The 57,671-nt window shown below is 34.9% G+C and carries 52 protein-coding genes (1 of these 52 running past the window's edge); 29 read left to right on the top strand and 23 right to left on the bottom strand.

All coding sequences use genetic code 11. From position 1 onward, the window contains the following. From ACE01P_RS15605 to ACE01P_RS15590, 4 genes are all read left to right on the top strand, one after another. On the top strand, positions 1 to 59 hold the 3' portion of the coding sequence (locus ACE01P_RS15605; RefSeq protein ID WP_379699538.1) for a hypothetical protein. It extends 1,387 nt beyond the left edge of the window; the window shows 59 of its 1,446 coding nt (coding positions 1,388–1,446); its start codon lies off the left edge, out of view; it ends in the stop codon at positions 57 to 59. A gap of 73 nt (positions 60 to 132) precedes the next feature. Further along, the gene (locus tag ACE01P_RS15600; RefSeq protein WP_111284914.1) at positions 133 to 651 is read left to right on the top strand and encodes a ferritin; all 519 of its coding nucleotides are present in this window, start codon (positions 133 to 135) and stop codon (positions 649 to 651) included. Positions 652 to 732: 81 nt separating this feature from the next. Next, positions 733 to 918, top strand: a complete 186-nt coding sequence (locus ACE01P_RS15595; protein WP_379699535.1) for a hypothetical protein — start codon at positions 733 to 735, stop codon at positions 916 to 918. A gap of 83 nt (positions 919 to 1,001) precedes the next feature. Next, a complete protein-coding gene (locus ACE01P_RS15590) occupies positions 1,002 to 1,694 on the top strand; it encodes a DUF2461 domain-containing protein (protein WP_379699532.1) in 693 nt (230 codons plus the stop codon). A 65-nt stretch (positions 1,695 to 1,759) separates the two neighbouring features. On the opposite strand, the gene ACE01P_RS15585 is transcribed toward ACE01P_RS15590, so the two are convergent. Then, positions 1,760 to 2,083 carry a single-stranded DNA-binding protein gene (locus ACE01P_RS15585; protein ID WP_379699530.1) on the bottom strand — a complete coding sequence of 108 codons (324 nt, stop codon included), beginning with the start codon at positions 2,081 to 2,083 and terminating at the stop codon, positions 1,760 to 1,762. A gap of 173 nt (positions 2,084 to 2,256) precedes the next feature. Here ACE01P_RS15585 and ACE01P_RS15580 point away from each other — a divergent pair, with 173 nt between their 5' ends. Genes ACE01P_RS15580 through ACE01P_RS15570 form a run of 3 tightly spaced genes read left to right on the top strand, consistent with a single transcriptional unit; the run spans position 2,257 to position 6,540 of the window. Next, entirely contained in the window at positions 2,257 to 3,786 is a 1,530-nt protein-coding gene (locus ACE01P_RS15580; protein WP_379699527.1) for a GNAT family N-acetyltransferase, read from the top strand. Beyond that, the gene (locus tag ACE01P_RS15575; RefSeq protein WP_379699525.1) at positions 3,783 to 4,130 is read left to right on the top strand and encodes a hypothetical protein; all 348 of its coding nucleotides are present in this window, start codon (positions 3,783 to 3,785) and stop codon (positions 4,128 to 4,130) included. Before ACE01P_RS15580 ends, ACE01P_RS15575 begins: the two co-directional genes overlap by 4 nt. Before the next feature lie 16 nt (positions 4,131 to 4,146). Continuing rightward, entirely contained in the window at positions 4,147 to 6,540 is a 2,394-nt protein-coding gene (locus ACE01P_RS15570; RefSeq protein ID WP_379699523.1) for a M28 family peptidase, read from the top strand. Positions 6,541 to 6,584: 44 nt separating this feature from the next. Here ACE01P_RS15570 and ACE01P_RS15565 read toward each other — a convergent pair whose 3' ends face one another. Next, a complete protein-coding gene (locus ACE01P_RS15565; protein ID WP_026727436.1) occupies positions 6,585 to 6,980 on the bottom strand; it encodes a rhodanese-like domain-containing protein in 396 nt (131 codons plus the stop codon). Positions 6,981 to 7,128: 148 nt separating this feature from the next. On the opposite strand from ACE01P_RS15565, the gene ACE01P_RS15560 reads away from it, so the two are divergent. From ACE01P_RS15560 to ACE01P_RS15520, 9 genes are all read left to right on the top strand, one after another. Continuing rightward, a complete protein-coding gene (locus ACE01P_RS15560) occupies positions 7,129 to 8,031 on the top strand; it encodes a LysR family transcriptional regulator (RefSeq protein WP_379699520.1) in 903 nt (300 codons plus the stop codon). Positions 8,032 to 8,273: 242 nt separating this feature from the next. After that, positions 8,274 to 9,089 (top strand): NAD-dependent epimerase/dehydratase family protein, encoded by an 816-nt coding sequence (locus ACE01P_RS15555; protein ID WP_379699518.1) that lies wholly within the window; start codon positions 8,274 to 8,276, stop codon positions 9,087 to 9,089. A 69-nt stretch (positions 9,090 to 9,158) separates the two neighbouring features. After that, positions 9,159 to 11,036 carry a DUF2207 domain-containing protein gene (locus ACE01P_RS15550; RefSeq protein WP_379699515.1) on the top strand — a complete coding sequence of 626 codons (1,878 nt, stop codon included), beginning with the start codon at positions 9,159 to 9,161 and terminating at the stop codon, positions 11,034 to 11,036. A gap of 99 nt (positions 11,037 to 11,135) precedes the next feature. Continuing rightward, positions 11,136 to 11,612, top strand: a complete 477-nt coding sequence (locus ACE01P_RS15545; protein ID WP_379699512.1) for a methylated-DNA--[protein]-cysteine S-methyltransferase — start codon at positions 11,136 to 11,138, stop codon at positions 11,610 to 11,612. Positions 11,613 to 11,770: 158 nt separating this feature from the next. Beyond that, the gene (locus tag ACE01P_RS15540) at positions 11,771 to 12,484 is read left to right on the top strand and encodes a 3'-5' exonuclease (protein WP_379699510.1); all 714 of its coding nucleotides are present in this window, start codon (positions 11,771 to 11,773) and stop codon (positions 12,482 to 12,484) included. Positions 12,485 to 12,560: 76 nt separating this feature from the next. Further along, positions 12,561 to 13,634 carry a winged helix DNA-binding domain-containing protein gene (locus tag ACE01P_RS15535; protein ID WP_379699508.1) on the top strand — a complete coding sequence of 358 codons (1,074 nt, stop codon included), beginning with the start codon at positions 12,561 to 12,563 and terminating at the stop codon, positions 13,632 to 13,634. 110 nt (positions 13,635 to 13,744) lie between these two features. Further along, positions 13,745 to 15,184, top strand: a complete 1,440-nt coding sequence (locus tag ACE01P_RS15530; RefSeq protein ID WP_379699506.1) for a nucleoside recognition domain-containing protein — start codon at positions 13,745 to 13,747, stop codon at positions 15,182 to 15,184. A 209-nt stretch (positions 15,185 to 15,393) separates the two neighbouring features. Continuing rightward, entirely contained in the window at positions 15,394 to 16,143 is a 750-nt protein-coding gene (locus ACE01P_RS15525; RefSeq protein WP_379699504.1) for a hypothetical protein, read from the top strand. 77 nt (positions 16,144 to 16,220) lie between these two features. Further along, positions 16,221 to 17,825, top strand: a complete 1,605-nt coding sequence (locus ACE01P_RS15520) for a fumarate hydratase (protein ID WP_379699501.1) — start codon at positions 16,221 to 16,223, stop codon at positions 17,823 to 17,825. Between the two features lie 130 nt (positions 17,826 to 17,955). On the opposite strand, the gene ACE01P_RS15515 is transcribed toward ACE01P_RS15520, so the two are convergent. Beyond that, positions 17,956 to 18,456: a PAS domain-containing protein gene (locus tag ACE01P_RS15515; protein ID WP_379699499.1), complete on the bottom strand. Its 501-nt coding sequence runs from the start codon at positions 18,454 to 18,456 to the stop codon at positions 17,956 to 17,958. 103 nt (positions 18,457 to 18,559) lie between these two features. Next, positions 18,560 to 19,642, bottom strand: coding sequence for a DNA polymerase IV (dinB, locus tag ACE01P_RS15510; RefSeq protein WP_379699495.1), 1,083 nt, complete (start codon positions 19,640 to 19,642; stop codon positions 18,560 to 18,562). Positions 19,643 to 19,782: 140 nt separating this feature from the next. Between dinB and ACE01P_RS15505 the strand changes: the two genes are divergently transcribed. Beyond that, positions 19,783 to 20,517, top strand: a complete 735-nt coding sequence (locus ACE01P_RS15505; protein WP_379699492.1) for a metallophosphoesterase family protein — start codon at positions 19,783 to 19,785, stop codon at positions 20,515 to 20,517. A 49-nt stretch (positions 20,518 to 20,566) separates the two neighbouring features. Then, positions 20,567 to 21,094 carry a DUF6646 family protein gene (locus ACE01P_RS15500; protein WP_379699489.1) on the top strand — a complete coding sequence of 176 codons (528 nt, stop codon included), beginning with the start codon at positions 20,567 to 20,569 and terminating at the stop codon, positions 21,092 to 21,094. Between the two features lie 101 nt (positions 21,095 to 21,195). On the opposite strand, the gene ACE01P_RS15495 is transcribed toward ACE01P_RS15500, so the two are convergent. From ACE01P_RS15495 to ACE01P_RS15465, 7 genes are all read right to left on the bottom strand, one after another. Next, a complete protein-coding gene (locus tag ACE01P_RS15495) occupies positions 21,196 to 23,976 on the bottom strand; it encodes a M4 family metallopeptidase (protein ID WP_379699487.1) in 2,781 nt (926 codons plus the stop codon). Positions 23,977 to 24,345: 369 nt separating this feature from the next. After that, complete coding sequence (locus tag ACE01P_RS15490) at positions 24,346 to 25,005, bottom strand: 3-oxoacid CoA-transferase subunit B (protein WP_379699484.1); 660 nt, start codon at positions 25,003 to 25,005, stop codon at positions 24,346 to 24,348. A gap of 103 nt (positions 25,006 to 25,108) precedes the next feature. Then, complete coding sequence (gene bla / locus ACE01P_RS15485; protein ID WP_379699482.1) at positions 25,109 to 25,990, bottom strand: class A beta-lactamase, subclass A2; 882 nt, start codon at positions 25,988 to 25,990, stop codon at positions 25,109 to 25,111. Between the two features lie 93 nt (positions 25,991 to 26,083). Further along, entirely contained in the window at positions 26,084 to 26,785 is a 702-nt protein-coding gene (locus tag ACE01P_RS15480; RefSeq protein WP_379699479.1) for a CoA transferase subunit A, read from the bottom strand. A 165-nt stretch (positions 26,786 to 26,950) separates the two neighbouring features. After that, complete coding sequence (locus ACE01P_RS15475) at positions 26,951 to 29,257, bottom strand: penicillin-binding protein 1A (protein ID WP_379699475.1); 2,307 nt, start codon at positions 29,255 to 29,257, stop codon at positions 26,951 to 26,953. 10 nt (positions 29,258 to 29,267) lie between these two features. Beyond that, positions 29,268 to 29,747 carry a gliding motility lipoprotein GldH gene (locus tag ACE01P_RS15470; protein WP_379699472.1) on the bottom strand — a complete coding sequence of 160 codons (480 nt, stop codon included), beginning with the start codon at positions 29,745 to 29,747 and terminating at the stop codon, positions 29,268 to 29,270. Then, positions 29,731 to 31,134 (bottom strand): stage 0 sporulation family protein, encoded by a 1,404-nt coding sequence (locus tag ACE01P_RS15465; protein WP_379699470.1) that lies wholly within the window; start codon positions 31,132 to 31,134, stop codon positions 29,731 to 29,733. The genes ACE01P_RS15470 and ACE01P_RS15465 overlap by 17 nt, the downstream gene beginning before the upstream one ends. A gap of 222 nt (positions 31,135 to 31,356) precedes the next feature. Between ACE01P_RS15465 and ACE01P_RS15460 the strand changes: the two genes are divergently transcribed. The 6 genes from ACE01P_RS15460 to ACE01P_RS15435 all read left to right on the top strand — a co-directional run bounded on the left by ACE01P_RS15460 (position 31,357) and on the right by ACE01P_RS15435 (position 37,097). Continuing rightward, the gene (locus ACE01P_RS15460; RefSeq protein WP_379699467.1) at positions 31,357 to 32,148 is read left to right on the top strand and encodes a hypothetical protein; all 792 of its coding nucleotides are present in this window, start codon (positions 31,357 to 31,359) and stop codon (positions 32,146 to 32,148) included. Positions 32,149 to 32,365: 217 nt separating this feature from the next. Further along, on the top strand, positions 32,366 to 33,544 hold the full coding sequence (locus tag ACE01P_RS15455) for an ankyrin repeat domain-containing protein (RefSeq protein ID WP_379699465.1): 1,179 nt from the start codon (positions 32,366 to 32,368) through the stop codon (positions 33,542 to 33,544). Positions 33,545 to 33,568: 24 nt separating this feature from the next. After that, complete coding sequence (locus tag ACE01P_RS15450) at positions 33,569 to 34,912, top strand: ankyrin repeat domain-containing protein (protein WP_379699462.1); 1,344 nt, start codon at positions 33,569 to 33,571, stop codon at positions 34,910 to 34,912. A gap of 19 nt (positions 34,913 to 34,931) precedes the next feature. Then, positions 34,932 to 35,213 (top strand): hypothetical protein, encoded by a 282-nt coding sequence (locus tag ACE01P_RS15445; protein WP_379699459.1) that lies wholly within the window; start codon positions 34,932 to 34,934, stop codon positions 35,211 to 35,213. 58 nt (positions 35,214 to 35,271) lie between these two features. Continuing rightward, positions 35,272 to 35,814, top strand: coding sequence for a hypothetical protein (locus ACE01P_RS15440; RefSeq protein WP_379699456.1), 543 nt, complete (start codon positions 35,272 to 35,274; stop codon positions 35,812 to 35,814). A 170-nt stretch (positions 35,815 to 35,984) separates the two neighbouring features. Next, positions 35,985 to 37,097 (top strand): hypothetical protein, encoded by a 1,113-nt coding sequence (locus ACE01P_RS15435; RefSeq protein WP_379699453.1) that lies wholly within the window; start codon positions 35,985 to 35,987, stop codon positions 37,095 to 37,097. A gap of 63 nt (positions 37,098 to 37,160) precedes the next feature. Here the strand turns inward: ACE01P_RS15435 and ACE01P_RS15430 are convergent, their stop codons facing one another. The 6 genes from ACE01P_RS15430 to ACE01P_RS15405 all read right to left on the bottom strand — a co-directional run bounded on the left by ACE01P_RS15430 (position 37,161) and on the right by ACE01P_RS15405 (position 43,598). After that, the gene (locus ACE01P_RS15430) at positions 37,161 to 37,391 is read right to left on the bottom strand and encodes a ferredoxin (RefSeq protein ID WP_379699451.1); all 231 of its coding nucleotides are present in this window, start codon (positions 37,389 to 37,391) and stop codon (positions 37,161 to 37,163) included. Continuing rightward, positions 37,391 to 38,632 (bottom strand): peptidase U32 family protein, encoded by a 1,242-nt coding sequence (locus ACE01P_RS15425; protein ID WP_379699448.1) that lies wholly within the window; start codon positions 38,630 to 38,632, stop codon positions 37,391 to 37,393. The genes ACE01P_RS15430 and ACE01P_RS15425 overlap by 1 nt, the downstream gene beginning before the upstream one ends. Before the next feature lie 313 nt (positions 38,633 to 38,945). Then, positions 38,946 to 39,341, bottom strand: a complete 396-nt coding sequence (tnpA, locus tag ACE01P_RS15420) for an IS200/IS605 family transposase (RefSeq protein WP_379699446.1) — start codon at positions 39,339 to 39,341, stop codon at positions 38,946 to 38,948. A 24-nt stretch (positions 39,342 to 39,365) separates the two neighbouring features. Next, on the bottom strand, positions 39,366 to 40,724 hold the full coding sequence (locus ACE01P_RS15415) for a rhodanese-related sulfurtransferase (RefSeq protein ID WP_379699443.1): 1,359 nt from the start codon (positions 40,722 to 40,724) through the stop codon (positions 39,366 to 39,368). A 179-nt stretch (positions 40,725 to 40,903) separates the two neighbouring features. Next, positions 40,904 to 42,571 (bottom strand): SulP family inorganic anion transporter, encoded by a 1,668-nt coding sequence (locus ACE01P_RS15410; RefSeq protein WP_379699440.1) that lies wholly within the window; start codon positions 42,569 to 42,571, stop codon positions 40,904 to 40,906. A gap of 64 nt (positions 42,572 to 42,635) precedes the next feature. Continuing rightward, positions 42,636 to 43,598, bottom strand: a complete 963-nt coding sequence (locus ACE01P_RS15405; RefSeq protein WP_379699438.1) for a polyphosphate kinase 2 family protein — start codon at positions 43,596 to 43,598, stop codon at positions 42,636 to 42,638. A gap of 259 nt (positions 43,599 to 43,857) precedes the next feature. Between ACE01P_RS15405 and ACE01P_RS15400 the strand changes: the two genes are divergently transcribed. The 3 genes from ACE01P_RS15400 to ACE01P_RS15390 are packed head-to-tail and all read left to right on the top strand — an operon-like array spanning position 43,858 to position 49,555. Next, positions 43,858 to 45,003, top strand: coding sequence for an efflux RND transporter periplasmic adaptor subunit (locus ACE01P_RS15400; RefSeq protein WP_379699435.1), 1,146 nt, complete (start codon positions 43,858 to 43,860; stop codon positions 45,001 to 45,003). Between the two features lie 18 nt (positions 45,004 to 45,021). Beyond that, positions 45,022 to 48,195: an efflux RND transporter permease subunit gene (locus ACE01P_RS15395; protein ID WP_379699432.1), complete on the top strand. Its 3,174-nt coding sequence runs from the start codon at positions 45,022 to 45,024 to the stop codon at positions 48,193 to 48,195. Continuing rightward, positions 48,188 to 49,555: an efflux transporter outer membrane subunit gene (locus ACE01P_RS15390; protein WP_379699430.1), complete on the top strand. Its 1,368-nt coding sequence runs from the start codon at positions 48,188 to 48,190 to the stop codon at positions 49,553 to 49,555. Before ACE01P_RS15395 ends, ACE01P_RS15390 begins: the two co-directional genes overlap by 8 nt. 130 nt (positions 49,556 to 49,685) lie before the next feature. Here ACE01P_RS15390 and ACE01P_RS15385 read toward each other — a convergent pair whose 3' ends face one another. The 6 genes from ACE01P_RS15385 to ACE01P_RS15360 all read right to left on the bottom strand — a co-directional run bounded on the left by ACE01P_RS15385 (position 49,686) and on the right by ACE01P_RS15360 (position 55,871). Beyond that, positions 49,686 to 50,096 (bottom strand): BrxA/BrxB family bacilliredoxin, encoded by a 411-nt coding sequence (locus tag ACE01P_RS15385; RefSeq protein WP_379699427.1) that lies wholly within the window; start codon positions 50,094 to 50,096, stop codon positions 49,686 to 49,688. Positions 50,097 to 50,202: 106 nt separating this feature from the next. Beyond that, the gene (locus ACE01P_RS15380) at positions 50,203 to 51,363 is read right to left on the bottom strand and encodes a lycopene cyclase family protein (RefSeq protein ID WP_379699424.1); all 1,161 of its coding nucleotides are present in this window, start codon (positions 51,361 to 51,363) and stop codon (positions 50,203 to 50,205) included. An 18-nt stretch (positions 51,364 to 51,381) separates the two neighbouring features. After that, a complete protein-coding gene (locus ACE01P_RS15375) occupies positions 51,382 to 51,846 on the bottom strand; it encodes a thioredoxin family protein (protein ID WP_379699422.1) in 465 nt (154 codons plus the stop codon). Between the two features lie 91 nt (positions 51,847 to 51,937). Next, a complete protein-coding gene (locus ACE01P_RS15370) occupies positions 51,938 to 54,190 on the bottom strand; it encodes a TonB-dependent receptor domain-containing protein (RefSeq protein WP_379699420.1) in 2,253 nt (750 codons plus the stop codon). 217 nt (positions 54,191 to 54,407) lie between these two features. Beyond that, positions 54,408 to 55,316, bottom strand: a complete 909-nt coding sequence (locus ACE01P_RS15365) for an NAD(P)/FAD-dependent oxidoreductase (protein WP_379699417.1) — start codon at positions 55,314 to 55,316, stop codon at positions 54,408 to 54,410. A gap of 201 nt (positions 55,317 to 55,517) precedes the next feature. Next, the gene (locus ACE01P_RS15360) at positions 55,518 to 55,871 is read right to left on the bottom strand and encodes a MerC domain-containing protein (protein ID WP_379699414.1); all 354 of its coding nucleotides are present in this window, start codon (positions 55,869 to 55,871) and stop codon (positions 55,518 to 55,520) included. Between the two features lie 93 nt (positions 55,872 to 55,964). Here ACE01P_RS15360 and ACE01P_RS15355 point away from each other — a divergent pair, with 93 nt between their 5' ends. Both ACE01P_RS15355 and ACE01P_RS15350 read left to right on the top strand, forming a co-directional pair. Beyond that, a complete protein-coding gene (locus ACE01P_RS15355) occupies positions 55,965 to 56,357 on the top strand; it encodes a Fur family transcriptional regulator (RefSeq protein WP_379699412.1) in 393 nt (130 codons plus the stop codon). Positions 56,358 to 56,431: 74 nt separating this feature from the next. Further along, positions 56,432 to 57,671 (top strand): Nramp family divalent metal transporter (locus tag ACE01P_RS15350; protein WP_379699410.1); only part of this gene is annotated, 1,240 nt, incomplete at its 3' end.

Below are 57,671 nucleotides of genomic sequence, written 5' to 3'. Positions count from 1 at the left end.
ACCCAATCATAGATAAATCTACGTTTTCAAACCCTGCTTCGTTTAAGACAATTAATTAAATGTCTAATGTTTCGGGGTTTCGAAAAAATCAAATGAATAATTTTTCTTAATTTTACAAAAAAGACACATATTATGCTATCAAAAAATATTGAATCGGCTTTAAACAAGCAAATCCGCATAGAAGCAGAATCTTCGCAAACTTATCTTTCTATGGCTTGTTGGGCTGAAGTACAAGGATTAGAGGGAATCGCTCAATTTATGTACACACAGTCAGATGAAGAGCGTGCACATATGCTTAAATTGGTTAAGTATGTAAACGAACGCGGAGGACATGCTCAGGTAACAGATTTGAAAGCTCCAAAAACAACTTATTCTACATTTAAAGAAATGTTTGAGGAACTTTATAATCATGAACTTTTTGTTTCGAAATCTATCAATGAGTTGGTACACATTACTTTTGAAGAAAGAGATTATGCAACACATAATTTCTTACAATGGTATGTTTCTGAACAAATCGAAGAAGAAGCTACGGCTAAGTCAATTTTAGATAAAATCAACTTAATTGGTGATGATAAAGGCGGACTTTACTTGTTTGACCGTGATATTCAGCAATTAACAGTTACTAGCTCAATCGCTATCAACCCTAAATAAAAAAGTTAAAGTTTATTTAGAATATTTAAAAATAACTTTTTTAGTTTATATTTGTCTCTGTTTTTATAATACAGAGGAAAATTGAGCAAGAAAGAAAAAGACAAGGACAAGAAAAAGGATAAAAAAGACAAAAAAAATAAAGTTATCCTTGAGAAAATTAAGAAGATCGAAAATTGTAAATCTTCTTGCTGTGAGAAATATAAAAAAAGTGAAAAGAAACGCTGCTCACGCTGTCCTATGTTTGATTTATTCAAAAAAACTGCTTAACGCGATATAGAAAAACCCATCAGATTTCTCTGGTGGGTTTTTTAGTTTTAAATTGCAGTCCACTTTCGATTCTAATTTTATTTATGAAAAACGATATTACAATTCCTAAATCTAGTCTTGACTTTTTGGTTGAGTTAAAAGAAAACAATAATAAACCGTGGTTTGAAGCCAATAAACCACAATATTTAATCGAATTAAATCATATTGAAAACTTTGCAGGCGCTTTATTGAAAGAACTTTCCAAAACAGATGTTTTAGAAAATGCTTCGGGTAAAAAAAGCGTTTACAGAATCTATCGCGATATTCGTTTTTCTAAAGACAAAACTCCTTTTAAACATTATTGGGGCGGAAGTTACACTCGCGCAACCGCAGCAAGACGCGGTGGTTATTATTTTCATTTAGAAAAAGGAAATACCTTTTTCGCGGGCGGTTTTTGGGGACCAAATGCTGTAGATTTGAAAAGAATAAGAACTGAATTTGCGCATGATCCTGAAACCTTTCAGAAAATACTAAATTCAGAATCTTTCAAAAGCAATTTTGGAACATTACAGGGCGAACAGCTTAAAACCAAACCAAAAGGTTTTGATGTCGATCATCCCGCAATCGATTTGCTTCGTTACAAACAGTTTTTAGTAATAAAGCGTTTTACAGACAAAGAAGTATTGAGTCCGCAATTTTTAGAATTGGCGTTGGATGCTTTCAAAAACATGAGACCATTTTTTGATTATATGAGCGAAGTGCTTACGACTGATGCTAATGGTGTTTCAATTATATAAAAAATAAAACCCGACAGATTCATCCCGAGGCTTCGGGATGAATCTGTCGGGTTTCTGCTTCTAAATTACTTACTCAACAGTAAAATTTCATTTACGACGACTTCGGTTATATAACGCTTTTCACCGTTTTTATCATCATAACTTCTGTGTGTCAGTTTACCTTCAACGGCAATTTCTTTTCCTTTCACGACAAACTTTTCGATAATTTCTGCCGTTTTCCCCCAGGCAGTTATTCGGTGCCATTCGGTTTGTTCAACTCTTTCGCCTTTGTCGTTTTTGTAATAATCCTTCGTGGCAATTGAAACGTGCGCTAGCTTTTTGCCGTTTTCTAATGTTTTGATTTCTGGATCGTTTCCTACATTCCCAATTAACTGTACTCTGTTTTTCATGGCGTATATTATTTAAGTATTATGAGTTGAACTGTTCTTCAAATTCAACGTTGCAAAGATGCGAATGACCAACACTGACAGTCGGTTGTTAACTATTTACTATCGACTATAACTATTTGTAAGCGTTTGTAATTGGAAATTGTTTTTTGTATATTTGAGATAAATCTTACGATATGCAGACAAAAATTAAAAAAGTTGAGTTAAGAAACCTTGAAATTGAAGACTATAAACAATTAAAAAAATCAATGATAGAATCGTATCCAGAAATGGCCGATTCGTATTGGGGTTCTGACGACATAGAAAGATTGCTTTCTATTTTTCCGGAAGGACAGTTAGTCATTTTAGCTGACGGAAAAGTTGTTGGTTCTGCCCTATCTCTTATTGTTGACGAAAAATTAGTAGAAAAAAGACATAATTACCAACAGATTAGCGGTGACTACACCTTTTCTACCCATAATCCAAACGCCGAAATTTTATATGGAATAGATGTTTTTATTCATCCAAATTATAGAGGTTTACGTTTAGGGCGCCGATTATATGATGCGAGAAAAGAACTTTGCGAACAATTGAACTTAAAAGCGATTGTTTTTGCAGGAAGAATTCCGAATTATAGAGAACATGCTAAAAAAATGTCTCCCAAAACTTATATCGAGAAAGTACGTGCCAAAGAATTATACGATCCAGTTCTTTCTTTTCAATTAAGCAATGATTTTCATGTTTTAAAAATCCTTAAAAATTACTTGGAAGGCGATGAAGAATCGAAAGAATTTGCCGTTTTAATGGAATGGAACAACATTTATTACGATGATAGTCCGAAATTGATTAATCTTAAGAAAAATATCATTCGTTTAGGATTAATTCAGTGGCAGATGCGTCCTTTGAATAATGTTGAAGCACTTTTTGAGCAAGCCGAGTTTTTTATCGATGCCGTTTCGGGTTACGGATCCGATTTTGCTCTGTTTCCAGAATTGTTTACTGCGCCTTTAATGGCCGATTATAACCATTTATCTGAAGCAGAAGCAATCCGTGAATTGGCAAGGCATACCGACCCAATTCAAAAACGCTTTCAGGAATTTGCTATTTCATACAACATCAATATCATTACGGGAAGTATGCCTTATATGGATGGCGGAAATCTGTACAATGTTGGTTTCTTATGCAAAAGAGACGGAACTTCAGAAATGTATACCAAAATTCATATCACGCCAAACGAAGTTATTCATTGGGGAATGAAAGGCGGATCTCAATTTAAAACCTTTGATACCGATTGCGGTAAAATCGGAATTTTAATCTGTTATGATGTTGAGTTTCCTGAACTTTCTAGACTTTTGGCCGATGAAGGAATGGATATTTTATTTGTACCGTTTTTAACCGATACACAAAACGGTTATACTCGCGTAAAACATTGTTCGCAGGCGCGCGCTATAGAAAATGAGTGTTATGTAGCCATAGCAGGTTGCGTTGGAAATCTTCCGAAAGTGAACAACATGGATATTCAATATGCGCAGTCTTCTGTATTTACGCCTTCTGATTTTGCTTTTCCGAGTAACGGAATCAAAGCAGAAGCCACTCCAAACACAGAAATGACTTTAATTGTTGATGTTGATCTGAATTTATTGAAAGAACTTCACGAACACGGAAGTGTAAAAACATTAAAAGACAGAAGAACTGACCTTTATGAAATAAAAAAATTGGAGAAATGAAAACATGCCTCGAATGCTCAGCCAAAATTTTCGGTCGCGAAGACAAGAAATTCTGTTCGGACAATTGTCGAAATGCGTACAATAACAAAATAAATAAAGATAGTACGAATTTCATGCGAAATATAAACAACAAGTTACGCAAAAATTACCGTATTTTGGCAGAGTTAAATGTAGACGGAAAATCGAAGGCTTCTCGAGACAAATTATTGACAAAAGGTTTTGATTTTGAGTTCTTTACAAACATTTTACAGACCAAGACAGGAAATACATATTATTTCTTGTACGATCAAGGCTATCGATCCTTGGACAATGATTATTTTATGCTTGTTAAAAAAGAAATATAGTTAGTATTTATTCACCATGAGAAAAAACCCCACCTCAATTCTAGCCATAGTCTGCGTTTTAGCTTTACTTGGCATTATATATGCCACGATGATGCCGCAAGGAATCTCGAAAGATGATGAAGCGCTCGCTGAGTTTTCGACTGAAAGAGCCTTAAATCAGGTCGAGATTATTGCGCAGAAACCGCACTATGTCGGATCGACCAATCACGAGCTTGTTGCTAATTATCTTATTTTAGAATTAAACAGAATTGGTTTAGAAACGAGTGTTCAGGAAGGTTTTACTCTAAATGATAAAGGTCTTTTGGTAAAGTCAAAAAATATTTTGGCTCGAATTAAAGGAACAAACAATACAAAAGCACTTTTACTTCTTTCTCATTACGATAGTGCACCGCATTCTTTCTCAAAAGGTGCCAGCGACGATGCTTCTGGAGTCGCAACAATTTTAGAAGGTGTTCGTGCCTTTTTATATTCTAAAAATCCTCAAAAAAACGATATTATCATTTTATTCTCTGATGCAGAAGAATTAGGATTAAACGGTGCAGCTTTATTCGTCAACAAACATCCTTGGGCAAAAGACGTTGGTTTAGTTTTAAACTTTGAAGCCAGAGGAACTTCTGGACCAAGCTACATGCTGATGGAAACCAATAAAGGAAACGAAGCTCTGATTAAGGAATTTACGAAAGCAAAACCTTCTCATCCAGTTTCAAATTCGTTGATGTACAGTATTTACAAAATGCTTCCAAACGATACCGATTTAACGGTTTTTAGAGAACAAGGAAATATTCAAGGATTCAATTTTGCTTTTATTGATGGTCATTTCAACTATCATACGCAACAAGACGACGTCCAGCATTTAAATAAAAACACATTAGCGCATCAAGGCACTTATATTATGCCTTTGCTGAAATACTTCTCAAATATTGATTTAAACCAAACCGAGTCTACAGCAGACAATGTTTATTTCAATGCTCCTTTTACATTCATCAGTTACCCGTTTACTTGGGTAATGCCAATGACATTGATCGCTTTTGGTTTATTGGCTATTTTCATTTTTGTTGGAAAAGCAAAAAGAATCATCACTTTCACAGAAATTTTTAAAGGTTTTGTTCCGCTTTTAGGATCACTTATAATTGCAGGATTGGTAACGTTTTTAGGATGGAAACTTATTCTTGAAATTTATCCGCAGTATTCTGATCTTTTAAACGGATTTACCTATAATGGACATGCCTATATTGGCGCTTTTGTTACATTAAGCATTGCGATCTGTTTTGCTTTCTACCATCATTTTTCTGAAGCTAAAATCACGATGAACCATTTTGTGGCTCCTTTGCTACTTTGGATTATCATTAATGCATTTTTAGCGAATAGCTTAACAGGTGCAGGTTTTTTAATTATTCCAGTTTATTTCGGAATTTTATTATTCGGGATTTTTGTCTTCACACAACATTACAGTTTAGGAATGAATTTAATATTCTCTATTCCTGCATTGGCAATTGTTGCGCCATTCATCGTAATGTTCCCAATTGGTTTAGGACTTAAAATATTATACGGAAGTGCTATTTTAACCGTTTTATTATTCGGATTGTTATTGCCAATATTTGGCGCTTTCGCTAAAAAAGGAGCCTGGATAGTTGTATTCTTCCTTTCTTCTATGGCATTTTTCATTTACGCCGGATATCACTCTGGTTATGAATACGGGAAAGCCAAATCAAACAGTTTATTATACGTTTACAATGCTGACAACAATTCGGCTGTTTGGACGACTTATGATACTAATTTGGACGAATGGACTAAATCTTATTTAGGCGAAACCAATCAAAAAGCAGTTGGATTAAATACACTTCCGCTGTCAAGCAAATACAACACAACGTTTACTTACAGCGCTATTGCTCCAGTTGTTGAAATTCCGAAACCAACCATTCAATTTTTAAGAGATAGTGTTATCGGAAATAATAGATATTTGAAAATCAAGATTACTCCAAATAGAAAAGTAAACCGTTACGACATTTATGCTAATCCGAAAATGATGTTTTATAACTTTAAAGCAAACGGAGTAGCAACTTCTGGCGAAAAAGGAAATCGCCTGCAAAGAGAAGACAGCAAAATTTTATGTTATTATGTCGTAGCCAACGAACCGCTTGAAATGGAATTCTACATCAATAAATCGTCTATTTTTGATATGGATTTAATAGAAAGTTCGTTCGATTTAATGACGAATCCGTTATTAAATGTCAAACCAAGAAATGATTGGATGATGCCAACCCCTTTTGTTTTAAATGATGCCGTTTTAATACAGCAGAAAATTAAAAGATATACACCTCCAGTAAAACCGATCGAACCAGTTGTGGTTAAAGATAGTTTAGCGGTTACTAAAGATAGCGTAACAGCTCCGGCGGTAAAACCAGAATAAAAATAAAAAAAGGCAGACTTAGAAATTAAAGTCTGCCTTTTTCTTTAACAAGCGCATTCAATTTTCAAGCCTTGCTTTTCGCCTTTTGTGCCTTCGGTTGCATAGCCATCGATTTTCCACCATTCCAAACCGCCAATTAGTTCTTTTACTTTGAAACCTAATTTGGTCATATTCAAAGCTCCTTTTGTAGAGGCATTACAGCCAATTCCGGTGCAATAGGTCACATACAAAACATCTTTATCTAAATGTTGTGTAGTTTCTAAGTTCATTTCGCGATGTGGAATATTAATCGCATTCGGAATGTGTTCTTCGTCATAACCAAAAGCTCTTCTGGCATCGATTACGATTATTTTTTCTCCATTATTTAAAGCTTCAAATAAATCTGACGGATCCATTTCAAAAGCTAATTTGTTTTCATAATGTTTAATTTGTGCTTCCATGTTGTCTGGTTTTTTAATGTTTTACTTTTCCAAAAGTAGCCGAACATCAAACACCAGAAAAACGAAAAGAATTCATCAAGAGCATTACTTTTTTTCATACAAAAGCCAGCCTAAAATTTTGTTACTTTGCGTATTAATTCTTCAAAAAATGGAAATTCGTCATCTAAAATTGATCAAAGCAATCGTCGAAGAAGGAAGCATCACAAAAGCGATCGACAAACTTCATTTGACACAATCGGCTTTGAGTCATCAGCTCAAAGAAGCCGAATATCAATTGGGAACGGCCATATTTTTAAGAACAAATAAAAAACTGGTACTCACAAAAGCGGGCGAAAAAATCTACGAACTTGCCAATGAAATCCTGAACAAACTAGCCGAAACCGAAACTCAGATCAAACAAATGGTTTTTGGTGAGCATGGCGAAATCAGAATCAGTACCGAATGTTTCTCGAGTTACCATTGGCTTCCTTCGGTTTTAAAACAATTTCATCTTTTATATCCGAATGTTGAATTGAAGATTGTAGCAGAGGCCACTCATATTCCATTGCAAAAATTGCTAGACAATACAATTGACATTGCCATTGTAAGCGATCAAATAAAAGACAGCAACATCAAATATCAAGAACTTTTTCAGGATGAAATGATGATGATAGTTTCCGAAAATCATGCTTGGGCAGATAAAAAATATGTTATTGCAGAAGATTTCATTAACGAACATTTGATTATCCATTCGCTTCCTTTGGAAACGGTTACTATTCATCAATTTCTTTTGGCCCCAGCCAAAGTAAGTCCGAAAAAAATAACTCCAATGCCATTAACCGAAGCTTCTCTCGAAATGGTAAAAGCCGATATGGGCGTGATGTCGATGGCAAAATGGGCATTTACTCCTTATTTAAAAACCACTTCATTGCGAGCTGTTAAAGTTGGAAAAAATGGCTTGAAGAGAAAACATTTCATCGCCACTCGAGCAAATGAAAGTTATCCTGATTATTTTCATCATTTCATCAACTTTCTGCAATCTGAAATCAACTTACAATGGAATATTCAATAAGAAACGATTAAATTTTACAATAGAATGGGCGCAAAAGGAAAAGACAAAGTCCGATTTACTTTAGCTTTGTAAAAAATTTAATCTCGCAAAGTCGCTAAGACGCAAAGTTTTTTTATTTCACGCAGATTTTAAAAAGATTTAAGCTGATATACACAGATAATTATTTCAAATAAGATCTGTAAAAATCTGTCAAATCTGCATGAAACAAAACCTTTGTTCCTTTGACCCTCAAATAAAAAAAAATGAAACAAATAAGCATTTTAGGCTGTGGCTGGTTAGGTCTTCCTTTAGCAAAAACATTAATCGCAAAAGGTAATTCAATAAACGGATCAACAACGTCAGAAAATAAACTTCCTATTTTAAAAGATGCTGGAATAAATCCGTTTTTAGTGACGCTTGAAAGCGAAAGTATTTCTGAAAACATCTCTGATTTTTTAGTGGAAAGCGAAATTCTAATTATTGATATTCCACCAAAATTAAGAGCCGTTGATCCTAATTCTGAGAAAAAAGCTTTTGTAGAAAAAATCAAGAATCTGATTCCTTTTATAGAAAAATCGACGGTTAAGAAAGTGCTTTTTGTAAGTTCAACATCTGTTTATGGTGACAATAATGATTTTGTAACCGAAGAAACTAAACCCAATCCAGACACTGAAAGCGGGAAACAATTGGTTTTAGCTGAAAAGCTTCTTCAAGAAAATCAAAACTTTGAAACCACCATTCTCCGTTTCGGCGGATTGATTGGCGAAGATCGTCATCCTATAAAGTTTTTGGCTGGAAAAGAAAACCTAGAAAATCCAGATGCTCCAATCAATTTAATTCATCAAAATGATTGTATTGGCGTTATCGAAGAAATCATAAATCAGTCCAAATGGAATGAGGTATTTAATGCGGTTGCACCTTTTCATCCAACAAGAGAGGCGTTTTATTCCCAAAAGGCGATTGAAATGAATTTATCAGAACCGAAATTCAGCTCTGAAAAATCGAATATTAAAAAAGTGATTTCAAGTGAAAAAATTGAAAGCGTTTTAAATTATAAATTTGATTTGGATGATTATTAAAAATCATAAACCTTAGATTTTAAAATAAAAACACTATTTTTCCTTCATAAAAAATAATTGTTTTTACAGATGAAAAAACTGAGGTTTCTATTTTCAATCAGCATTTTATTCCTTTCCGTTTTTCAAAGTTTTGCGCAGGACGAATCTTATTCTTCTGATGAAAATCCAGAAAAAATAAAACAATTTCACGCTGATATTCTCTTAAAAGAAAATGGAAATATCATCGTTACCGAAACCATTAAAGTTTATGCTAAAGGCGAGCAAATAGATCACGGTATATTTCGAGAACTTCCGCTGATTAGTAATTCGTCAAAAGTTTCTAAAAATACGTTTTACACCGTTTTAAATGTAATGCGAGACGGTTACAAAGAACCTTATCATATCGATGGAGATTCTGAAACCTTTAAAATCTATATTGGCGACAAAGATTATATACTTCCGGAAGGAACTTACACCTACAAAGTGACGTATGAAGTCGAAGCGCAAACACACTCTTACGATGATTTTGATGAAATTTACTGGAATGTTAACGGAAACTACTGGCAATTTGAAATTGACAATGTTACCGCAAAAATAATTTTACCAAAATCCGCCAAAGCCTTTCAAACGTCTTGTTATACTGGAATTTTAGGATCGACAGAGCATGATTGCAATGCCAAAATAATTGACAATTGTGTTTATTTTACTTCTAAAAATCTAAAAAAAGAAGAAGGTTTTACCATTGCAGCAGGTTTTCCTAAAGGAATTGTACACCAGCCGTTTTTCTCTCCGCATTTTAAAATGGAGGAATTTTTAGATCTGGAAAAAATACTTTTAGCAATCGCATTTGTTTCGATTTGTTTTTCATTTTACTATTTCTCCTGGAAAAAATATGGTGAAGATCCGTTACTGAAAAACGAAGTTCGGAAAATCGACCTGAAAGCCCTTTACTCTGCAACGTCTTTGCATTACATAAAAGAACGATATGCTACTTCGCAAACACTTTTGGTCGCGATAATTAATCTTTCGATGAAAGGCGCGATCGAAATTTCTGATAACGGAAAAAAAAGTTGGGCAGATCAATTTCAATATTCACTTAAAAAAGGAAACACTCCAGCCAATTTATCCAAAGAAGAAAATGCTGTTTTAGAGGCTTTGTTCGAAGAAAATGATTCGTTTGCAATTGATAAAGATACCTATCTAATCTTTGATAAAGCAGACAAAGCGCTTGAAAAATCGCTCCAAAGTCAATACAAGATAAAAGACTATTTTTCGAGCAACTGGAAACAAATTTTAATTGGCTTTGCCCTAACAATTCCGTCTTTGTTGGGATATTGTTACTTAGCAAAAGGAACTATTTACTGGGCAGCCATTTTCGGCATTATGTTTTTCATATTCACATTCCTTCTACTAAAAGCACTTTTAAAAGTAATTATTAAAGTTGAATTTGGAGCAATTTTAATTTGTCTGTTTTTATTAGTCTTTACAAGCATTTTTTGCTACGGATCATTTGTTGCGATCAATGTCGACAAAAGCTATTCTGGCCTAAATTTGCTAGTTCTCTTTTTAATAATTTCCGGATTTAGTCTCTATTTAGGTTTGATAAACGCTTATACGCAACTCGGCGTTGAGACAAAATCTGAAACTAAAAAACTGAAACAGTTTTTATTAGATTACAAACCCGAAGAAAATGAAACTGCCATACGTGTTTATGAAGAAAATCTGCCTTACGCCTTTGCATTAGGCATTGAAGAAAAATGGAATAAAAAATTTAGTGATATTTTAAAAAGACTGAACTACACCAACAATTGGATAAAAACCACTGATGGTTCTTCGGGATTTTCAGTAAAAATGATGACACATTTTAGTTCTACCTACAATTCCTATTCAAGCAGTTCAAGCAGCGGAAGTTCGGGTGGAGGAAGCTCTGGAGGCGGTGGAGGCGGTGGCGGAGGCGGCGGCTGGTAAAATCGACATTCAAAGTTTAAATGAACTTATATAACTTATATGGTTTAAAATATTTTGCGAACTTTGCGTAAATCTTTTGCGCCTTTGCGGTTAAAAATTATGGAAACAGTTTACATCAATTCGCCTCTCGGAATCACCAAAATTATTGGAGATGAAAACGGTATTTCGGTAATTTCCGTTTCTGATGTTGGTACAAATGAAGTTTCAGAAACCATTCCTGAAGTTTTACAAGACGCTGTTTCGCAATTAAATGAATATTTCGAAGGCAAAAGAACCGATTTTGATCTTAAACTGAATCCGCAAGGAACTGAATTTCAGCAAAAAGTTTGGAAAGCTTTATTGGAAATTCCATACGGAAAAACGGTAAGCTATATGGATCAGACCAAAAAACTGGGTGATGTAAAAGCAATTCGTGCTGTGGCTTCGGCAAATGGTAAAAATCCACTTTGGATTGTGGTTCCTTGTCACCGCGTTATTGGTACAAACGGATCTTTAACCGGATATGCTGGCGGATTATCTCGCAAAAAATGGCTTTTAGAACATGAAAGTCCTTCTGCGCAACAAAGTCTGTTTTAGTTTTTGCCACGAATTTCACGAATTCCCACCAATTAAAAACATTAAGACATTTAAATCTTTGCCTATAAAAAAGTAATAAAATTCTCCTTATTAAAAAAGTTATATATTTATCCTTAAAAAGAATTTGTGTTAATTAGTGAAATTCGTGACAAAAAAATATGATTGAAAAAATAAACCTCAATAACATTTTATTTCTTGATATAGAAACCGTTCCTGAAGAAGAGAATTTCAATTCGCTTGACGCGGAAATGCAATCCCTTTGGGATTTGAAGACGCAATATCAGCGAAAAGACGAGTTTTCTCCAGAAGAATTTTATGAACGTGCAGGAATTTGGGCTGAATTCGGAAAGATAATCTGTATTTCTGTTGGCTTTTTTACGATCAAAGGCGATGTTCGAAATTTTAGAGTGACTTCTTTTTTTGGTGAAGAAAAGAAAATCTTAAAAGACTTTTCGAATCTGATCAACAATCATTTCAAACAACCACAGCATTTGATGTGCGGACATAATTCCAAAGAATTTGATATTCCGTTTATTGCCCGAAGAATGATCATCAATCAAATGCCAATTCCAGACAAACTGAATTTATTCGGAAAAAAACCTTGGGAAATTCCGCATTTAGACACTTTAGAATTATGGAAGTTTGGCGATTATAAGCATTTTACTTCGCTAAAATTGCTAACCAAGATTCTTGGTATTCCTTCTCCAAAAGGCGATATTGATGGAAGTCAAGTTGCTCATGTCTATTATGTCGAAAAAGACATTGACCGAATTATTACCTATTGTGAAAAAGATACAATTGCTGTTGCGCAGGTATTTCTTCGTTTAAGAAGAGAAGATTTATTGATTGAGCAAGAAATTATTCATGTCTAATTAAAGGGACAAAGGAACAGAGAAACAAAGGGACAAAGTTTTTTAAATGAACTTATATCACTTATATGGTTAAAAAATGACACACGAGGAAATTTCACATTACCGTTTGGTTTCGCAAAAGCTTTATAAGACACCCTCTTGTTCGCCTCAAGAAATTGTGAAGCATTTTGGTGCTATGCAGGCTCAAGATTATGCAATGGCAAAATGGGCAATTGGTTCTCGTTGTGATTCTGGCGAAAAAGAGATTGAAGAAGCTATAAATTCGGGCAAAATTATCCGAACTCATATTCTGCGTCCGACCTGGCATTTTGTTTCTCCTGATGATATTTATTGGATGTTGGAACTTTCGGCTCCACAAGTGAAACGCTTTACGGCTTCTGCGGCTAAAAAATTCGGTTATAATGAGAAAAAACTAAATCAAGTCAATACTTCTATCGAAAAACTATTGGCAGGAAATAATCATTTGACTCGAGATGAAATCATGCAGGAACTCGGCATCAAGAAAACTTCAAAAGAAGATTTTTTGAGTGCAGCCATTATGATGAATGCAGAATTGGATGGTTTGGTTTGTAATGGAAAAATGAAAGGCAAACAAATTACGTATGCTTTACTCGAAGAAAGGGTTTCTAAACCAAATTCCAAATTAACCAAAGAAGAAGCATTAGCAAAATTGGCGCAACGTTATTTTGAAAGTCATGGCCCAGCAACAGTACTTGATTTTTCGTGGTGGTCAGGTTTTCCACCTACAATTTGCCAAAAAACAATTAACGCAATAGAGTTGCAATTAAACCAAATAACTATTGATAATCAGCAATATTGGTTTAAAAAAGAGCTTAAACACGAGGATAACTTTCGCGAAAGCGTACATTTCCTTCCCGCTTTTGATGAGATTCTAATTTCGTATAAAACGCGTGAAGCTTCTTTCAATACCGAACATCAATCGAAAGTTTTTACCAATAATGGCATTTTCAAACCCATAATTTTAGAAAACGGAAAAGTAATCGGGATCTGGAAAAGAACTTTCAAAAAAGATCATGCTAAAATCGAAACGGAGTTTTTTAAAGAAACTGAAGTGAGTAAAAAGCAAACCCTTTTTGAAGGAATTAAATCTTTTGAAACTTATCTCGAAACCAAAATTGTTATTGAATAACCTGAATTTTAATAAAAAAATTGTTGCTCGTAACCTTTACTTCTGGTTTCACTGCTAAAATCTTTATGCTTATTATTGCTAAATAATTACATTTACAAAAAATTACAATTATGGTATTAAGCAGATTTTGGTTAGCGATTTTTATTTCTTCGATTGTTTTTATTGTAGTCAGTTTGTTCACTGCCAACACGTATACCATTGATTCTATTTTGAATGGAAAGAAAGACGATCCTGTTTTGGTTTCTGAAAAATACGTTGAAGAACTTCCTGCTTTCTTAAAAGACAGCATTAAAAAAGCGCCAGATCAGACCATGATTATCAATCGTGATACGCTAAATGCAGACACGACTTACGTTTACAAAAACAAAACCGTAAAAATTTACAGCGGACTTCAAAAATCAGACGGATTATTGCCAACTTGTAAAAGCACTTTGGTTGATTTAATTCTGCCTCTTATCGCTTATTTAGCTTTTTTCTGTGGTTTAATGGAACTTTTAATTGTTTCTGGAGCTTCTGGGAAATTAGCAAAAGCTTTAAGTCCGGTTTTCGTGAAAGTGTTTCCAAGTATTCCGCAAAACCACCCTTCGATATCTTACATGACATTGAATTTTGCTGCCAATTTCTTGGGATTAGATTCGGCTGCAACACCTTTTGGATTGAAAGCCATGGAGAGTTTACAGGAAATAAACCCCGAAAAAGACAAGGCGAGCGATGCGCAAATTATGTTTATGTGTCTTCATGCATCTGGTTTGACTTTGATCGCAACTTCGATTATCGGTTATCGCGCTGCGGCAAACGCAAGTAATCCTGCTGATGTCATGCTGCCTTGCATCATAACTTCGTTTATCGGAACCATTGCGGCTTTCTTGATTGTTGGAATCAAGCAAAAAATCAATTTCAAAAGTGCTTCGCTTCTTATTGGTTTAATGGTTTTGATTGCTGCAATTGTAAGTTTGCTGATGTATGTGAATCATTTGGACTTAATCGGAAAAAACTATTTTACTTCTAACCTTTCTGGATTAATCTTAATTGCGATTATTGCGTTTACTTTGATTTTCTCATTCCGACATGAAAAGAAATTCAAAGAAGCAGAAACTACTGTTTTCGATACTTTTGTTGTTGGTGCCAATAACGGAGTTAAAACTGGAGTTACAATTTTTCCATACGTTTTAGGAATGTTAGTTGCGATTTCGTTATTCAGAAATAGTGGTTTATTCGAAATTATAAGTGACGCAATCGGATTTATCTTTTCGAATTTAGGCGTAAGCAAAGAAATTACCAATGCACTTCCTGTTGCAATGTTACGTCCATTTAGTTCTGCAGGTTCAAGAGGTTTCCTAATCGATTCGATGAATACTTTTGGAGCTGATTCTCTAACTGCAAGATTGAGCAGTATTTTCCAATGTAGTGCTGAGAGCACGTTCTACGTAATCGCAGTTTACTTTGGATCTGTAAATATCAAAAATACACGTTACGCTTTGGGCACAATGCTTTTAGTAGATTTGATCTGTGTGATTACAGCTATTTTTGTTGCTACTTGGTTTTTTTAAAAAAATATAGACCAATATTTCTGCATTAAAAATTCATTCTAAATATCTTTATTACAAAGAATAAAGACCAATTAATTAAAGTTTTAAAAGAAGCCATGAAAGGAATTAAACCTAATTTTCATGTGCTTCTTTTTCTTTTTTCTTCAAAAAATTCTCATAATTTTATACTTTAGAGGTTTCTCTATAAATTAATTAAATATCCCCCAAAGATGAAAATCCGCACTCTTTTTTTCTCCCTACTTATTTTTATCGGATGCCAAAGAACAAAACCTACAGATGCTGCACCGCCAACAATAGCAGAAATCATTGAACCGCAAGAAACACTAGAAGTTTCTGCTGATGATAAGATCATTAAAACCGATACCGTTGCCATTTACACAGACGGAACAGAATCTTCTACAGATTTTATCCTGGCACATTTGGTAGATCAGCAAGCAGACAAAGACAGTATTGTTACAGTAAAATACCGATTAGACTTTTATCAGAATAAAACCAAAACGGCATCTTCTAAAGTTGCTATAAAAGGTTTTGAGAAAGGTTCTGAGTGGACGGCTTCTTATGGTTTAACATCTGAAACTTCTAAAAATTCTCCATTCATACAAATCACCGTTGGATTTCCAGCATGTGGTTATTCGCATGACAACTATCTTTATTATTTAAAAAATAACGGATTACAATTGGTACACCAATGGAGCTCAATGTCCGACAGTGGCTGGGGAAGCTGGGTTGAAATAGCAAACCCTTCTAACAATTCTGACCCAAAATCCTTTTATTGCAAAACTGTTGCGTTTATACCTGCAGACGAAGACGAAAACATGGACATGGGAATCCTTAAGCATTCAGACTCAATATCTTTCGAATTAAAAGACAGCAAATGGAAAAAGATGTTGCTTTCTGCCAAAGACAAACCATACTTTGAGAAGAAAATGACATTTGATCAATTTAACACTTCAGAATAGAAAAACATCTGCAGAAGAGTCCTAATTCAAATTCTTTCTTAGGTAAATAATTTCTAAATTTGTAAAAAAACAAAACAATGATTGATTTTATATACCAAGATCCTTATCCGATCTTAAAGGATGATACGCAGTACCGCAAAATCACTTCTGATTTTGTAAAAGTGGAACAATTTGGAGAACGTGAAGTTTTAACGGTTGACCCAAAAGGTTTAGAATTATTGGCTGAAGAAGCTTTGACAGATGTTTCGTTTATGCTAAGAACAACGCATTTACAAAAACTAAGAAAAATTCTAGACGATCCAGAAGCAACTGACAACGATCGTTTCGTGGCTTACAATTTACTTCAAAATGCTTCTGTAGCTGCTGAAGGACAATTGCCAAGCTGCCAAGATACTGGAACTGCGATTGTAATGGCTAAAAAAGGCGAAAGCATTTTTACAGGCGTTGATGATGCAGAATGGTTAAGCCGAGGTATTTTCAATACGTATCAAAAAAGAAACTTACGTTATTCACAGATTGTTCCGATTTCGATGTTTGAAGAGAAAAATTCAGGATCAAATCTTCCGGCGCAAATTGATATTTATGCTAAAAAAGGAACTTCTTACGACTTTTTGTTTATGGCAAAAGGCGGAGGATCTGCAAACAAAACATACTTATATCAACAGACAAAATCTTTATTGAATGAAAAATCTATGGATGAATTCATTCGCACAAAAATCAAAGATTTAGGAACTTCTGCTTGTCCTCCATACCACTTAGCTTTGGTAATTGGAGGAACTTCGGCGGAAGCCAACTTAAGTGCTGTTAAAAAAGCATCTGCTGGGTATTATGATCATCTTCCAACTTCAGGAAACATGGCGGGTCAAGCTTTCCGTGATTTAGAATGGGAAGAAAGAGTTCAGAAAATCTGCCAGGAAAGTGCAATTGGAGCGCAGTTTGGAGGAAAATATTTCACACACGACGTTCGTGTAATCCGTTTGCCTCGTCACGCAGCTTCTTGTCCGGTTGGATTAGGAGTTTCTTGTTCTGCGGATAGAAACATCAAAGGAAAAATCACTAAAGACGGAATCTTCGTTGAGCAATTAGAAGTAAATCCAAAACAATTTTTACCAGAGACAGCTCCGCATTTAGAAGCTCCTGTAGAAATTGATTTAGATCAACCAATGGGAGATATTTTGGCAAAATTATCTCAATATCCAGTTAAAACGCGTTTGAAATTAAACGGAACTGTAATTGTTGCCCGAGATATTGCTCACGCAAAAATCAAAGAATTGTTAGACGCTGGAAAACCAATGCCAGAGTATTTCAAAAATCACCCCGTTTACTACGCTGGTCCTGCAAAAACTCCAGACGGAATGGCTTCAGGAAGTTTCGGACCAACAACTGCTGGACGTATGGACGTTTATGTAGATGAATTCCAGAAAAATGGCGGAAGTATGGTGATGCTAGCAAAAGGAAATCGTACAAAACAAGTTACAGATGCCTGCAACAAATACGGTGGATTCTACTTGGGTTCTATCGGAGGCCCTGCTGCAATTCTAGCTCAAGACAACATTCTAAAAGTTGAAGTAGTTGATTTTGAAGAATTAGGAATGGAAGCTGTTCGTAAAATCACGGTTAAAGATTTCCCTGCTTTTATTATTACTGATGATAAAGGAAATGATTTCTTTGCTGATTTATAATGTTTTTTTGCCACGAAGGCACTAAGACACAAAGTATTTATAAAAAAAATAAGCCATCCTCAACGGATGGCTTATTTTTTATCTTCTTTAAAAAACATCTTAGCGCCTTAGTGCCTTTGCGGCAAAAAAACTAAGCGCTTATGTCTTGTTTTTCGAAGGCTATGAAATGAGATATTTCGCCTTTTAGATTATAAACCGGCGTTGCTTCTATTTTGCATTTATAGGTTTGGCCGTTTTTTCTATAATTTTCGAGAGTTTTGGCAAATGGAATCTGCTTTTTTACCGCTTCTCTAATTTCTTTTAAATCTTTTTGTGAAGTTGCAGGCCCTTGAAACATTTTAGGTGTTTTTCCTAAAACTTCTTCCTCTTTGTAGCCTGTCATTTTTTTTATTCCGCTTGACGCGAAAACTATTTTCAAATCTAAATCGGTTATCAAGACCACTTCATTTTTGATTCTTTCCTGAATATTAAGCTTTTTTTCGTCCCAAGTAAATTCATTTGAGATTTCACTTACCCTTTTTAAATCAGTACTCAATGCTTTTAGCTCGTTCAGATATTCGTAGTGAAAATCCCAAGAAAGAATTGGAACTGAATGTCGCTGCAACGGATCATCGGAATTTCTATTTTTCATACAAACCAATTCAGAAGAGAGATAAAATCTTTTTACCCAAAGATAGCAGAAAAATCCTGTTATTCATAGTGAAAGCCTTATTTTGAACTTTTCAAAATTGTTATTAAAACGTAAATTTTAGCTGTACCACAACCGCTTTTTTCACCTCATTATTCAAATTACTTAACGAAATTCCAAGCAAGCGCACCGAATCTTTCATTTTTTCCTGATACAATAATTCCTCTATGTTTTCCATAATCAAGTTTTTATCAGAAATAAAATAAGGCAAAGTCTTGCTTCTAGTCTGTTGCGAAAAATCGCTGTATTTGATTTTGAGAGTAATTGTTTTTCCAGAAAGGTTATGCCTTTGAAGACGTTTTTCTAACGATGCTGCAATACGCTCTAATTGCTGCATCATGAAAATCTCAGAAGACAAATTGACATCAAAAGTATGTTCTGCCGCCACAGATTTGGTGATTCGTGAAGATTTGACTTCGCTATTGTGAATGCCTCGAACAACATGATAATAAAATACTCCAGATTTCCCGAAGTGTTTTTCTAAGAATTCTAAAGACTTGCTTTTCAAATCGGTTCCTGTAAAAATGCCGAGCTGATACATTTTTTCTGTCGTGACTTTTCCGACTCCATAAAACTTACGAATGGGCAAATCTTCCAGAAAAGCTTCTACTTCATCAGGATTTACCGTTTTTTGTCCGTTTGGTTTGTTATAATCGCTGGCAATTTTGGCCACAAACTTATTGATCGAAATTCCAGCAGAAGCGGTCAATCCAACTTCATCAAAAATTCTTTGCCTAATTTCCTGCGCCAAAAGACTTGCACTTGGATTTCCTTTTTTGTTTTTGGTAACATCCAAATAAGCTTCGTCAAGCGAAAGAGGCTCGACTAAATCAGTGTAATCATGGAAGATTTTATGGATTTTGGATGAAATTTCTTTGTAACGATCAAATCTTGGTCTTACGAAGATAATCTCTGGACAATATTTTTTGGCTAAAACTCCGCTGATGGCACTTCGAACACCAAACTTTCTAGCTTCGTAACTTGCTGCCGAAACTACTCCTCGATTCTCAGAACCTCCAACCGCAACTGGCTTCCCTCTTAATTCCGGATTGTCCATCTGCTCTACCGATGCGTAAAAAGCATCCATATCAATATGAATAATTTTTCGATATGTTGGTGTTTCAGACATTTTGCAAATTTACTGAGGAAAAACAATAAAAAAGTATTGTAAATAGTTATAAATCATATCAATTTTTAAAGAATCTGAATTCGATGAGTTCAAACCAATTATTCTTTCTATTTTTGTTCTTCTACTCGAAAAATTAAATAATGCGAACATTTGTTATAGGTGATATTCATGGCGGATTACTTGCACTTGAACAAGTACTGGAAAGAGCCAATGTTACCACAGAAGATACTCTAATTTTTTTGGGCGATTATGTTGACGGCTGGAGTCAGTCTGTTGAAGTAATCGACTATTTGATTGATTTAAAAAGCAAACAAAACTGCATCTGCATAAGAGGAAATCACGACCAGCTAGCTTTAGAATGGCTGGAAAATAGACACGATGATTTAGACGAAGAAACTTGGTACAAACACGGAGGAAAAGCAACCGTTGAAGGTTACGCCAAAGTTTCGGAAGAGAAAAAGAAAATTCATATCGAATTTCTGGAAAATCTTCAGGATTTTTATCTTGATGATCAAAATCGTTTGTTTGTTCACGCTGGTTTTACCAATTTAAATGGCGTTAAATGGGAATATTTCTCGAAGCTATTTTATTGGGATAGAACTCTTTGGGAAACAGCTCTTTCATTAGACCCAAAATTAAAAGAAGACGACTTACACTATCCTAAAAGATTTACCGTTTATAAAGAGGTTTATATTGGCCATACTCCAGTTACCCGAATCGGCGAAACGGTTCCTGTAAATAGAGCTTGCGTATGGAATGTGGATACGGGCGCGGCATTTAGAGGTCCGCTTACGATTTTGGACGTGGACACTAAGGAATACTGGCAGAGTGAACCACTAAATGAACTCTATTTTAACGAAAAAGGTAGGAATTAATCTCTTTAAAAATTACATTTGCTACCCAAATAATTAATATTAAATTTTTATGAAAAAGGTTTTTACACTCCTGTTTTTAGTATCATTCGGATTTATTAATGCACAAAGCGCTTTTACAGGTAAAGGTGACACAAGAGTAAATGTTGGTGCTAATTTACAAGATGGTGGATCTGGAATTCAAGGTTCTATCGATTTTGGTTTAGGAGAAAATTTCTCTGTTGGATTTGTTGCAAATTATTTATTAGGAGTTGACAATTTCAATGGTTTTTACCACGGAAGTTCATCAGCTTACAACAATGCAGAACCAGATTTCTCTGATCGTTTTGATGCAAAAGCAAGAATCAATGCTAACTTATCTAGCGTAATTGGCGTTGAGCAATTAGACGTTTACCCTGGATTAAGCTTAGGTTTACATAATTTTGGAGGACACGTTGGTGGTCGTTATTTCTTTACTGACGGATTCGGTGTTTTCACAGAAATCGGATTCCCTATTGCAAAATACGGAACAAACAATGATCCGTTTTACCATTTAAACAATCAAGCTACTTTTAGTTTAGGAGCTTCGTTTAGTTTGTAATAAATATTTAGTTACTAAGATGCTGAGATTCTAAGCCTCTAAGTTCAAAATAAAAAAACCGCCTAATTGGGCGGTTTTTACTTTTTATAATAATTTTGTTTTTATTTTTTAGCGAATTTCTTAACGATTCTTTTTCCACCGTTGTTTAATTCTATAACATAAATCCCCGTACTTAACGCACTTACATCTATTGGGCTTTCAGAAAGTTCACCTTTACTAATTTGCTGACCTAAAATATTTGTAATTCTAAATGTATATCCTTTATTGTTTAAAAATGAAACATTTAGCTCATTTACAACAGGATTTGGATATAGTGCAAATTCAGGTTCAATAGTCTCTGTCAATCCCGCAACAATTTCTTCATTCACAACTGCTCCTGAAGCTGTTATGTTTATAGAATAATCTTCGACTTGTCCGTAAGAGAAACTTTCACAAGATGTTGGAACTCCATTGTATTTCATAGAAATTCTAAGTCTTGTTGTTCCAAGAGCTGCCGTTGCCGGAATTGTAATAGTGCCTGATGCTGTAGTTGCTGTTGATGTAGCTTTTGTCCAAACCGTTTCGCCAGAATCTGCAAAATCACCATCTTGATTATAATCTATAAACACAGCATATCCTTCGCTGTAAACTGAAGATGTCCAGCTCGGTGTGATTGTAATTGTATACGCAGTTCCTCTTGTTGCATTTGTCGAAATTGAAGTATAATTTTCATAACCCGCTGTTCCTGTAGAGGTATTATTGATTGTTCCAAATACAACTTTACCAATTTTTTCATCTGCGGTACTGTTTCCCTGAGATGCACAATATGTTACCGCAGCAGAGGTAGTTGTAACATTTACTGTATTACTAGCTGCCGAAACATTTCCTGCAGCATCTTTAGCTTTTACAGTAAAGCTATAAGCTGTTAATGCTGTTAAACCAGTTACTGTATAACTTGTTGTTGGAGATGAACCTTTTAATGTTGCTCCCTCGAAAATATCATAACCTGTAACAGCTACATTATCTGTTGATGCTGTCCAAGATAAATTAGTCGTTGTACCTGTAGTACCAGAAGCAGCAAGACTTGTTGGAGCTGTAGGTGCAACAGTATCATTAGATCCTACATAAGCAGCACCAATACCTACTGCATAAAATGCATTGGTTGTTGCTATAACTTCAGCTGAACCGGCACCATACAAATCTACTGCAGATTGTATTCCTGATGTTCTTGCATTTGCATAAGTAGAATTTGCGGTTAAATACACACTCTCTAAACGAAAGGCAATTTTTGCTGCTTTATCAATAGTTATACCTGTCACGTTGTATGTGCTTCCAATATCATTTGTTCCTGATTTACCAACTGATAAAATATAAAACCAATGATTCAGAACTCCTGAATTGGTATGAACACCACAATAATCGTTACTGCTAGTTGGTGTACAACTTTGGCTCACCCAATTGGTTCCTCCATAAGTATCTGGCTGCCCTTCTGATTTTGGGTTACTCATAGAGCGCAAAGCAAGATGTCCCGTTCTTCTTTCTATATCTTCTCCCACTAACCATGTTGATTTTGTTGGTGCAGCACGATATTCAATACAAGCTCCCCAAATATCCGAGAAACCTTCATTCATTGCTCCCGATTCTTTTTGATAAGCAAGATTTGCTGTATAAGTACAAACCGCATGTCCTATTTCATGTCCAGCAACGTCCATTGAAGTCAAGATATCAAATCCGCCCGTTCCTGTTCCGTCACCATAAGTCATAACACTTCCGTTCCAAAATGCATTATTATTACTCGGATATCCAGCGGCCACTAAATTGTAATGAACATAACTTCTAATTTTTGCTCCGGCATTGTCATAACTGTTTCTTCCATGAACAGTAGAGAAATAATCGTATGTCATTTCAGCACCCCAATGTGCATCTAATGCTCCATTATCTTTATTCGTATTATTATACTCAGCAGCTGTCCAATTATTGTCAGCATCTGTAAAATTGGTTGTTGGGTACGTTGCTGTTCTAGCAGAATTATAGGTTTGAATTCCATTTCCTCGAGTTCCATCAGATAAAATATAAGAAGATCCGCTTAGAGTAGTCTGAATAGTCTGTGTTCCGCTATAGCGTGTCGCTGCATTTGCTGAAACAATTGCAGCTTTTGCATTAGATGTTTTCTCTTGATTTACTTTGGCAGATTCCAATTTCGCTCCGTGACTATATTCCCCAAGGTGTTTTATCGTAGCATTGTAAAACAAGACTTTTCCTGTTTCAGCGTCGATATAAAGATCACCTCTGCTTAGTGGATTTGTAGCATAGATATCAAACTTATAAGCCAATCGAACTTTATCTGATTTTCTATCCTCGCCTTGTTCTTCCATATCTGGCAATAAAACCAATTCTCCTTTTGGTTTTTCATAATCCATCGCAGCAGCGTCTTCAGGTTTTTCCCATAGGTATTCTTTTGCTCCCGTGTAAGCAATCGCTCGAGCAAATGCATCCTGGCTTGATAATTTTGGAGTAGTTTTTACATTGTTAAATGCATAAAACTCACCATTCATAGAAACTAATTTACCTTCTTTAGAATGTAATGAATAATTAGCAAATTCTACTTTGATCCCTTGTTCATACAACTGAAACTTTTCATGAGTAAAACCCTCTCTGTCTGATTCGGTTTTAACTTTCAAAAAAGACTGATTATCTTTTAGTCCGAGTTGCTCTTTAAAAACAGTATTGAAATCTGTTTCTTTGTAGGTAGATTTATCACTAAAAGTGATTAGACTAGGCTGTCCATTTTCTGATAAATTTTTCTGACTTACTCGCTTGTCTTTATTTTGAGAGAATACAGGCGATGAAAATGTAAGAATAATAATAGCTGACGCCATAATTTTAGGTAATTTTCTTTTCATAATAATGTGGTATTTAAATTTGGTTAAATGGATTACAAATAAAATATTTAATGTAGGTAAATACTTTATTTTTGTGTAAAAATATTTTATTTCTGTTATATTGTCGATTAAAATTGCCTTTAATCGATAAAATGCAACATTTTTTACATTAATTACATTTTTATTTAACAAACTATAACAATCTTGTAATAAAATACACTAAAAAACAATTATTTTATTGATTAATAACCACTTATATTTAAAAACAAGCTTTAAATATTATAATTTCTTTTAAAACTAAAACCAAAAAACCTTCTTATTAATTCCTACAAAAAAAGCCAGCTCTTTTAAAAGCTGGCCTTTGTCGGTTTTTACGAAAAAAAATAATTTTTAACTGATATTCATTTCGGGAATTTCGCCTTCAATAATTAAATCGGCTTCTGTTGAAGCGATGATATGCTCAACTGAGATACCTGGCGCTCGCTCTAAGAGCTTAAAACCTTTTTCTGTCACTTCGAGTACTGCAAGTTCCGTTACAACCTTTTTAACGCATCCAACGCCAGTTAATGGCAAAGTGCATCTTTTTAAGATTTTTGACTCTCCAGCTTTGTTCACGTGCATCATTGCCACGATGATATTTTCGGCGGAAGCCACCAAATCCATTGCGCCTCCCATTCCTTTTACCATTTTTCCCGGAATCTTCCAGTTTGCGATATCTCCGTTTTCAGAAACTTCCATTGCTCCCAAAATAGTTAAATCTACTTTTTGGCTGCGAATCATTCCGAAACTGAAAGCCGAATCAAAGAAACTTGCTCCCGGAAGCGTCGTAATAGTTTGCTTACCTGCATTAATAATATCAGCATCTTCATCTCCTTCAAAAGGAAAAGGCCCCATTCCAAGAACCCCATTTTCACTTTGGAATTCAACTGCTATATCTTCTCGAACGTAATTTGCAACTAAAGTCGGAATCCCGATTCCAAGATTCACGAAATAACGGTCTTTTACCTCTTTTGCAATTCGCTTTGCTATATCTTCTTTACTAAGTGCCATAGTTTTAATGTGTCTTTTTTAATGTGTCAATTAGTCAATTTGATAATTAGATAATGCTTCATAATCTTAAGTAATTATCTAATTGCCACATTTTCTAATTATCTCAATTATTAAAATAATTCCAGACAGCTTTTGTTATATCTGCAATTATCTTTTCTGTATCTTCTCTTTTCTCTGTAATGTTTTTCAAATAAACCGATAGAATAAAATGTTTTCCGTTTGGAAGCTTTACAATTCCAATATCATTCATTGCTGCTCTTAAATTTGCATCATTAGTTCCAGAGATTCCAGTTCTGTGTGCTAATTCGGTATTTTCAGGAAGTCCAGCTTTCATCCAAGTAAGACCTCTTGAAGTTTCAACCATTATTTGATACAAATACTTTGTTGTTTCTTCTTTTAAAACTTCTCCTTTGAAAAACTTCTCTAGCAATTCAGTTGTTGCCAACGGAGTTGTAGTATTGATATAAAGGTTTTTCCAAGTTTTCATTTGATCTTCGTTCATTTTAATAACGAAGTCCTTGATACCCTGATCATTTATAAATTTCTGAATATACTTTGTACCTCCGACTAAATTGATCAAAATGTCACAACCGTTATTATCACTATGCGAAACCGTGTAACGAAGTAGCTTATCTAAAGTCAAGTTTATATTTCCCTGTGGATAATCTTCTTTCATCGGACTCCAAGTATCTTCTTTTAAATCTTTCTTTTTTATAAAGATTTCCTGAGTGAGATTAAGTTTCCCTTCGTCAACCTTATGCAAAACTGCCAAAGCAATATGAAATTTAAACACGCTCATCATTGGCATTTTTAAATTCCCATTAATACTCAAAGTATCCTTATTTTCAATGCCTTTCATAGAAACACCTACAGTAGCACTTTTACTAGAAATGATTTGCTGCAATTGATTTCGAAGTTCATTTGTTCCTTGAGAAAAAACCTGAAACGATAGAAAAGAAAAAAGAACTATACTAAATCTAGTCATATTTTAATGTGTCAATTTGTGAATTTGCCAATTAGATAATGCTTTTCGCAATCTCAAGTAATTATCTAATTGCCTCATTTTCTAATTCTCTAATTACAAACGTTTCCTTACAGTACGCTGTTCAATTCGTTTTTCAAATTTTTCTCCTTGAAAGATACGCTGTACCATAATTCCCGGAATATGAATCTGATTCGGATCTAACGTCCCAACTGGAACCAATTCTTCGACTTCAGCAATTGTGATTTTTCCAGCACCTGCCATACAAGCATTGAAGTTTCTAGCTGTTCCTTTAAAAATTAGATTTCCAGCTTCATCACCTTTCCAAGCTTTTACAATAGCGAAATCAGCTTTGAAAGCTTCTTCCATAATATGCATTTTACCGTTGAATTCGCGTGCTTCTTTTCCTTCGGCAACTTCAGTTCCGTAGCCTGCTGGAGTAAAGAAAGCCGGAATTCCTGCTTGAGCCGCACGGCAGCGTTCTGCTAAAGTTCCTTGAGGCGTTAATTCAACTTCTAATTCTCCAGAAAGCATCTGACGTTCGAATTCTGCATTTTCTCCCACGTAAGAAGAAATCATTTTCTTAATCTGCTTTTTCTGCAACAACAATCCCAAACCAAAATCATCTACACCTGCATTGTTAGAAATACAAGTTAAATCTGAAATTGATGTATTTACCAAGGCTGCAATTGTATTTTCAGGAATACCGCATAATCCGAAACCACCAAACATGATTGTCATACTGCTTTTAATTCCTTCAATAGCTTCCTGAACGCTATTTACTTTTTTTGTTATCATAACAAACTATCTTTATTGCTGAATATTTTTGATAAAAATAAGATTTTTAGATGGAATTATAACGATTTCGTAAAAATAAAACCAAAAGAAAAATCCCTTTACTATTCTTTTGAAAGAACCGTAAAGGGATTGATATATAATTAGATATATTTTATTGCAACATTGTTACAATTCAAATTCATCTGTATTTTGTTCTGTTTGCGTAGTGTCTTTTACTATAACTGGTCTCGCATAACAATCTACTTTTATTGAAAGATTTGCTGGACGCTCAAATTCACCTTTAGAAATCTGAAGGTTTTTATCCGCATAGCATTTTTTCATGTAATAACCCCAAACGGGTAAAGCTGCAGTTGCTCCTTGTCCGTAAGTCAAACTTTTGAAACGTGCTGAACGGTCTTCACATCCAACCCAAACTCCAGTTACCAAGTTCGGAACCATTCCCATAAACCAACCATCAGATTGATTTTGTGTAGTTCCTGTTTTACCAGCAATCGGATTTGTAAACATATATGGATAACCTGTCCAACGATTGTCTCCACTTCCACCGCCTTGCGTACGTAAACGCACACCAGAACCACTTTCTGTTACCCCTTGAAGCAATTTGATTACTGCGAAAGCAATATCTTTATTTAAAACGTCATGAGATTCTGGAATTGGCTCGTAAATTACCTCGCCGCTTTTGTTTTCAATTCTGCTTAAAAACTGTGGTTTTACATAAACACCTTGGTTCGCAAATGTACTGTATGCCGCAACCATGTCTTCAACCGTAATATCTACCGCTCCTAACGCAATTGAAGGCTGAACCGGAATTTCTGTTTTAACTCCTAATTTTTTAGTCAATTCTACAACTGCTTCAGGACTTGTTCTGTCAATTAATTTAGCCGAAACTGTATTGATAGAGGCAGCAAGAGCTTGTTTTAAAGTAACCATTCCTCGGTATCTGTAATCAGAGTTTCTTGGTTCCCAATCTTCTGTTACGTGGTGACGACCTTTATGAATCATGAAAGGCCCATCCAAAATAGAATCACAAGGAGACATATTCAATTGTTCGATAGCTGTCGCATAAACGAATGGCTTGAAAGTAGATCCAACTTGTCTTGCTCCCTGTCCAACGTGATCGTATTGGAAATATTTGTAATTGATACCCCCAACCCAAGCTTTGATTGCTCCTGTTTGAGGCTCCATTGACATTAAACCAGATTGTAAAAAGTGTTTGTAGTAACGAATAGAATCAAGCGGAGTCATAGTTGTATCACGTTCTCCTTTCCATGTAAAAACACGCATTTTTGTTTTTACTTTGAATGAAGCAATGATGTCGTCTTCGCTTTTATCCATATCTTTCATCTGAGCCCAACGAACAGAATTCTTCATCGCTTGCATCATGATTCTGTCTGTCTCAGCTTGCGTAATATTTACGAAAGGAGCATTTTTATTGTTTTTTTGTTCAAGAAAGAACTGCTGTTGAAGATTCTGCATGTGCGCCGCAACTGCTTCTTCAGCATACGTTTGCATTCTTGAATCTATCGTAGTATAGATCTTAAGACCATCTTTGTAAATATCATAATCAGATCCGTCAGGTTTTTTGTTTTCAGCTGCCCATTTTTTCATGTAATCACGAAGATATTCTCTAAAATAAGTTGCCATACCTTCGCGGTGGCTTTCCAATTTAAATTTCAAGGTAATTGGTAAAGCTTGAAGTCTTTCTTTTTCAGCTTCAGAAATCATTTTTGCTTTTGCCATTTGCGACAAAACCACATTACGACGGTTTTTAACTCCCTGTGGATTTCTTACTGGGTTATATAATCCTGAGTTTTTGAACATTCCAACCAAAATAGCCGATTCATCAACTGTCAAATCTTTTGGTTCTTTAGAAAAATAAGTCTGAGCTGCAGAACTTACTCCAACAGAATAATTTCCGAAATCATAAACGTTGCAGTACATCGCCAAGATTTCATTCTTTGTATATTGTCTTTCTAGACGAATGGCGATAATCCATTCTTTTATTTTTTGTACAATTCTAAAAGGCAAAAACTTAGATCCCTCACCGTGAAACAACTGTTTTGCAAGCTGTTGTGTCAAAGTACTCGCTCCTCCATTTGTACCTAAACTAAAAACAGCTCTTAAAGTTCCACGTCCATCAATCCCTGAGTGTTCGTAAAAACGTGCATCTTCAGTTGCAACAAGCGCTTCTACTAAATTTTTAGGCAAATCAGAATATTTAAGCTGAGATCTATTGGTTTTGAAATACTTACCAATTACAACTCCATCAGAAGATATAATTTCTGTAGCAAGGTTTGAATCCGGATTTTCTAAATCTTCAAATGAAGGCATAGACCCAAAAAGACCCCAAGAAGCAAATAAAAAGAAAGCTAAAACTCCTATCATAGAGTAGGCAAATACCCGCCAAAATTTCTTTTTGTAGTAATTAATATCCTTAGTTGTATTGGATTGATTGTTTTTTTTAGCAGCCATAACTATTTATCTAATCTTTTTGTTCTATTCTAAAACCAACGTCTGTAATTCCTTGCAAAGCCTCAACACCTGGAATTTTACCTGATTGTCTAACAGCTTGTTTGATGTGAATTTTGTATTTCCCAGTAAACTTTACATCTTCTTTGTAATAAAGCTTACTTTCTTTTATATCAGAAAAACCATTTCCTAACAATGTGCCGTCTGGCTCTGCCATTTGGTATTCTAATGTGTCTACTTTTGTAAATCCGCTTGGCGTTTCAATAGCCACAATCAAAAACAAATTATTAAACGGATAATTGTTGTTGTCTCGTATGTTTACAAAGAGATTGTACTTTTTTGTAGAATCTAAAACTGGCAGATCAAAGCTTATAATACTGTCTTTGTGCCAAGCACTTCCAACAGATTTATACTTATCGAATACTCTTTTTTTATCGCAAGAAAAAAGAAGTATTGCTGCCAAAAGAAGAATTCCGCTATTTTTTATTCTCATTTTTAGTATTCGTTATTGGTTTTCTAGGTTCAGCAGGTTTGTTTTCATTAGAATTTTGCTTATTCGGATTGTTTTTATTCGAATTATGCTTTTTCTTATGATTTTGCTTGTTTGGATTGTTTTGATTATTTGGCTTATTTGGATTGCCATTGTTCGCATTACCACCATTGTTCGGATTATTATTTCCTGCTGGTTTAGCGTTGTTTACATTTTTTTCCTGCTGTGGTTTTACCGGAGTTGCAACACCAGCAGCTTCTGTAGTTTTACGCTTGCGATTTGGTTTTTTCTTTCTTTTTGGCTGGTCAAAACGAGTTAAACTTTCCTGACCCATTGCGTTATTGAAATCTTTTTCTGGTTCTGCAATTACCTCAACTGCAAAATCTTCCAAAGAAGAAACTTTGTTTTTCTGCTTATTTTCAGCAATGATTTCTTTAACCTGATCAATTTTTAAAACATGCCAATTTGCAAAGTTGTTGGTGTAAGCAAACCACATTAATCCTTTAAAAATATCTTGTTTTTGACAAACAGCATCACCTTTTTCGGTGATTAGTTTAGTATCGTAATCAGGAAAATCTTTCAAAGCATCCATGTAAGTGTCTAACTCATAGTTCAGACAGCATTTCAATTTTCCGCATTGTCCCGCTAATTTCTGCGGATTCAATGATAATTGCTGATATCGAGCCGCTGAAGTATTAACACTTCTAAAATCGGTTAACCAAGTCGAGCAGCAAAGTTCACGTCCGCAAGAACCAACTCCACCTAAACGAGCCGCTTCCTGACGGAAACCAACTTGTTTCATTTCGACTCTTGTGCTGAATTCTTTAGCAAAATCTTTAATCAGCATTCTAAAATCGACACGATCATTTGCTGTGTAGTAAAAAGTCGCTTTTGATCCGTCACCTTGGAATTCAATATCAGAAATTTTCATTTCTAATTTGTGCTGAATCGCCAATTCACGCGCACGAACCTTCATTGGTTCTTCGCGATCACGCGCCACAGACCAGATATCGATATCTTTTTGAGATGCTTTTCTGTAAATTTTTGGAACTTCATTACTTTCGTAATTCACTCCTTTTTTCTTCATTTGAATCTTTACCAATTCACCTGTAAGAGTCACAATTCCAATATCATGTCCTGGTGATGCAACAGTTGCTACAATATCACCAATACTTAAAGTTAATTTCTCTGAATTTCTAAAAAATTCCTTACGTCCGTTCTTAAAACGTACCTCAACACAGTCAAAAATCGCCTCTCCATTAGACGGGCTCATGTTCGAAAGCCAGTCAAAAACCGTCAATTTATTGCAGCTATCGGTGCCGCAAGTCCCATTATTTTTACAACCTTTTGGTGCGCCACCATCTGAGGTTGAACAACTTGTACATGCCATAATTATATATGTAGTGCTGCCAAAATGCAGCTTAAGTTCATAAACGTTTGATCGGTAAAGATAGTATTTTTTTTATTTTGCTTTTTATGGATTAAAACTAATGGTTTGTTAAATAAAAAACGAGACTTTCCAATTGCCAATCTTTTCAGTTTTTTTCGCAATTTAGTTCCATAAAAAAACTTAAAAAATTAAATACATAATTTCCATTAAATAAATAAAATCATGAAATTTTCGATTATAACTAGCGCAAACGAAAAAGAAAAAGCAATTAAAACTTTTGACATTGTTGAAAAGGAAATAAATAACTGTCAAAACATAAGCGATTTTGTTATTCTTAACAATGATCCTGCGATAAATGATGCCATTTATTTACAAGCAATGCTTTCTGGGAAAAATAAATTTACGCTGGAAATAAGATTCGAACATGAAAATGATTTTTCGCAATACGGTATTGAAAATGTGACAAAAACGGAATGTTTGAACATTTTCAAACAGTATTACGAAGGCAATTTGCCCGATTTGACTCAATGGGAAAACATAACAAAATACGTTCGACAACATTACTATGATTCAGAAATTGGTCTAAATCAAGAAACTACACATCCTACTTTCAATGATAACTTTAAAGCTGATTTTTACTTCAGTATAAGCGATTATTATTCACCTTTTGGGAATGATGCAGGTTTTGATGCTATGATCGAAGCGGAAAGATTTTTACAAAATGATGAATCAAATAATTTTTACCTCATCCGGTTAATCAACGAAATCAAAATCGAAAGCTATGATTTTGACGAAAAAAAAGATTCTGAAAATTTACATTTTACTATTTACGATCATAATGCAGTTGTATCAATTGGCTTTACAAATTTAAAAGTAAACGGATTTATCATGGAAGATGTAAAAGAAAAAACACTTGCTTCACTTCATTTTCTGAATCAAGTAAAAAAGCATGAAAATTACCTAATCATGATTTCTGATTTAAATAAAATTGATGCTGAAACCTACGGCACTTAAAATGTTCCATTTTTAAATATCAGCAACATAATTTACATAATTTTCCCTAAAAAACACGTATTCGGTCGCTTTCAGACTGTAAATGGTCGTTTTTACTTTTTATCCTGAAATATATTTCCGATTTTTATGTTTTATCTTACAGCAGTGTTTGTAAAGCCGATAATTACGAACCAAACGGATTTCAAAACTTAAACTTTCATTTTTAAATATATTACAAATGCAGACAAACCAAATTGAAAATTTCCTTTTTCAGGGAAAATTTGACGAGGCCAGAGAATGCCTAAATAACGGGGAAAAATTTAACGAGCAGTATCTAAAAAACAACTTTTCGCAGATCGCGGCCAAAATTATCGAAGCAAAAGAGCTTGATTTTATCGAAAAATTGATCAAAGCGGGTTTTATTGAAACCGATGTTTACGAACTCGACAATTTTGACCAATCGATTTTTAAACCGTTGGCGCTATATTTAAAAGATGACGAAGAATCGATTGCTTTTTTCAAAGAATTGATGTCGAAAATGGATAATCTTAACGACGAAATTAGCGATAAGACTCTTCTTGGTTATTTCTTTGAAAAAGGCATTTCGCCAAAAATAATTAAAGTTTTAGTTGAAGATTTTAATGCTAACACGCAGTATAAGAACAATGCAGGTGAAAATTTTATTTACACTATTCTAAATACTTATGGATTGGATGCAGAAAAAGTAAAAGAGTATATCAGCATTTTGATAAACAATGGAGTTGACATTAACGAGAAAAATATTGTTGAAACTACTCCGCTAATTTGTGCTGTTAAAAGAAATCGAAAAGACGTTTTGGCATTTTTAGTAGAAAATGGTGCAGATCCTAATGAAACGGATAAACAGGAAAACAGTGCTTTTTATTACGCTGCGGCCGAACAGTTTTCTTTTCCGATGTACGAACTTTTAGCGGAATCTTCATCAGCTAATTTTAATAACATCAATAAAAACGGAAAAACTTTGCTTACAGAATTTATCCGAATGATGTCTGATTCTGAATACGATTTAAACGCGCTGCAAAGATTTTTGTCAGATGGAGCCGATTTAAATCATTGCGCTGAATATTATGGAAATCCGAAATCGGGTGTAGATTATATTGTGGAGAAAAAATCGGGCATTTTAAAATCGGTTCTAGACAGCGGATCAGTTGATGTTAACGAACAAGACAATCAAGGAAATACTATTTTGCATAAAGTCTGTGCGTTCAATGTCAATTACGATGCAGAAATGGCGAAAGAAACGTATCGAAAAGTAAAATTACTTCTTGAGAATGGTGCAGATAAAGAAGTTACCAACGATAAAGACGAAACCGCTTTGATGCTTGCCTCTGGCGACAACTTGAAAATTAAAACGGTTGAGCTTTTAATGAAACAATAAAACTTAAAAAAATTATACATGTCAATGTCATTTATAGTTGCCTGTGAAAACGGCAACAGAAAAATAGCCGAATTGCTTCTTCAAAACAAAGAAGTAGATGTAAAATATACTGACGAACTAGGAAGAACTGCGCTTCATTATGCTGCACACCGCGGTTATCTCGATATTGTAAAAATCTTAACTGAAGATGGTGCTGATATTAACTATGAAGATCATCAGGGAGAAACGCCTTTGTACTTTGCTTGTCTTCAAAAACAAAAACAAACGGCTCTGCATCTTTTAGACAATGGTGCTGAAATTACTAAAAACGATAAATACGGAAATAGTCTACTTCATTTAGTGGTTCAGACGGCTCAAATCGAAATTGCAACAAAGTTGCTTGAAGCAGGAATCGATGTTAATTTACTGAATAACAATGGTGAAACTCCGTTATTATTAGCTTCGGCAAAACTAAATCGTGAAATTATTCAATTGCTTTTAGACAAAGGAGCTGATATAAATGTAACCGATAAACAAGGAAATACGCCTTTACTTTATGCTTGTTACACCAAATCGATTCCAATGGTAACTTTACTTTTGGATAATGGAGCCGATGTAAATCACGTCAATCATTCTGGTGAAAATGCACTTTTGATTGCTTGTTATGAAACCAACCGAATGCTTGCAAAATTATTGGTAGAAAGAGGTGCTAATGTTTTCACATCAAATAATAATGGATATTCTCCGATTTGGTACGCTTGTGCGAATAATCAAAAGGAGATTGTGGCTTTGTTTTTAGAAAATGGAGTTGATGTCAATTACAGCAAACCTGTCGCTGAAGATACTTCTTCAATGAATGATTATTTGGATTGGATCGTGAGCGCAACAAATATTTCTAACGAATCTAGCTTTACACTAAACAGTTCTTATACTTACGGCGGAGAAAGTCTTTTGCACGTTGCAACTAAAAAAGGCAATTTGAGTATGGTGAAATTGCTTATCGAAGCTGGAGCAAACATCAACATTCAGGACGAATCTGGAAATACGCCTTTACACTATAGCGCTGCCAACGGAAAGAAAGATGTCGTAAAATATTTATTGGATAATAAAGCCGATGCTTCGATCGTAAACGTGAAAGAACAGAAAGCGATTGATTACTCAAACGTAAAAGGGTTCAATGAAATCACAGAATTGATTTTGAAATACGCTCCTTCGGGAACAGTTGTAAATCCAATTCAGACCACACAAGCCGAAGCTCCAAAAACAGACAATTCAAATTCGATGGAAGCCAAGAAAAAAGCATTATTAGACTTAAAAGAGCTTTTGGATGCTGGAATCTTAACTTCGGAAGAATTTGACGCTGAAAAAAGTAAAATTTTAAAAGGATAAACTAATTCAAGATTTTACAATGAAAAAAACTCTATTACTCATTTTCTCTACCGCGGTTGTTTTTACTGTACTTACTTTTTCGACAGCCAGTCTACAAAGACAAGTTGATGGAAGTGACAGATATGGTTTTCCAGCTTCTTTCTATGTCCTTTATAGTGAAATGGTTTACCCAACTCCTGTAGAAGAAATGACAAATTTCATTTTTCTGAATTTAGTATTTGATATCGTAATTGCTTTTTTAATTACAATCATCCTTTTTGGAATTTATAAGAAGACCAAAAAGCTATTCCTAAAAAACTAATTCAGAGATATTTGAAAAGTAAAATCTTGAAAGATTAAATAATATAATAAACTTAAAAATGAAAAGAATCTTAAATACCATAACTCTATTTCTAGTATTAATCGTTGGAAGTTTAGTTGCGACATCTTGTAATAACCTTTCGCCAGAAAAAACCTTTGAAATCGCTGCTTTAAATTCGAATTTATTGTCTCGTTTTGGAAGTAAAGAAATCAATGAAAAACTGCAATCAGAAGCGATGATTTATGATGAAAGCCAAAAAAAGATGGTTTCTTCTTCTTACTACGATGCTTTTAAATATGATATTACCAATTTAGAAACGCGTTTTCAAACTATTAAAGATATCGCTGAAGATGATGACAACAAAGAACTTCTTCAAGCATCAAAAGACTTATTTTCTTATGCGATTGCCAAACAAAAAGAAGGTTATTTGCCAATTGCTAAGTTGAAGGACGAAAAAGCTTCGCCAGAGCAGATACAAAAAGCAATTGCCAATTTTGATTCTTCAACTCAAAGCGAAATCGATGCAAAATTCACAAAACTGATGAATGTTGCTCAAGCTTATGTAGATAAGCATAATATTAATGCTAAAATTGGAATGTAAAAATTTACTTTTTCCAATTTAATAAATACACGCACCTATTTTGTAACGCTACAAATTAGGTGCGTTTTTTTCTTTAGAAGAACGAAATTTTATTAAGTTTACTCGTAAAAATATTGAGCCTTTAAATACCCCAAACCCTCTAAACTACTAATGAATACCTTTACTAGAAAATGAAAAAAATACAAATCGTTATAGCTGTTCTTTTAATATCCATTCCTTATTGCAATTCACAATCTAACTCCCGTTTTTTTTATGATGAGAGTAACTACAACACTACAAAAGAGATAAAATCATTTGACAATAAGCTTTTTGTATTAGGACAGCATTTTTTAAAAAAAGATTCTGTTCAGCATGTCACTTCTATTCTATGCACAGATACTGCATTGAATAAAATATGGGATAAGCATTTAGGAAATTATGATGCTGATGAGCGATTTGAAAGTTTTTCATTAGATCCTGATGGAAATTTATTTCTTAGCGGATATAATGGGAAACAGAAATCTGCACTCCTATCAAAACTTAGCACAACAGGCGAATTGCAATGGAAGAAAGAGTTTAACAACATAACTTCTTTTAACAATTTGGAAATTTACAATAACAACTCCTTAATTATTGCCGGCACTAAAAGTTTTCCTAACTCTGCAGTTACTACAGATAGCACGGTAATCTCCAAAACAGATTTTAATGGAAATATACTGTGGACAAAAACAATTTGCCCTGATATTGGACTTCGATTTTTAAAGCTTTTAGGCGATAAAATTATTCTTTGCGTCAATACGACCAACTCTCCCGTTTCGTTTCCAATTAGTAAATTATTTTGTTTAAATCAAAATGGAGAAATAGAATGGTCTTATGACCTTGATTTAAAAAACACGGCGATAGATTTCGGAGTAAAATCAATTAAACTTAAAATAGTTGATGATCAAAACATTTTGGTTCTTTGTCAGTCACATAATAGCCGTAATCCGATACTTGTTCTTCAAAAGTTTGATCAATCGGGAAAAAAAATTAGTTCATACAAAGTAGAACACACAGAGTTAACAAAAACAGAAAATCTTAACGACAAAGTAGTATTGCTTACAGGCCTGAGTTATTTTGTTTATGGAAAAAAGCCCTTGCAAATTATTCTAAAAGAAGACGAAAAAAAAGAACCATACTTCTGTTTGACTGAGACGGTTGACCATTTAATCGATTTTGTAACGATAAATAATGAACGTTATCTCATTGCCAATAAATTAGATTTAGAAAAACATTTTTCAAAATGGCAAATTTCAAAATTTTAAAATCATTCCAATAGATATATAAAAAAGAGCTGCGATTTGCAGCTCTTTATATTTTATTCAACTCTAAGTTTCCTTAACCGTAATAATCTTAACCGGACAAGCTTTTGCTGCCAATTCACAACTCTCTACAATGGCATGATTTGGCGATTTTAAAGTAAAAAAGCCTTTTGCATTCTGCGAATGAAGTAATACTGATTTTCCGTCTTTTTTTGATATTTGAAAATGAACTGGATCCATCTCAACGCAGTAATTACAACCAATGCATTTGTCTCTTTGTAAAGTGATGATAACCATTATGCCTCAACGATTTTATATAATTTGTCAGACATTCTGATTCTAAACGGCAATTTGAAAGTACAATCGTCTCCTTTTGTTGCTTTTTCTACAGTAAGATCGTTCACAAACATTTCGTCGATAATCATTTCTTGAGCTCCTGTGCTTGGACCTGTTACCAAAATTTTATCACCGATTTTAATGTCGTAAGCTTCAATTTTGAATTGACCAACTTCTGCTTTTGGGAAATAATGCGTTCCTTTTCCAACATAAACCTTCTTTTGAGTTGCAGCCGATCCAGGAATGTCGCTCCACTCTCCTAATTCTTGTCCTAAATAATATCCAGACCAGAAAGCGCGATTGTAAACTGTATTTAAAGCTTCCATCCAAACTGATGTTTTCTCTTTCGAGAAAGTGCCTTCGTAATACGCATCTATTGCTTCACGGTAAGTTTTGATAACCGTTGCTACATATTCTGGCGCACGTCCTCGTCCTTCAATTTTTAAAACTTGAATTCCAGAATCGATTACTTGGTCTAAGAAATCCAATGTACACAAATCTTTTGGCGACATCATGTATTCGTTATCCAATTCGATTTCGAAACCTGTTTCTTGATCGATAACGGTATATTTTTTTCGACAGTTTTGTTTGCAAGCACCACGATTTGCAGATGAGTTATGTGAATGCAAACTCAAATAACACTTCCCCGAAACCGCCATACACAAAGCGCCATGACCGAAAATTTCGATTTCAACTAAATTTCCGTTCGGACCTTTGATCTGTTCTTTTTCTATTTGTTCCGTAATTTTCTTTACCTGACGCAAACTCAATTCACGGCTCAAAACCATGGTATCAGCAAATAAGCTATAGAATTTAATGGTTTCGATATTCGTAACATTCAATTGAGTCGAAATATGAACTTCCATTCCAATCGATCTTGCCATTGCAATTACAGCTTGATCTGATGCAATTACAGCAGTAATATTAGCTTCTTTGGCTTTATTCAATAATGTTTTTACGACTGATAAATCGTGATCGTAAATAATAGTATTTAAAGTAAGATAGCTTCGAACATTTTTGGATTCGCAACGATTGGCAATTTCTTTCAAATCTTCGATCGTAAAATTGACTGTCGATCTTGCACGCATGTTGAGCTGTTCAACACCAAAATATATAGAATCACAGCCATTATCTAAGGCAGCCTGAAGCGACTCAAAGTTCCCCGCGGGAGCCATGAGTTCGATTGTATTGTTAACTGTCATTTTTGATTTATTATTCCGATGGCCTATTTTTCGAATTTAGCCATCTAACAATTGACAAAAATAATGTGGTATAGATTAGAATTCTATGATTTATATCATAGTCTGTATTTATAATTTATTTGTAGTAGCCCAACAATCGTTGCGCAATCTTCATCAAACATAGCCCACGGTTGAAACCGTGGGAAACGTATTGTTACGTAACGTTGTGGATTTGCATTGTGTACCCACGGTTGAAACCGTGGGCTATGTTTTTGTGGATTGTGGTATTTTTTGTATTTACCCCCTCATGGTTTATTGTCAAACCCATGCAGTTTTACAAATTCATCAAATTCATTTTGAGGTGATGCTGTTTTTGATTTTTGATATAATTAAAAACAACATGAAGCTGAGATTCGCTTACCGCGAAAGCTGCATAGCCAGTTTGCCACGCGAATTTTTCAAGGATTAGATTTTCTCCATTTATACAATGAGAAGAACCACCTTTCGCTTGACGAATTACATCTGAAATAGATTTTTTCGGATTTAGTAAAAACAAAACATGCACATGGTCAGGCATTCCATTTGTGATTCTAACTGAACAACCAAGTTCAATTAATTCATCGTGAATGTAATTGTGTACCTTTTTTTCTATTGAAAAATCAATTAATTCTGTACGATTTTTGGTTGCCCAAATGGCATGAATCCATAATTTGGAAAAAGAATGCGACATTGTAAATTAGGGTTTTTAAAACCGCTAATTTATAATTTTATAAACTTTATCTGACAATCTAATTCTGAAAGGAACTTCAAAAGTTACTTTATCACCAATTTTAGCAGTTTGAGTTGCTGCTCCATCAACAATGATTTTATCTAAAACCAATTCCTGATCGCCAGTTGTTGGACCAGAAATAAGAATTTTATCTCCAACGTTTAATTCGTGATTTTCAACAGTAAATTGTCCAACTTGTGCTTTTACATAATAATGCTCTGCTTTTCCAAGAAGTACTTTTTTGATTTTTATTTTCTGACGAATATCAGCTGGCTTTTGTGCTGTCGCTAAAGCTGTTTCTGGCAATTCACCTGAATGTTTGAACTTTAGATTTTCAGATTTTCCTTTTCTGAACACTTTATTCCCAACTTGTTTTCCTGTTCTCAAACGAACTTGGTCAACCAATGGCATGTGAACAATTTCTAAACATTCTGTAGAACAACAGTTATCCATTGCCGCTTTACATTCATCACATTGAATAAACAATAAATGGCAACCATCGTTTTCGCAGTTGGTGTGATTATCACAAGGTTTTCCGCATTGATGACATTGCGAAATGATATCATCTGTAATTCTTTCGCCTAGACGATTATCAAATACGAAGTTTTTACCAATGAATTTGCTTTCTAAACCTTCCTCTTTCAATTGTTTCGCATAGTTGATGATTCCACCTTCTAATTGATAAACATTTTTGAACCCTTGGTGTTTGAAATAAGCACTCGCTTTTTCGCAACGAATTCCTCCAGTACAATACATTACTAGATTCTTATCGTCTTTATGATCTTTAAGCTGTTCGTTGATAATTGGCAAACTTTCTCTAAAAGTCTCAACATCTGGAGTAATCGCACCTTTAAAATGACCAACTTCACTTTCGTAGTGATTTCTAAAATCTACTACAATTGTGTTTGGATCATCAAGGATTTCGTTGAATTCTTTGGCTTTCAAGTGAACGCCAATATTTGTAACATCAAAAGTATCGTCATTTAAACCGTCAGCAACGATTTTGTGACGTACTTTGATCGTTAATTTTAAAAATGAATGATCGTCTTGTTCAACAGCAACATTCAATCGTATGCCTTTCATGAAATCATACACCTCAAGAGTTTCTCTGAAAGCTTCAAAATTTTCAGCTGGAACACTCATTTGAGCATTTATTCCTTCGCTGGCAACATAAATTCGGCCTAATGCATCAAGGGCATTCCAGGCTACGAATAAATCATTACGAAATTTTTGTGGATCTTGAATTTTGGCATACGCATAGAAAGACAACGTAAGTCGTTGTTGTCCTGCATCATCGATCATGATGGCTCTTTCTTCTGCGCTCAAAGTGTTATACAGTTGCATGCTATAAACAGTTTTAAGTTAAGAATATATGTTTTTTTAGATTTTCTTTAAAATCTGTGGCAAATTTAGGGTTTATTTTCAGATTTAAAATGGTCTTAACTTAATTATGTACTTTTTTAACATCTTAATATCTTAATGCAACTTTGTAACTTTAAATTATTACACATTGATTCACAGCACTATGAATGTCTCGAACGCTGTACCAAATCATCTACAGAAACAGAACGACTTATATGTCCAAAGAGAATTTCAAGATTTTCTGCGCGAAGGCTGTCTCTAACATCCGAACGAGCTTCGGCTATTTTTAGATTAATGTTTATAGCCTGTAAATCAATAAAAAGATTCTTTAAAAAACGAGCACCCGCAATATCAATACGAGGAGAAGAATTCAAATCTAATATTACAGTTTTTAAAGAATCTTGTTCACTGTAGATTTTTTCCAAGATTCGTTCTTTAATATATTCTGCATTGAAATAAAATATGGAAGATTCAACTCTGACAATCAATACGTTTTCAATTTCCTCATTCTCTGGATGCCTTTTCAAATCGGTATAAATTCTAGTTCCTGGAACTCTTCCTAAAAAAGCTACATGTGGTTTTGAAGCAGACTTTAATAATAACAACAATGTTACGATTGTGGCGAGTAAAACTCCAGCTAGAATTCCCCATACCAATACACCTGCAAGCGCAATCATGACGACGCAAAATTCTTGTTTGTTTATTTTATAAAGGTGTCTCATTTCTTTCCAATCAAAAAGTCCTCTAATGGCAACTAAAACAATAGTCGCTAAAATCACCGTTGGCAGATTTTGAAGATAGCCCGTTAAAAACAAAAGACAGCATGCAATGGTGAAAGAAGCAAACAAAAGCGACAAAGGTGTCTTTGCTCCAGCAGCATTGTTTACAGCAGATTGTGACAAACCGCCTGCAACGGGATAACCATGCCCGAACGAAACAGCTGCATTTGCGACTCCCAATGCCAAAAGTTCTTGACGGGGATTAATAACATATCCGTTTTTTTGAGCCAAAGTGCGTCCGGCAGAAACACTTTCTATATAAGACAATAAAAAACAAGCCATTGCTAATGGCAAAACGCCATCTACATCTCGAATTCGGAGAGAAGGCAAATGAAATTCAGGAAGTCCAGTCGGGATAATTCCAACTGTTTTGAATTCTGCGTATTTTAATGATGTTGTCGAAATAAGAACAATAGATAAAACAACAATAAGAATTGCGACAGGTAGTTGCGGAGCTATTTTTTCTCCAACGATTAAAATGATTATCGCTATTATTCCGAAAATAAAAACCGCAGTATTCATATCTGGAATTTGATGCAAAAGATTACTAATTCGTTCTAAGAAATTATCTCCACCTCCTTCAACTCCAAATAATTTTGGCAATTGAGTCAAACCAATAGTAATTGCAGCCCCTGCCTTGAATCCGACCAAAACAGTTTCACTAATAAAATTAATGATGCCGCTTAACCTCAGCAAATAAGCAATGATGGCCATTACTGCAAATACCAATGCGGTGAGCGACGCAATTTCAGACCAACGTTCCACATTGCCGTTTGCCATGCCTGCTATAGTTGTTCCAACCAATAGAGAAATAGCAGATGTTGGTCCTATTGCAAGCTGTCTACTGGTTCCGAGCAAAGCATAAAAAATACCGCCAATGAGGTAACCGTAAATTCCGTATTGCGGAGGCAAACCTGCAAGCGTTGCATAAGCAAGAGAAACAGGGATTCCGTAAGCGGCCAATGTTACACCTGCAATACAATCTCTTTTTAGGTCTTTCTTATTATAGTTTTTAATCCAGTCTGCTGCTGGCAAAAGTTTAGAAATCATAATCGAAAAAGTTACGCGATTGGTAATTCACAAGCAATAAATCAATATCTATAGCTGCGAAAGTTTAATCTTTCTCTTCCAATAATGCTTTTTTAACTTCATTCAATTCCGCGATTTTTTCTGGACTCACTTTTGGATATTCTAAATCCATTTCGTCTAAAGCATGAATTATGGCAGAAGCAATTGCAATTCGAGCATACGATTTATTATCGGCTGGAATTACATACCAAGGCGATTTTTTGGTCGATGTATTTTTAATCAATTCTTCGTAAGCATGCATATAATCGTCCCAGTACCCACGCTCTTTGGCATCGGCTGCACTAAATTTCCAGTTTTTATCGGGGTTGTCAACTCTTTCTATAAATCTCTTTTTTTGTTCGTCTTTCGAAAGATTTAGAAAAAACTTAATGACAATGGTTCCGTTTCTAGTGAGGTATTTTTCGAAGTTTCGAATGTCTTCAAAACGATTTTCCCAAATGTCTTTGGTAATCAGTTTTTCAGGAATCTTTTGACCTTTCAGTATCGCTTCATGAACACGAACTACCAGCACTTCTTCATAATAGGAACGATTGAAGATTCCAATTCGACCTCTTTCTGGAAGATGTTTTTGACAACGCCATAAATAATCATGATCCAATTCTTCTGAGCTTGGCCCTTTAAAAGAAGAGACTTGACAGCCTTGCGGATTTATGCCCGACATTACGTGTTTTATTGCACCATCTTTTCCGGCAGCATCCATAGCTTGAAAAATAACAAGAACAGACCATTTGTCTTGAGCGTATAAAATATCTTGCATGGCCGCGAGAGCCTTAACTCCCATTTTTAATGTTTTTTGGATTATTGCTTTGTCTTCATCGCCAGAATAACATGTTGGTTTGTCTTTTAAGGAAAAATCTTTATCGTCACCGACACAAAATTGTTCAGAAAATTTCTTAGCGCGATGCAACAATTCTTTCTTGCTTATTTTTTTTAATTCATTGTCATTTCCTTCTGTTTTTTTGTGTTTTTTCTTGTTATTTTTTGACATAATTACAAAAGTTTTTGAATTATTATTACTCGTAAGTGAAATATTGAATTCTTACAAAAATGTAGTTTATCGATACAAAATGGCATTTCACCTGATTTATTGTTATCCATTGATATACAGATAAATAATATTTTAACTAAAATTAACGAAATTTCATCAATATCTGTTCATTTATCTAAAAAAACGCTAACTTAGCTCATGCACTTTATTGGTTTTTAGTTAGTTGTAATTAATGAATTTTACCTAAAAGAATTTAACAATGAACAAAATCTACTCCTCCGCAATCTTATTAAGTCTCTTGATGTTTTCTTGCAAAAAAGAAACACCTCCAAGCCCCAAACCATTAGAAATTTCTGTTACTTCTGTTTTACAGCAAGATGTGCAATTAGAATCGGAATATACGGGTCAGACTTTTGGTCAATCTGATATACAAATTAACCCACGAGTTGATGGTATTATCGAAAGTATGAATTTTAAAGAAGGAAGTTTTGTCAAAAAAGGACAAGTCCTTTACACTATTGATCCTTTACCGTACAGAGCTAAACTTAATGAAGCTGAAGGAGGTGCCGCAGAATCGCAAGCACGATTGTCTAAAACCAAAGCTGATTTGGATATGATCACTCCATTAGCAAAAATGAATGCAGTCAGCCAGAGAGAATTGATTTCAGCAAAGGCGGCGTATAATGCTTCACTGGCACAAATTAAGGCTTCAAGCGCATCTGTTCAAAATGCAAAAATTGAGTTGGGTTATTGTCAAATCTTGGCACCAATTTCAGGATTAATCGGTATTTCTAAAGTTCGTGTTGGAGATTATGTTAGACCTGGTGCCGCGTCTATTTTAAATACCATTTCAGATTTAGGAGATGTGAGGGTTCGATTTACTATCAGCGAACAGGAATTTCTGCGTCTTTACAGAGAATTCAATAAACCAAATTCTGCTTTGAAAGGTTCTGGCGCAACAGTTACCATAAAACTATCGGATGGTTCTACATATCCGGAGACAGGAAAAGTAAGTTTTGCCGACAGACAAATTGATCCTTCTACGGGAGCAATTACATTTGAAGCCGCATTTCCAAACCCAGATAAATTGCTTCGTCCTGGTCAATATGTAAAAGTGGCGCTGCTTACAGACATTCGCAAAGAAGCCATCGTAATTCCGCAGCGTGCCGTTATCGAAGTGCAAGGCATTTATCAGGTTTATGTAGTAGGCAATGACAATAAAGTACAAATGCAGATTGTAAAACCAGGTCCTACTGTTAAAAATGGTTATATCATTGAAGAAGGACTAAAACCTGGAGATAAGATAGCCATGGGAGGTACTTCATTATTGAAAAATGGAAGCGTCATTACTCCTAAAACCGTTCAATGGCAATTGGGCGATCCAGAAACTGTAGCTGCAAAGTAATCTAAATCACATACTATTATGGGAGAATTTTTCGTCCGAAGACCAATTGTTGCCATTGTAATTAGTATTATCATTGTGATACTTGGATTATTGGCACTACAAAAAACACCTATTTCTCAATATCCGGATATTAATCCGCCCGTTGTAAAAATTACAACTTCTTTTACAGGAGCAAATGCGCTGAATGTGGAACAGGCAGTTGCGACTCCTATTGAGCAAAAAGTGAATGGTGTTGAAAATATGCTATACATGAAATCGATCAATACTTCTGATGGAGCTTGTACCATTGAAGTTACTTTCGATGTAGGAACCAATCTGGACAACGCCAATATGTTGACTCAAAACAGACAAAACCAGTCTGCTCCATTTATGCCTTCGAGTGTAAAACAGCAAGGTGTCGTTGTAAAAAAGTCACTATCGTTTCCGATGATGTTATTCACCATTACCTCAACCAATCCGAAATACGATGCTAAGTTCTTAAACAACTATGCGAGTATCAATGTTGTTGACCAGCTGGCTCGTATAAAAGGAGTTGGAGAGGTAACGCTTTTTGGAGGAAGCGACTACTCTATGCGTATTTGGCTAAAAGCCGATATGATGAGTAAACTTGGCGTAACGGTTGAAGATGTCAAAAATGCGCTGAACGCACAAAACATGATTAGTCCAGGAGGGAAATTTGGAGCCGAACCAGCACCTCCGAATACTGAGTTTACATACGGTGTAACGCTTCAAGACCGTTTAGTTACCGAAAAAGAATTTGGAAACATTGTGGTTCGAAGTAAAGAAGACGGAGCTCAAGTTTTAATGGGAGATATTGCCCGTATTGAATTAGGAACAGAAAATTACAGTTCATCAGCCAGAAGAAACAGTTCTCCAAGTGCGGTTATTGCCTTGTACCAAATGCCAGGAAGTAACGCCCTTGATGTTGCTGAAAATGCAAAAGCAGCAATGAAGCAATTATCGGAAAAGTTTCCGCAAGATATTGTATACCAAGAATCTTTAGACACAACGCTAGCTATTACTGCTGGGGTTGATGATATTGTACATACTCTTTTTGAAGCTATTATTCTGGTAATTTTAGTGGTATTTATATTTCTACAAAACTGGCGCGCTACTTTAATTCCGTTAATTACAGTTCCCGTTTCGTTGATTGGGACCATTGCGGTTTTCCCGATGTTAGGATTTTCGATCAATACACTTTCTCTTTTAGGATTAGTATTAGCAATTGGTATTGTAGTCGATGATGCTATTGTGGTTGTTGAAGCCGTAATACATCATATCGAACATGGAAAAAATCCGCGAGAAGCAACAATTCAGGCAATGAAAGAAGTTTCTGGACCTGTAATCGCCATTGCCTTAATTCTGTGTGCCGTTTTCATCCCAGTTGCGATGACACCCGGAATCACTGGACGTTTTTACCAGCAATTTGCCATAACCATTGCCGTCTCGGTCGCCTTCTCGGCATTTAGCGCTTTATCTTTAAGTCCCGCACTTTGTGCCATGCTTTTAAAACCCACAAAACCTATTGACCAGCAAAAAGGATGGCTTGCCAAATTCTTTTCTTGGTTCAACAGAGTTTTTGAAAATGTAACTGGAAAATATATTGGCGGAGCAACATTCTTTGCAAAAAAAGCAATGCGCATTGTGGTTTTACTAGCCGTTATACTTGTGGCAATTGTCCTTTTAGGCAAAAAAATTCCGTTAGGATTTATTCCAGAAGAAGATCAGGGTTATGTCTTGGTAAATATTGCTTTGCCTCCTGCTTCATCATTACAGCGCACCGATGAAATTTCGAAAAAAGTAGACAGTTTCCTTAAAGAAGAAAAATCTATTTTATCATATACCACGATAAACGGATTTAGTATGCTTACCAATTCTTATCAGCCAAATAATGCTTTTATTTTCATTTCACTAAAACCTTGGGAAGAAAGAGCGGAAACGGCCAAACAATTTGTAGACCGATTCAATAAAAAACTGGCAACTCAAATTACGACTGCGACTTGTTTTTCATTCGGTCCGCCCGCGATTCAAGGTTTGGGTGCTTCGGCAGGTTTTAGTTTGATGCTTCAAGACCGAGGAGGAAATACACCTCAATATTTAGCAGAACAAACTCAGAACTTTATTGCGGCTGCACAACAGCGTCCTGAAATAAAACGAATTTACACCACTTTTAATGCTGGTACTCCGCAAATCAAATTGGATATCGACAACGATAAGGCCATGAAATTAGGCATACCCGTCTCTAAAGTCACCGAAGCACTCGGAGCATTTTTGGGAGGAAGTTATGTAAATGATTTTAACCGTTTCGGCCGTCAGTATAAAGTGTATGTTCAAGGTGAAGCCGTTAATCGTGTGAAACCAGAGGACTTAAACATGATTTATGTCAAAAATAGCAAAGGCGATATGCTTCCTGTTTCGACATTGGTTACAGCAACCAAAGTGTCTGGCCCTGATTTTACAAACCGTTTGAATTTATTCCGTTCTGCTGAGATTGGAGGAAGTCCAAATGATGGTTATAGTAGTGCTCAGGCTTTGACAGCTTTAGAAGAAGTTGCCAAACAGACTTTGCCTGCCGATATGAGTTTCGATTACATCAACTTATCGTATCAAGAAAAGCATTCTCCTGGAGGAGGATCAGTATTTGTGATGGCTTTAGTATTTGTATTCTTAATTCTTGCCGCGCAATACGAAAGCTGGAAATTACCATTCAGCGTACTTCTTGGAGCTCCTTTCGCAGTATTTGGAGCACTTTTAGGACTTCTTTTAGCAAGATTTGGAAGCGATGCTTACGTGAACAACGTTTTTGCTCAAATCGGACTCGTTCTCCTCATCGGATTGGTAGCTAAAAATGCTATTCTAATTGTCGAGTTTGCCAAAGAAGAATATGAAAAAGGAAAACCTCTTTACGAATCGGCAATGTATGCGGCAAGACTTCGTTTTCGTCCGATCTTGATGACTGCCTTTGCTTTTATTCTTGGGGTAGTTCCATTATTGACCGCTACAGGTGCAGGATCGCAAGCGCGTATTGTAATGGGAATGGCAGTATTTAGCGGTATGTTAGTCGCCACTATTTTAGGGGTATTAATTGTACCTGGTCTATTTGTTATGATTGAAAGAATTGGACACAAGAAAGAGGAAACAATCGTAGCGACAGAAAATAATGTAGAATCAAATACTACAGACCATGAGTAAGAAATATAAAATAATCGTGATTATATTGGTTATTTCCTTATTTCCAGCCGGATGTATGGTAGGACCAAAATATAAAAAACCAGAACAGTTAAAATCAGAATCTTATTTAAATGAGAGGAATTTAGACAGTCTCGCTTCGGTAACCAACGTAAAATGGTTTGATTTGTTTAATGATGATGTTTTAAAGGATCTTATAACAAAAGGCCTTCAGAATAATTATGATCTCAAAATTGCAGTTTCAAGAATTGAACAACTTCGTGCTGAATTAGGTTATGCTAAAGCAGATTTATTTCCAGCTTTCCAATATGGCGCTACCATAAACAGCAATGAGAAATATATTACTCCGTCTACAGCTGGAGCCAGTATGTCTTGGGAACTTGACTTTTGGGGAAAATTTCGTCATGAAAATAATGCTGTAAAAAACGAACTTCTTGCAACTGAAGAAGCGCGTAAAGTAGTATTGTCTGAAATTGTTACGAATATTGCGGTTGCATACTTTCAGATGAGAAATTTTGATGATCAGCTCGAAATAACCAAACATACTCTTGAAACAAGAGAGAAATACTACCAAATCATAAGCGAAAGATTTGCAAAAGGTTACATTTCTGAAGTTGACAAAGCACAGATTGAACAACAAGTTGCCATTGCTGAAGCCGCAATACCAAACATTCAAAGACAAATAACATATTACGAAAATACAATTGCCTTGCTTACTGGTCAGCTTCCTTCTGAAATCCCTAGAGGAAAAAGCAATACAGAACTGCAAATTGTAAGTCAAATTCCGTTGTCAATTCCATCTGCTTTGTTAGAAAACAGACCCGATGTAAAAGCTGCCGAATTAAGATATGCAGCAGCAAATGAAAGAATTGGTGTGGCTCAAGCCATGCGTTTTCCTTCTATTAATTTAGCCGCAATCGCAGGATTTGCTAGTGCCGATTTAAGCAATCTGTTTTTAGGAAGTTCTTACATGCAAAATGCTTCTGGCGGAATTGCAGGTCCTATTTTTGCTTTCGGAAAAAACAAAAGAAGAGTTGAAATCAACAGACAACAAGCAGAACAATTCAAATTCATTTACCAGAAAACGTACATTGGTGCCGTTTCCGAAGTTGAACAATCCATACAAAACGTTAGAACATATCAAGAAGAATGGAAAGCACGCAATAGACAAGTTCAAGCGGCTTTAATCAACTACAAACTATCTCACGAAAGATATGATAGCGGTTACGTTTCTTACTTAGAAGTTTTAGATGTAGAAACCAACCTTTTTAATGCACAATTAAGTCTTGCACAATTATCAGAAAGACAATTAAGTTCGATGATCGAATTGTACAAAGCACTCGGCGGGGGATGGAACATGTAAGGTACAAAGGTACTAAGTTGCAAAGGTTCAAAGGTTTCTTCACTATACAAATAAAAAAGGCACTATTTTCATAGTGCCTTTTTTTTATACTTTCTAACTCTGTACCTTTGTTACTTTGAACCTTAACGAATTAACAAAATTCGTTAAACGCATCTTGCAAATTCTCAGCGATTAATTCAGCTGGACGTCCTTCGATGTGGTGACGCTCTAACATGTGAACCAATTCTCCGTTTTTAAACAAAGCCATAGATGGCGAAGATGGAGGAAATGGGAACATATGTTGTCTTGCAGCATCAACAGCTTCTTTGTCAACACCTGCAAAAACAGTAATTAAATGATCTGGTTTTTTAGCTCCTTCCAAACTCATTTTTGCTCCTGGACGTGCATTTCTTGCAGCACACCCACAAACAGAGTTTACAACAACTAAAGTGGTACCTTCAGCTTTGATCGCGTTCTCAACAGCTTCAGCACTATGTAAGTCTTGAAAACCAGCAGCTGTTAATTCAGCTTCCATTGGTCTTACCATATCTAGTGGATACATATTCTTTTGTTTTAAATTGTACTTTTTGAACTGCAAAGTTACGAAGTTTACTCGCAACTAGTTACTTTGAAGTATAAAGTTTTGTTATAGTTTGATATTAATATCTTTATTTAAATAAAACTCTAAATAACGCCTGAATAAACGGTCTTTTCGGACATTTCAGAATCACCTTTAAATCCTCGACTAAATTGGTTTCTTCATCCAAGAATTTAAAAATCAGTTTTGGATTGCCTTTTCGAAATAGCGACGAAAAAATAGAACTTCCCAATTCGTTATGACGATACAGAATATCCAAAAGCAATAAATCGTAAAACCAAAACTTAGATTTTTTGTGAAAGTTTTTCATTTCAAAGTCTTTCTTTTGAATAAACTCCACTAAATCCGAAGATTTCTTATCTGAATTTTTAAACGTATAACCCGTACTCGCTTTTGTCCAACCGCCTGCCGTACCAATATTCAATACTCGTTTGGTATTTTTTTCCCAAAAAGGATAGCAAGTCATCGGAATGCTTCCCTCCTCTTTTTCCAAAATTTCGTAGTGTTCCGAACCTAATTTCTTCAGATAAAGTTCAATCTCTTTTTCGTATTCTTCTTTTGAAAGCAATTTTTCAGAAAACAAAGTATATTCAACCAAAGCCTCCGTTTTTGAAGTTGGCAAAATATACATAAATCTCGTATTCCCTTTTTGTTCTACCGAAAAGTCCATGAAAGTGACTTCTTCAGGATTGAAAACCTCCTCTTTCGTTTTCACAAACCAGCCCACAAAATGCTGTTGCAAAACGGGATATTTGTTTTGCCTTTCGGCGAAAGCCTTAGTATAAATACTATTGAAAAGATAATTACAAGTGTATCGATTTTCTTCTGTACCAACAAAAACATGTGTTTCCAATTCGTTGATATCGGTTATTTTTTCTTTTAAAAAAGTAATATTGGACTGTTTTGAAATGGCTTCAAAAACAAAATCATAAAAGTCTAAACTATTGATTTTATTGTATGAATAAGGATTCAAGTCTAAATCCCGCTTAAATTTTTCATTAGCAAATAAAGCCAAATCCCATTTTTTTGAAATAACCGAATTCCAAACACTTTCTTCTTTTTCCCAAAAACACCAAGTTCTGTCATTGGTTTTCTTTGCATTTTGATCTAACAATAAAATCGATTTATCGGAGAATTTTCCAGACAAAACCATTTTGTAAACCGTCATCAAAGACGCGAGTCCAGTTCCTGTAAAAATGTAGTCGAAATGTGGGATTTGCGAAGAATTCATTCTCAAAAATAAGAAAATTTACTTTTCCAGATTTTCTAATAACACTTTAAAATCTTTTAGCCCCAAATAATTATTGTATTGAAAGATAATTTCATTCTTATCATTCAAAACACATAAAATCGGATACGCCATTTGGTTGTTTATCCTTCCCAATTCTAAAGCCAGTTCATGAACGCCAACATTATTGCCTGAAGGCTGATATTTGAAAGTATGATTAGCGAATGTAATATCTCGTTTTTCTTCTGCATTGAAATCAATAAAATAGAAATTGGAGTTTAGTTTGTCTATTATTTCCTGATCTTTAAATGTTGTGGCTTTCATTCTCTGGCAAAACTGACACCAATCGGTATGAATGAAAACAATGGTTTTTCGTTTTTGGATTTGTTGCAAGCTGTCTATTTCCTCAAAAGTTCTGCTTTTTAATTGGCAAAATCCCGTTGAAGTTATTCCGAAGAAAAGAATAAATAGAAGAAGTTTTTTCATTGTTTTTTGTTTTGCCACGAATTACACGAATTTACACAAATTAAATTCGTGATAATTGGTGCAATTCGTGGCAACATTTCGTTTAGATCTTTTACCTAAAAGTATATCGCAATCCTAAAAATCCGCGAATAGTTTGGTTTTGCCCATAAACATAAGTCGTATCAAAGGTCAAACCATACGGATTGTCTGGCGTTACCAATACTTTTCCAGCCGAATCGTATTGTACATTTTTATCGAAAGGATCATTTGTTCTCGAAATCAAAAACGGATTATTTTGTTTTGGTGTAAAGTTCAGCAGATTCTTGATTCCGCCATAAACTTCAAAATCTTTCCATCCCGAATAGGTAAACTGAATATTCTGAATGCTATACCAAGGCGATTTCGGACTTCTCGGATCAGTTTCGCTCAACAAAGGCAATTTCATCGGACTATAAACATTTCCCGTATAATCCATCGATAAATGCCAAGGTTGAATTTTGTATGAAACACTCCAAGTTCCTGTGAAATTCTCCGTCAAATAAGGTCTTTCTGAAATTCCGTTCTCCACATTTTTATTGTCTAAAACCGTTGCGCCTACAATAAATTTTAATCCCGACGGAAAATTAAGATCCACATTCGTACTTATTCCTTGACTTATCGCATAACCATCAATATTGTCATAGATGATTTCGTTTGGATTCGTCTCATAATCTGAAATAATCTTATTGCTAAATCTCGTATAAAAAGCAGTCGTTTCAATTCCCATAAACGTTCCATTTCCAAAATTGATTTTCTGAATATAATTCAAATTCACATTTACAGATTGTTCGGGTTTCAAATCATTTTTGATAATAACATCTCTAGAACCCGTTAACGTCGCATGATCTTCAGTAAACAAATTTACAACGCGAAATCCAGTTCCAGCATTTAATCTAAAAATCGTGTTTTCGTTTGCTTTAAATCGATAAGCAAATCTTGGTGTGAAAATAGAACCATGAATCGAGTTGTAATCATATCGCATTCCCAACAAAACCTGACTTTTTGGAGAAAACGTAATTTCGTCTTGAACAAAAATTCCTGGAAGCCAAGTGTTTTCAGCTTCTTTGGTTGCAGGCGTATTGTCATCGTAATACGTATATCGACTTGCAATTCCCGCCAACAAATCGTTTCGTCCGATTTTTTTATCCCAAGTCAGCTGCAAAAATCCAATTTTCTGATTAGCGATATAAGAAGTAGTTCCATATCGGCTATCTTGATAATGAACATTTCCAGAAAAAGAAAGCATCAATTTTTCTTCAAAAGGCAATTGATAACTTCCAATTAATTCAGCTCTTTTAGTATAAATGCTTTCGCCGTAGATTTCATCGCCACCTCTATATTTCTTTTCCCAACGAATGTCTCCACCCCAGCGATCCTCATACATTCCGCGCGCTGCAATCGTAAAAAGGCGATTTTGATTTCGTTTAAAACTCCATTTATTGAAAACCGAAATTCGTTCAGAAAGCGTAACATCGGTAAAATTGTCTTTGTCTTTATCAATAACCTGATCATAATTGAAGTAATTTACGCCAATAAGCGAAGTCGCTTTTTTCCCGACATTAAACTTAGTTCCCAAATCGAGATTGCTTTCAAAATAAGAAGTCGTAAAATAATCGGCTGAAAAAGTCGGCGCTGATGTTGGATTTTTAGTAATAATATTGATCAAACCGCCAACAGCTTCACTTCCGTAAAGCGACGAAGCGGGGCCTTTTACAATTTCAATTCGTTCGACCAAAGAATTCGGAATTCCCGACAAACCATAAACCGTCGAAAGACTGCTCACAATTGGCATTCCGTCAATCATCACCAAAGTGTACGGACCTTCTAATCCATTTATATGAATATCTCCCGTGTTGCAAACGCCACAATTCAACTGCGGACGAACGCCATTTATGTTTTGAAGCGCATCGTAAATACTTGGCGTTGGATTTTTCTTGAAGAAAACTGGAGAATAAACCTCAACGGGAACGGCACTTTCTAATCTTTTTACGGGTTTTAAAGTTCCCGAAACTACAACTTCGTTCAGTTCATTTTGATCTTCTTCTAATTCAAAATCAAGATTCAGATTTTCATTTTCTGCAACTAAAATCTTTTGGGTTATCGGTTTGAATCCAGTCGAGGTCACTGCGATTTTATAAGAACCGCTTGGAATATTTTCTAGTTTATAAAAACCTAGAGAATCTGTTTGTGTTCTAAAGTTTGTGTTTAATAAACGAATGCGAATTCCTTGAATTGATGGCACATTCATTTCCACTTTTCCAGAGATATTTTGAGAATAAAAGTTTTTAGTTGAAAGTATTAATATTGTCAAAAATAAATATTTCATTATTGTAAAATTAAATTTAGACAAAACTAAAAATTAAATTCGACATACAATTATTCTTGAAACAGAAATTTTCAAACTGATTGAATTCAATATGTTAGATTTTTGTTTTCGCCAAATAATTAAACCATATAAGTCATATAAGCTTCCCCTTAAATGAAACTTATATGACTTATATGGTTTAAAAAACTTTGCGTCTTTGCGAACAATTTTCAAGAGCTTATTTAAAATCTTCGTCAATAAGTTCTTTATTAATTACCGCTCCGGCGAAAGATCCAGAAGAAACCGCCAAGGCAACAGAACGCATTTGGGTCGTCGCATCACCGCTTCCGAAAATACCTGGAATTGTAGTTTTCTGCATAAAATCGACTTTTAAATATCCTTGTTCATTAATTTCACAGCCAAGATCTTGCGGTAATTTACAATGCTGTTCAAATGGAACTCTTGCGTAAATAGCTTTTACATCAACTTTTTCTCCGTTTTTAAAAACAATATCTGAAACATAACCTTCATTATGATTTATCGAATTTATTTCTTCTTCTAAAATCAAAACGCCATGATTTTTAAGAATCTGCTTTTGTTCCAAAGTCAATTCTGATTTTCCATTAGTGCACAAACGAAGGTCTTTTGTCCAATTCGAAATCAATTTGGCAAATTCAAATCCCATTTCGCCATTAGCAATAATCGCTGTTTTTTCATTTTTGACTTCATAACCATGACAATACGGACAATGCAAAACTGAAATTCCCCAACAATCTGCAAAACCTTCAATTTCTGGAAGTAAATCTTTTACGCCTGTTGCGAATAATACTTTTCTCGCCGTAAAGATTTCTCCAGATTCAGTTTCAATTTCAAAACCTTTTTCTGTTTTAAGCGCTTTTATGGCTAGTCCGTTATAGAATTGAACGGTTTTATAAATATCAACTTGCAATTTGGCTTTCGCCGAAATGACTGCAGGCTTTTCACCGTCTTGTGTTATAAAATTATGAGAATACGGCGTCTGTCTGTTGCAAGGCAAACCGCTGTCGATAACCAAAACCTGACGTAAAGCACGTCCTAAACTCATTGCCGCTGAAAGTCCGCTATAACTTCCGCCAACGATAATCACTTCAAAATGCTTCTGTTCCATATTTTTATTTTTAATCTGTGAGTGAAATTGCTTTTAACACATAGAAACATAGCTTTTAGGATTTTGTAAAAGGCGTTTCACTTAGAATAATTAGACATAGAACTATGTGTTAAAGCTTGCTTTTTCTGTACTCTTAAAAGAAACAATAAAATCTATGTTCCTATGTGTTTAAATTAAATATACTTTCACCCAATGGTTATTTTAATGATTTTGTTTTCTATGTAATTTGTAATTGATTAAATGTCCGATGATCATTCCGATTCCTCCGAAATAAATCAGATCAAGGTGAATTTCCAAAAGAAGTTCTGTCAAAATGCTGATCCAAATCAGCGCCATTGAAACAACTAAAATTGTCGATACCAAAAGAGCCGATTTTTTTATAATTTTGAGAATTGCAAAGAGACCTATCGAAGCAAAGAGTAAATCTATAAATGGGTTATGACTCAATCCTAAAGGAAGGATCGTTAAAAAAGGAAAAATCAAACAGTGAACCAGACAAATGGTCGCGCTTGAAATTCCTAAAATATCGTAAAAGGATGTGCTTATTTTCTTCATTATGTGTACTTTTGCTTAATGCAATTTTGTTGCAAATATACATATTTTTATCAATTGCAACATTGTTGCGTTTAATTTTTAATTCCGTAAAAAATGAAAACTACACGTAATACCGCAGCAAAGACGGCTGTTTTAGAGGTATTTGAAAAATCTAAAACTGCTCTTTCGCATACCGAAATTCACAAACAATTAAATGATTTGTGCGATCGCGTTACCATTTACAGAATTCTAGATCGATTAATTAACGAGGACATAATTCATAAAATTTCGAATTTGGACGGAACGGTAAAATATGCCAAATGCAATCATTCGCATCAGCGAGTACACATTCATAACCATGCACATTTTAGCTGTGAGAATTGCCATGAGATAACTTGTCTTGAAAGTGTAAAACCGAGTTACATCATGCCGCATAATTATAAAGTAAATGAGATCAATTTCACTTTATCAGGATTATGTCCGAATTGTTTAAATTCTAACATTTAACTTTTAGACTCGTCTAAAAATATTGTTTCGCGAATATAATTTTTATCTATATTTGTGAAAACAATACTTTTACAATGACTAAATCTTTAGAAGAAGTCCACGAATCGGTTTCTACAGAAAATAAAAAAAAAGGTTTTAGAAAAATTTTAGCCTTCTTAGGCCCTGCATATTTAGTAAGCGTTGGTTATATGGATCCAGGAAACTGGGCGACTGACATTGCCGGTGGAAGCCAATTCGGTTACACTTTAGTTTGGGTTTTATTAATGAGTAATTTAATGGCTTTGCTTTTGCAGAGTCTAAGTGCTCGTCTCGGAATTGTAACACAGCGCGACCTTGCGCAAGCTTCAAGAGAAACTTATTCCAAGTACATCAACTACATTTTATATTTCCTTGCCGAAATTGCAATTGCTGCCTGCGATTTGGCAGAAGTTCTCGGAATGGCGATCGGAATCAACTTGCTTTTCGGAATTCCGTTACTCGAAGCAGTTCTGATTACCGTTTTAGACACCTTTTTATTGCTTTTCCTGATCAATAAAGGAATTCGCAAGATGGAAGCCTTCATTATAGCTTTAGTAGCGATTATTGGATTCTCTTTCATTTTCGAAATGATTTTCGCCGAACCAGAAGTTCATAAGGTTTTGGCTGGGCTTATTCCTTCAATTCCAAATTCGGCTGCTTTATATATTGCTATTGGAATTATCGGAGCAACTGTAATGCCACACAATTTGTATTTGCATTCGTCTTTAGTGCAAACGAGAAAATTCGACAGAACTCCGGCGGGAATCAAACAAGCTTTGAAATACAATTTTATAGATTCTACCATTGCATTAAATCTGGCCTTTTTTGTAAACGCCGCAATCTTAATTCTTGCCGCCGCGACTTTCCATAAAAACGGAATGTATGAAGTTGCAGAAATTCAGGATGCACACAAATTCTTAGAACCGCTTTTGGGAACAAAATGGGCGCCAGCTTTATTTGCTATTGCCTTGATCGCAGCGGGACAGAGCTCGACTGTAACGGGAACGCTTGCCGGGCAAATCGTAATGGAAGGTTATCTTCATTTTAGAATTCAGCCTTGGGTTCGTAGAATTATTACGCGTTTAATTGCCATTATTCCTGCCGTGATTGTGATTTTGATTTATGGCGAAAGCGTGACAGGGAAACTCCTAATTCTGAGTCAAGTCATTTTGAGTTTGCAATTGGGCTTTGCGATTATTCCGCTGATTCACTTTGTGAGTGACAAATCAAAAATGAATGGTTTTCATATTTCTAGAACCACTCAGGTTGTTTCTTGGATTATTGCTTCGATTATTG

Source organism: Flavobacterium sp. HJSW_4, assembly GCF_042436695.1.
Lineage (GTDB): Bacteria > Bacteroidota > Bacteroidia > Flavobacteriales > Flavobacteriaceae > Flavobacterium.
This window is presented reverse-complemented; position numbering and strand designations above follow the sequence as displayed.

What these genes read in the sequence shown, in the direction of transcription:
- ACE01P_RS15600 (WP_111284914.1), top strand. Translation starts at nt 133, where the DNA reads ATGCTATCAAAAAATATTGAATCGGCTTTAAACAAGCAAATCCGCATA.
- ACE01P_RS15590 (WP_379699532.1), top strand. Translation starts at nt 1,002, where the DNA reads ATGAAAAACGATATTACAATTCCTAAATCTAGTCTTGACTTTTTGGTT.
- ACE01P_RS15585 (WP_379699530.1), bottom strand. Translation starts at nt 2,083, where the DNA reads ATGAAAAACAGAGTACAGTTAATTGGGAATGTAGGAAACGATCCAGAA.
- ACE01P_RS15580 (WP_379699527.1), top strand. Translation starts at nt 2,257, where the DNA reads ATGCAGACAAAAATTAAAAAAGTTGAGTTAAGAAACCTTGAAATTGAA.
- ACE01P_RS15575 (WP_379699525.1), top strand. Translation starts at nt 3,783, where the DNA reads ATGAAAACATGCCTCGAATGCTCAGCCAAAATTTTCGGTCGCGAAGAC.
- ACE01P_RS15570 (WP_379699523.1), top strand. Translation starts at nt 4,147, where the DNA reads ATGAGAAAAAACCCCACCTCAATTCTAGCCATAGTCTGCGTTTTAGCT.
- ACE01P_RS15565 (WP_026727436.1), bottom strand. Translation starts at nt 6,980, where the DNA reads ATGGAAGCACAAATTAAACATTATGAAAACAAATTAGCTTTTGAAATG.
- ACE01P_RS15560 (WP_379699520.1), top strand. Translation starts at nt 7,129, where the DNA reads ATGGAAATTCGTCATCTAAAATTGATCAAAGCAATCGTCGAAGAAGGA.
- ACE01P_RS15555 (WP_379699518.1), top strand. Translation starts at nt 8,274, where the DNA reads ATGAAACAAATAAGCATTTTAGGCTGTGGCTGGTTAGGTCTTCCTTTA.
- ACE01P_RS15550 (WP_379699515.1), top strand. Translation starts at nt 9,159, where the DNA reads ATGAAAAAACTGAGGTTTCTATTTTCAATCAGCATTTTATTCCTTTCC.
- ACE01P_RS15545 (WP_379699512.1), top strand. Translation starts at nt 11,136, where the DNA reads ATGGAAACAGTTTACATCAATTCGCCTCTCGGAATCACCAAAATTATT.
- ACE01P_RS15540 (WP_379699510.1), top strand. Translation starts at nt 11,771, where the DNA reads ATGATTGAAAAAATAAACCTCAATAACATTTTATTTCTTGATATAGAA.
- ACE01P_RS15535 (WP_379699508.1), top strand. Translation starts at nt 12,561, where the DNA reads ATGACACACGAGGAAATTTCACATTACCGTTTGGTTTCGCAAAAGCTT.
- ACE01P_RS15530 (WP_379699506.1), top strand. Translation starts at nt 13,745, where the DNA reads ATGGTATTAAGCAGATTTTGGTTAGCGATTTTTATTTCTTCGATTGTT.
- ACE01P_RS15525 (WP_379699504.1), top strand. Translation starts at nt 15,394, where the DNA reads ATGAAAATCCGCACTCTTTTTTTCTCCCTACTTATTTTTATCGGATGC.
- ACE01P_RS15520 (WP_379699501.1), top strand. Translation starts at nt 16,221, where the DNA reads ATGATTGATTTTATATACCAAGATCCTTATCCGATCTTAAAGGATGAT.
- ACE01P_RS15515 (WP_379699499.1), bottom strand. Translation starts at nt 18,456, where the DNA reads ATGAAAAATAGAAATTCCGATGATCCGTTGCAGCGACATTCAGTTCCA.
- dinB (WP_379699495.1), bottom strand. Translation starts at nt 19,642, where the DNA reads ATGTCTGAAACACCAACATATCGAAAAATTATTCATATTGATATGGAT.
- ACE01P_RS15505 (WP_379699492.1), top strand. Translation starts at nt 19,783, where the DNA reads ATGCGAACATTTGTTATAGGTGATATTCATGGCGGATTACTTGCACTT.
- ACE01P_RS15500 (WP_379699489.1), top strand. Translation starts at nt 20,567, where the DNA reads ATGAAAAAGGTTTTTACACTCCTGTTTTTAGTATCATTCGGATTTATT.
- ACE01P_RS15495 (WP_379699487.1), bottom strand. Translation starts at nt 23,976, where the DNA reads ATGAAAAGAAAATTACCTAAAATTATGGCGTCAGCTATTATTATTCTT.
- ACE01P_RS15490 (WP_379699484.1), bottom strand. Translation starts at nt 25,005, where the DNA reads ATGGCACTTAGTAAAGAAGATATAGCAAAGCGAATTGCAAAAGAGGTA.
- bla (WP_379699482.1), bottom strand. Translation starts at nt 25,990, where the DNA reads ATGACTAGATTTAGTATAGTTCTTTTTTCTTTTCTATCGTTTCAGGTT.
- ACE01P_RS15480 (WP_379699479.1), bottom strand. Translation starts at nt 26,785, where the DNA reads ATGATAACAAAAAAAGTAAATAGCGTTCAGGAAGCTATTGAAGGAATT.
- ACE01P_RS15475 (WP_379699475.1), bottom strand. Translation starts at nt 29,257, where the DNA reads ATGGCTGCTAAAAAAAACAATCAATCCAATACAACTAAGGATATTAAT.
- ACE01P_RS15470 (WP_379699472.1), bottom strand. Translation starts at nt 29,747, where the DNA reads ATGAGAATAAAAAATAGCGGAATTCTTCTTTTGGCAGCAATACTTCTT.
- ACE01P_RS15465 (WP_379699470.1), bottom strand. Translation starts at nt 31,134, where the DNA reads ATGGCATGTACAAGTTGTTCAACCTCAGATGGTGGCGCACCAAAAGGT.
- ACE01P_RS15460 (WP_379699467.1), top strand. Translation starts at nt 31,357, where the DNA reads ATGAAATTTTCGATTATAACTAGCGCAAACGAAAAAGAAAAAGCAATT.
- ACE01P_RS15455 (WP_379699465.1), top strand. Translation starts at nt 32,366, where the DNA reads ATGCAGACAAACCAAATTGAAAATTTCCTTTTTCAGGGAAAATTTGAC.
- ACE01P_RS15450 (WP_379699462.1), top strand. Translation starts at nt 33,569, where the DNA reads ATGTCATTTATAGTTGCCTGTGAAAACGGCAACAGAAAAATAGCCGAA.
- ACE01P_RS15445 (WP_379699459.1), top strand. Translation starts at nt 34,932, where the DNA reads ATGAAAAAAACTCTATTACTCATTTTCTCTACCGCGGTTGTTTTTACT.
- ACE01P_RS15440 (WP_379699456.1), top strand. Translation starts at nt 35,272, where the DNA reads ATGAAAAGAATCTTAAATACCATAACTCTATTTCTAGTATTAATCGTT.
- ACE01P_RS15435 (WP_379699453.1), top strand. Translation starts at nt 35,985, where the DNA reads ATGAAAAAAATACAAATCGTTATAGCTGTTCTTTTAATATCCATTCCT.
- ACE01P_RS15430 (WP_379699451.1), bottom strand. Translation starts at nt 37,391, where the DNA reads ATGGTTATCATCACTTTACAAAGAGACAAATGCATTGGTTGTAATTAC.
- ACE01P_RS15425 (WP_379699448.1), bottom strand. Translation starts at nt 38,632, where the DNA reads ATGACAGTTAACAATACAATCGAACTCATGGCTCCCGCGGGGAACTTT.
- tnpA (WP_379699446.1), bottom strand. Translation starts at nt 39,341, where the DNA reads ATGTCGCATTCTTTTTCCAAATTATGGATTCATGCCATTTGGGCAACC.
- ACE01P_RS15415 (WP_379699443.1), bottom strand. Translation starts at nt 40,724, where the DNA reads ATGCAACTGTATAACACTTTGAGCGCAGAAGAAAGAGCCATCATGATC.
- ACE01P_RS15410 (WP_379699440.1), bottom strand. Translation starts at nt 42,571, where the DNA reads ATGATTTCTAAACTTTTGCCAGCAGCAGACTGGATTAAAAACTATAAT.
- ACE01P_RS15405 (WP_379699438.1), bottom strand. Translation starts at nt 43,598, where the DNA reads ATGTCAAAAAATAACAAGAAAAAACACAAAAAAACAGAAGGAAATGAC.
- ACE01P_RS15400 (WP_379699435.1), top strand. Translation starts at nt 43,858, where the DNA reads ATGAACAAAATCTACTCCTCCGCAATCTTATTAAGTCTCTTGATGTTT.
- ACE01P_RS15395 (WP_379699432.1), top strand. Translation starts at nt 45,022, where the DNA reads ATGGGAGAATTTTTCGTCCGAAGACCAATTGTTGCCATTGTAATTAGT.
- ACE01P_RS15390 (WP_379699430.1), top strand. Translation starts at nt 48,188, where the DNA reads ATGAGTAAGAAATATAAAATAATCGTGATTATATTGGTTATTTCCTTA.
- ACE01P_RS15385 (WP_379699427.1), bottom strand. Translation starts at nt 50,096, where the DNA reads ATGTATCCACTAGATATGGTAAGACCAATGGAAGCTGAATTAACAGCT.
- ACE01P_RS15380 (WP_379699424.1), bottom strand. Translation starts at nt 51,363, where the DNA reads ATGAATTCTTCGCAAATCCCACATTTCGACTACATTTTTACAGGAACT.
- ACE01P_RS15375 (WP_379699422.1), bottom strand. Translation starts at nt 51,846, where the DNA reads ATGAAAAAACTTCTTCTATTTATTCTTTTCTTCGGAATAACTTCAACG.
- ACE01P_RS15370 (WP_379699420.1), bottom strand. Translation starts at nt 54,190, where the DNA reads ATGAAATATTTATTTTTGACAATATTAATACTTTCAACTAAAAACTTT.
- ACE01P_RS15365 (WP_379699417.1), bottom strand. Translation starts at nt 55,316, where the DNA reads ATGGAACAGAAGCATTTTGAAGTGATTATCGTTGGCGGAAGTTATAGC.
- ACE01P_RS15360 (WP_379699414.1), bottom strand. Translation starts at nt 55,871, where the DNA reads ATGAAGAAAATAAGCACATCCTTTTACGATATTTTAGGAATTTCAAGC.
- ACE01P_RS15355 (WP_379699412.1), top strand. Translation starts at nt 55,965, where the DNA reads ATGAAAACTACACGTAATACCGCAGCAAAGACGGCTGTTTTAGAGGTA.